The following is a 57,671-nucleotide window of genomic DNA, read 5'->3' on the forward strand; positions in this document are numbered from 1 at the left end:
GGTTCAACCATCGACGCCTTCACGGCGAGATTGGGCTGCTCCCACCGGTCGAGTACGAGACCCTGCACCGCAAGTCCAGCCTCACCGAAGCAACCCGCTTCGCGTGAGTTCAGACCCTCCATCAAACCCGGTACTTGACACCCCGCCCGCAACCCGCGCCCTGGGCAGCGCTGGGACGACCGGGCCCGCGACCCCTATGACGACAACGGCCACGGCACCGCGGTCGCGTCGATGGCCGTCGGACGCAACCGGTCGGCGAGCAAGAGCCCCTCGGCAGCCCCCGGCTACCGACTGGCCGTTGCCCGCGTGCTCAACGCCGGCGACCTCCTCGACGGCGACCTGGCGGCCGCGATCCGCTGGGCCACCGTCACCGTCAGGGCCGATGTCGTCAGCATGTCCGTCAACCTCGCGGCGCCGCTGCCGGCTGCTACCCCGGTGGTGAGCGACCTGTTTGCGGCGCTCGAGGAGGCCCGCGACGCGGGGGTGTCGGTCGTGGTCTCCAACGGCAACGGCTGGGGCAACGTGGGTGCGCTCCCCGGCGAGCCCGGGTGGGCCCGCGGCTTCGGCAACTCACGCGCCGCGCTGTCGGTGGGGGCAGCGGGGGAGCAGGGCCTGCTCTTCACGACGGACCCGGAGGTGGTCGCCGAGCACGTTCCGACCTCGGCTGCTGCGACCGCGGACGATGCCTACTCGCCGGACGGCGGCACCAGCTTCGCTGCGCCGTTCGTCGCGGGTCTGGCCGCGCGAGCGGTGGAGGCTGCCCGGCGCCGCGGGCGTCCCGCGCACCCCGCCCGGGTCGAGCAGCTGCTCAAGCACGTGGCGGTCGACACGGTGACGCCGCCGACGTGGGAGGGCTACGGCGAGCTCGACCTGTCTGTGCTGCCTCTGCTCCTGCGGCACGCCGCCGCCGGGACGCTGCCTCCGCGCCCCCAGCCCGACGTCAGCGGCACCTACGTCGAGAGCGTCGCTGGCACCTTGCGCGAGGTGTGGACCGGCCCGCTCCCGCCGTGAGCCGGCGCGTGGCAGGCTGACGGCGTGGACACCATGCGCCTGTGTGCCGGCACGCTGGAGGTGGAGCACCCCGACCAGGTCCTGCTCGACTACCTCGACGTGCGCAACGGCTACGCCTACCCCGCCTACGACCGGCTCGTGACCAACGGTGCGTCGTCGCTCGTCGACGCGGACCTGCTCGCGCCCGCCCTCATCGGCACCGAGGTCGACCGCGGTCGCTTCCGGCTGCTGAGCGAGCTGCTGCCCCACATCCAGGGCGTCGCCGACCTCCCGCCGGTGGCGCTGCAGGACGCCGGCGACGACGTCGTGTCCCAGGTCGCCGACCTGTTCGCCGTGCTCGACGAGACGCCCTACGCCGGCAAGGGCGTCCGCGGGACGATCCTGTCGAAGGTGCTGCACCGCAAGCGCCCCGACCTCGTGCCGCTCTACGACAGCCGCATCTTCGAGAGCTACACAGCACCCGGCGCCATCGAGCGCGCGGCGCACCGCAGCTGGCGCGAGTTCATGGGCCTGCTCTGCCTGCAGATGCGCGACGACCTGCGCAGCGAGGCTGACGCGTTCGCCGAGCTCGACCGGGTCTGCGACTCCGCGGTCCCGTCCCTGCGTGTGCTCGACGTCCTCGTCTGGCGCACGGCGGACAGCTGGCACTGAGTGGCCGTCCTGCCCCGGCTCCGGCCGGTTCCCGTGGTCGCGAGCGACGCGACGCTCGTCCTGCCGCAAAAGGAGCTCGCGCCGCTCGCCTCCGTCGTACGCCGCCTTGTCATCGCGCTGGGGCTGCTGCTCGGCGTCGCCGTCTTCGTCTGGCTCGACGGCGACGGCTACCGCGACGTCAACGAGGACGGGGTGTCCTTCCTCGATGCGCTCTACTACTCGACAGTCAGCCTCTCCACGACCGGCTACGGCGACATCACGCCGGCGAGCGACACGGCCCGGCTGCTCAACGTCCTCGTCATCACGCCCATGCGGATCCTCTTTCTCATCGTCCTCGTCGGCACCACCGTCGAGGTCCTCACCGAGCGCACCCGCGACCAGATCCGGCAGAGCCGGTGGAGGGCCACCTTGCGAGACCACACGATCGTCGTCGGCTACGGCACAAAGGGGCGCAGCGCGGTGCGCGCCCTCATCGAGGACGGCACCGACCTGTCGCAGGTCGTCGCGGTCGAGTCCGACCCGCGCCACGTCGCGGAGGCGACCGCCGACGGGATCGCGGTAGTGCAGGGCGACGGCACCCGCGACGAGGTGCTCGCCCGGGCGCAGCTCGCGACGGCCGCACGCGTCGTCGTGGCGGTCCCGCGCGACGACTCAGCCGTGCTCGTCACCCTGACGGTGCGAACGGGCAACCCGACGGCCTACGTCGTCGCGGCCGTCCGTGAGTCGCAGAACGCCGCGCTGCTCAAGCACTCCGGCGCCGACGCGGTGATCGTGTCGTCGGAGGCCGCCGGCCGGCTGCTCGGCGTGTCGGTCGCGTCGCCCGCGACGGGCGCGGTCTTCGAGGACCTGCTCGTGCCCGGCGAGGGACTCGAGCTCGTCAACCGAGCGATCGCCCCCGCCGAGGTCGGCAGCGACGTGCGGGCGACCGCCGACCTCGTCGTCGCGGTGGTCCGAGAGGGAGCGACGCTGCACTTCTGCGACCCCGGGGTGTCGCCGCTGAAGGCCGGCGACCAGCTCGTGGTGGTGCGCGGCAACTAGCTCGCGGCGCGGGCGACCAGGGCCTTGGCGATCCTGACGGCCACGGAAGGGTCGGGCGTCGGGCGCGCGCCGTAGGCCACCAGCCAGGTCGTGGGCCCGGACCGGAAGCGCAGGGTGAGCAGCTGCCCACCGTTGTCGGGCAGCGGCTGGGTGCTGGCCGCGGACTGGTCTCCCACCTGCTCCACCGCGACCTTCGTGCCGCCACCCGCTGCGAGGTCACCAGCGAGGTCGGCGCTGGCGCCCTTCACCGTGCGGAAGCGCACCGCCACGACCGACAGGACCCGGCCGTCGGTCGGGTGGGCGTACAGCACCGTGTAGGCGCTGGTGAAGCCGTTGGCCTTCAGGGCCTTGCCTGCCGCAGCAGGGTCGGCGGAGAAGGCCGCGATCGCTGCGAGGTCGCGCCGGCCGGTCGCGGTGAGCAGCGGGGTCATGCCCGCCGGTGCCTCGGCGGGCGTCGGGACGAGCTCGCGCAGCGGGTCGGGAGGCAGTGTGATGCCGGGGACGGGCGCGGAGACCACTGCCGCGCTCGGCCGGTCGTCGCCGTCGGAGCTGCAGCCTGACAGCGGCAGCACGAGCATCAGACCACCGGTGAGCAGACGGAGCGGGGCGCGGCGCACGCGGGGCAGAGTACGGGTCGGAGCGCCCGGAAGGCAGGATGTGGGGGTGATGAACCCGTGGGCGCCGCCGGAGCGCGACCTCAGCACCGGACCGCTCGCTGCCTTCGGGAAGGGGCCGCACGCGCCGTCGCCGCGGCCGTCGCTGCTCTCGGACCTGCTCGTCGCCCTCAGCGTGGCCGCGGGCGTGCTGCTCCTGGCGGCACCCGTGGGTCTGCTCTGGTCGGCCCTCGCCCCCCACGCTGACGTCGTCGTGCAGGCGCAGGGAGCGGGCTTCACCGAGCCCGAGGCCGAGGACTTCATCGGCTCCGACGCGTCCTTCGTCCTGCTCACCTGCCTGGTGGGCGGGGCGATCGGCTACGCCTGCTGGCGCACGCTTCGGCGCTGGGGCCCGGCTGTCGTGGTCGCGCTGGCGATCGCGTCGCTGGCCGCGTCGTTCGTCGCCGCCGAGGTCGGCACCCGGGTCGGGCGGGCGGACTTCCGCGCGGCCGTCGCCTCGGGCGCGCCGGCCGAGCTCGAGGCCAACGTCCGGCTGCTGGCCCGTGAGGCGACCGTCGGCTGGCCGCTCGCCGCCCTGCTCGGCTTCCTCGTCCCGCTGGCCTACAAGCGGGACGCTGCCTCCTAGTTGGGGTTGACCGGCGTCCGGGCGAGCTCGGGCGCGGGGGCGCTCGACAGCACGCTCAGCAGCCGTGTCTCGTGGCGCAGCAGGGCCAGCTCGGCCCGCAGCCTGGTCGTGGCGTCCGTCGCGGCGAGCAGCCGCTGGCGGTCCTCGAGGTCGATGAGCAGGGCCGCGGCGACGGCGTAGGACAGCGCGGTGGGGTCGCTCGGCAGGTCGAGCTCGTCGAGCCCCTCGCCGGAGGCCGAGCGAAGGGCTGCGAGGTAGTCGCCGGTGGCCTCGCCGACCGCGGTGGCCAGCACCCCGGCGAGCGCCTCGTCACCGACCTCGTCGCGAAGCAGGTCGACGTGGCCGCGCAGGTAGGGCTTTCCGCGCTCGAGCGCACCGAGCCGGAAGCGCTGCCCGCCCGTCACGACGATGTCGTAGCGCCCGTCGGGGTAGGGCGAGACCCGCCGCAGCCTCGCGACCGTGCCGACCTCGTGCAGCGCAGCCACGCCCTCCTCGCCGACCTCCCGGCCCTGGCGGATCGCGATGATCCCGATGTCGCGCTGGTCCTCGGGTCGTTCGAGCAGCTCGCCGACGAGCACGCGGTAGCGGTCCTCGAAGACGTGCAGCGGCAGGACGAGCCCGGGCAGCAGCACGAGGCCGAGCGGGAAGAGCGGGAGCACCTGTCGAGGGTAGGTCGCGTGGCGGCTGTCACGCCGGTCTCGGGCGGTGCGCGCTGATCACCGCCGGTAGCGTGGGCAGTCCGCCAGCCCCCACCGCCAGACCTGGAGCGCCGCCGTGCTGACCCGGATCGACCTACGCGGTCGACGTGACGCCGACCCGCTCCCGCTGCTGCCGCGCGCGGTCCTCGACGTCGCCGCCGGCACCGACCTGGTGCGCCCCACCGTGGAGGACGTCCGCGACCGGGGGCTGGCCGCCGTGCTGGACGCCACCGAGCGCTTCGACGGAGTCCGGCTCGAGACCGTCCGCGTCCCGGCTGAGGCCTTGACCGCGGCCCTTGCCGCGCTCGACCCGGCCGTGCGCGCCGCACTCGAGGAGGCGGTCGTGCGGGCCCGTCGCGTCTCGACCGCCCAGCTGCGCGCCGACGAGGTCGTGCAGGTCGTCGAGGGCGCCACCGTGACCGAGCGCTGGGTGCCGGTCCGCCGCGTCGGCCTCTACGTCCCCGGCGGCCGCGTGGCCTACCCGAGCTCGGTCGTCATGAACGTCGTGCCCGCCCAGGTGGCCGGCGTCGAGAGCCTCGCCGTCTGCTCGCCCCCGAAGGCCGACGGCCTGCCGCACCCGGTCGTCATGGCCGCCTGCGCCCTGCTCGGCGTCGAGGAGGTCTACGCCGTCGGTGGCGCCCAGGCCGTCGCGATGCTGGCCTACGGCATCGAGGGCTGCCCTCGCGTCGACGTCATCACCGGCCCCGGCAACGTCTACGTCACCGCGGCCAAGCGGCTCGTGCAGGGCAAGGTCGGCATCGACTCCGAGGCGGGCCCGACCGAGATCGCGATCCTCGCCGACGACACTGCCGTCGCGGCTCACGTCGCCGCCGACCTCGTCGCCCAGGCCGAGCACGACCCGCTCGCTGCGTGCCTGCTGGTCACCCCGAGCGAGGCGCTGCTCGACGCCGTCGACGCGGAGCTGCGCACGCAGGTCCCGGCGTCCACGCACCGCGAGCGCATCGAGACCGCCCTCGCCGGCCAGTCCTCCCACGTCCTCGTCGAGGACCTCGAGCAGGGCCTCGAGGTCGTCGACGCCTGGGCGGCCGAGCACCTCGAGGTCATCACGGCCGACGCCCCGGAGCGGGCCCGCCGGGTCCGCAACGCCGGCGCGGTCTTCATCGGCGGCCACACCCCGGTGTCGCTCGGCGACTACCTCGCGGGCTCCAACCACGTGCTGCCCACCGGCGGCACCGCGCGCTTCTCCAGCGGGCTGTCAGCGCAGTCGTTCCTCAAGCGGATGTCGCTCGTCCACTACACCGCCGAGGCGCTCGCCACCGTCGCCCCCCACGTCACCGCGCTCGGCGGGGCGGAGGACCTGCACGCCCACGTCGAGGCCGTGCAGGTCCGGGTGCGGGACCGGTGAGCCTGCCGGTCCGCGACGACCTGGTCGGCAAGCGCCCCTACGGCGCTCCGCAGCTGCCTGACGCCGTCCAGCTCAACGTCAACGAGAATCCCTTCCCGCCGTCGGAGGCACTCGTCGCCGACATCGCGGCGGCGGTCGCGCAGGCGGCGCGCACCCTCAACCGCTACCCCGACCGCGACGCGATCGCCCTGCGGACGGACCTCGCGTCGTACCTCTCCAGGGTCACCGGGGTCGCCCTGTCGGTCGGCCAGGTCTGGGCGGCGAACGGCTCCAACGAGGTGCTGCAGCAGGTCTGCCAGGCCTTCGGCGGGAGCGGCCGCACCGCGCTCGGGTTCGAGCCGTCGTACTCCATGCACCCCCTGCTCGCACAGGGCACCGGCATGCGCTGGGTCGGTGAGCTGCGGGCCCCCGACTTCACCCTCGGTGCCGACGCCGCGGTCGCCGCGGTACGCGCCCACCGGCCGGCGGTCACCTTCCTCACGACCCCCAACAACCCGACCGGCACCGTCACCGGGCTCGACGTCGTGGCCGCGGTCTGCGAGGCGAGCGACGGCATGGTCGTGGTCGACGAGGCGTACGCCGAGTTCGGCGCGGCGACCTCCGCGGTCACCCTGCTCGCCGACTTCCCGCGGCTGCTCGTGTCGCGCACGATGTCGAAGGCCTTCGCCGGGGCGGGCCTGCGGCTCGGCTACCTCGCCGCGTCGGAGGAGGTCGTCGACGCTCTCCAGCTGGTGCGGCTGCCCTACCACCTGTCGGCCCTCACCCAGGCCGCCGCCCGGGCCGCCCTCGCGCGCACCGACGAGCTGCTCGGCACGGTCGACGCCGTCAAGGCGCAGCGCGACCGGATGGTCGCCGGCATCACCGCGCTCGGCCTGACGGTCGTCCCCACCGGCGCGAACTTCTGCCTGTTCGGGCCGTTCACCGACCCGCCCGCGACGTGGCGGTCGCTGCTCGACGCGGGCGTGCTCGTCCGCGACCTGTCCACCACCCCGGGCCTGGCCGGCTGGCTGAGGGTCAACGCCGGCACGCCCGACGAGACGTCCGCCTTCCTGGCAGCCCTTGCCGGTGTGGTCCAGGGCTGACGTGGTCGAGCCCGTGACGGACTCGCCACCCCGGGAGGTGCGGCGCGCGGTCTTCCGGCAGAGCTGGCAGGACCTCACCTTCCTGCACTGGCCGGTGGACCCCGCCGTCGTGGCGCCGCTGCTGCCCGCAGGGACCCGACCCGACGTGCACGAGGGCCAGACCTGGGTCGGGCTGGTCCCGTTCGTCATGTCTGGCGTGCGGATCCTGGGGACTCCCGCGATCCCGCACCTGTCGCACTTCGCCGAGACCAACGTCCGCCTCTACGCCGTCGACGGCACGGGCCGGCGTGGCGTGGTCTTCAGGTCGCTGGAGGCCGCCCGGCTGCTGCCCGTCCTCGCGGCCCGTGCCACCTACCACCTGCCCTACACCTGGGCCCGGATGTCGGTCGCGCGCGACGGCGACAGTCGGACCTACACCACGCGGCGCCGCTGGCCCGGACCGAGAGGGGCCGGTGGCACGGTGCGGGTGCGGATCGGCGACGAGCTGCGAGCCCCGGACCCGCTGAGCAGCTTCCTCACGTCGCGGTGGGGGCTGTTCTCGACCTGGTACGGCGGGCAGACGGCCTGGGCGCCGGTGCACCACGCGCCCTGGCGGCTCCACGCAGCGACGGCCGTCGTCAGCGACGACCTCGTCGTGGCAGCTGGCCTGCCGGCTCCGGACCTCCCGCCCCACGTGCTGTGGTCGCCGGGTGTCGACGTGCGGATCGGTCGGCCGACGCGGCTGGACCTGTCGAGCGCGGATAGCCTGATCCCATGAGCCGCAGGGCGCTTGTCGAGCGCGTGACCAAGGAGAGCGACGTCCGCGTCGAGCTCGACATCGACGGGACCGGTCAGGCCTCGTCCGACACCGGGGTCCCCTTCTTCGACCACATGGTCGCGCAACTCGGTCGGCACGGCGGGTTCGACCTGACCGTCGTCACCAAGGGCGACCTCGAGGTCGACGCCCACCACACCGTCGAGGACACCTCGCTCGCGATCGGTCAGGCGCTGCGCGAGGCGCTGGGCGACAAGGCCGGCATCCGCCGCTTCGGCGACGCACTGGTGCCGCTCGATGAGTGCCTGGTGCAGGCCGCCGTGGACCTGTCCGGCCGGCCCTACCTCGTGCACGAGGAGCCGCAGATCGTCGAGCTGATCGGCTCCTACGACACGACGCTCACCAAGCACATCTGGGAGAGCTTCGTCGCGCAGTCCGGCATCGCCCTGCACGTGCGGGTGCTGTCGGGCCGCAACGCCCACCACGTCGTGGAGGCGCAGTTCAAGTCCGTCGCGCGGGCGCTGCGCACCGCCTGCGAGCTGGACCCGCGGGTGGCGGGAGTGCCCTCCACCAAGGGCTCGCTGTGAGCTGGCTGACGGTCCTCTACGTGCTGTTCGTCGCGGGCGCCCTCGCCGGCGCGGGGTGGCCCTGCCGGATCGCGTTCTCGTCGTGGCGCTCGGGGCGGGCGACCCCCGATGCCGTGACGCCCGCGCGGCCGCGCCGCCCGAAGGTCCGGCGGTGACGCGGGTCGTCGTCCTCGACCACGGCTCCGGCAACCTGCGCTCCGCCGAGCGCGCGCTCGCTCGGGCCGGGGCCGACGTCGAGGTCACCAGCGACGAGCAGGCCGCCCGCGAGGCGGACGGTCTCGTCGTACCCGGTGTGGGTGCCTTCGCCCACTGCATGGCCGCGGTCAACGCGGTGCGCGGCGCGACGGTCGTCTGGGACCGGCTGCGCAAGGGGCGGCCGGTGCTCGGCATCTGCGTCGGGATGCAGGTGCTGTTCGAGAAGGGCGTCGAGCACGGCGTCGAGACCACCGGTATGGGGATCCTGCCCGGCACCGTCACCCGGCTGCAGGCCGACGTCGTGCCGCACATGGGCTGGAACACCGTCGACGTGCCGGCCGGCTCTGCGCTGTTCGCGGGCGTCGAGGACCAGCGCTTCTACTTCGTGCACTCCTACGCCGCCCGCGAGGTCCCGGACGCGCTGACCACCACCGCGGTCCACGGCGAGCGCTTCGCCGCTGCCGTCGAGCGCGGGCCGCTGTCGGCCACCCAGTTCCACCCGGAGAAGAGCGGCGACGCGGGTCTCGCGCTGCTGCAGAACTGGTTGAGGACGCTGTGAGCAAGCAGCGTCAGCGCGATCGCGAGGCCCGGCAGGCCGCCCGGGCCGCCGAGGTCGCGCGCGCAGCCAAGGCCCGTGAGCGCAAGGCGCGCGTCGAGAAGCTCAAGCCCACGATCCCGCCCCGGCCCCCGAAGCAGAAGCGGTTCGGGGCGTTGCCCACCCGGGTCCGGCTCAGCCTCGCGGTCGGCTGGCTCGCCACGCAGTTCCTCGTGTGGCAGGTCTTCCCCGAGACCCGCACCCGCATCGGCTTCGCGATCATGTCGCTTGCCGCACTGCCCCTCGTCGTGGTCCTCACCCGCGACACCGCCACCAGGAGACGACTGTGAACCCGCTCGAGCTGCTGCCCGCCGTCGACGTCGCCGACGGGCAGGCGGTCCGCCTCGTCCAAGGAGCCGCCGGCTCGGAGACGTCCTACGGCTCACCGCTCGACGCGGCGCTGCAGTGGCAGACCGATGGTGCGGAGTGGGTCCACCTCGTCGACCTCGACGCGGCCTTCGGACGCGGCAGCAACTACGACCTGCTCGTCGACGTCGTCGGTCGCCTCGACGTGCGGGTCGAGCTGTCGGGCGGCATCCGCGACGACGAGTCCCTCGAGCGGGCGCTCGCCACCGGCTGCGCGCGCGTCAACCTCGGGACCGCGGCGCTCGAGACCCCCGAGTGGTGCGCGTCGGCGATCGCCCGCCACGGCGACCGGATCGCCGTCGGCCTCGACGTGCGCGGCACGACCCTGTCGGCGCGCGGCTGGACCCAGGACGGTGGCGAGCTGTTCGAGGTCCTCGCGCGCCTCGACGCCGAGGGCTGCGCGCGCTACGTCGTCACCGACGTCAAGCGCGACGGCACCCTGACCGGCCCCAACGTCGAGCTGCTGCGTGACGTCTGCGCCGCCACCGATCGCCCTGTCGTCGCCTCCGGTGGCGTGTCGTCGCTGGACGACCTGCGGGTGCTCGTCGGCCTGGTGGGCGACGGGGTCGAAGGGGCCATCGTCGGCAAGGCGCTCTACGCGGGTGCCTTCACGCTCCCGGAGGCCCTGCAGGCCGTCGCCGCCGCCGCCACCCCCTGACCCTGCCGCCACCCCCGTCCTGCCGCCGCCCCCGCACCCACCGCGGCGACGATCTTCGCCTCCTTGCGATCTGGTGAGCGTGGCGGTCCGCAAGAGGGCGAAGATCACCGGGGGTTGCGGGGCGGGGGTTGCGGGGCGGGGGGTGAGCGAGGACACGGCGGCGGGACAGGGGCAGCGGGCCTGCGGGCTGCGACACTCTGCGGCATGAGGCTGGCCGTCTGCTCGTCCAAGGGCGGCGTGGGCAAGACCGCCACCGCCGCCAACCTCGCCGCAGCGCTCGGCGCCCGCGGCCTGCGGGTGCTCGCTGTCGACGCCGACCCGCAGGACTCCCTGGGTCGCGCCTTCGGGGTGGTCGCGAAGGGCCGCGACGACTCCCTCGCCGGGCTGCTCGAGGACCTCGACGCCGACCCTCGCTCGGTGGTCCGCACCGACGCCGCCCCCGGTGTCGACGTGCTGCCTGCCCACTCCTCGCTGGAAGCAGTCGGGACGGCGCTGGCGGCTCAGGGCGGGATCACGACGGCCGTACGCCGGGTCCTGCGCCCCCTCGTCGACGACTACGACCACGTGCTGCTCGACACCCACGGCGACCTGGGCAACCTCACGCTGGCTGCCGTGTGCGCGGCCGACGCGGTCCTGACGGTCTTCACCTCTGACCCGGGCTCGGCGCTCGGCGCGGTCCGGGTGTCGGCCTTCCTCGACCAGCACCGCCGCTTCGAGAACACCTCCGCGCAGCTGCTCGGCCTGGCCTGCTCCCTGTGGGACAAGGAGGGGCGGGCCGCCCGCGAGGTGGCCGAGGCGCTCGCCGGCACCGACCTGCCCCTGCTCGAGACGCGCATCCCGCTGTCGCGCCGGGTGCCCAGCGCCACCCTCGCCAAGCGGCCGGTGGTGCTGTCCGCTCCTACCTCGCCGGTCGCGCTGGCCTACACCGCGCTCGCCGACGAGGTGCTCGCCGCAGCCACCGCCAGGGGGATCGCGTGAACGACCTGCTCGACGACCTGCAGGCCGAGCGGGTCGCGCCCAAGCCGGCGCTGCCCCGCCCGCCCGACGACAGCACCCCGTCGGTGGCGCTGCGCTGGACCCCGCTCCAGTGGACCCGGCCGCGCCTGGCTGTCCCTGCCCGTGGCGGGTTGAGCCTGCGGGTCGGTCCGCTGACCGTCGAGCTCACCCGCACCGACCCGTGACCCGCGCCGTCCGGGTGGTGCCCTGCCTCGACGTCGACGCGGGGCGGGTCGTGAAGGGCGTCAACTTCACCGACCTCGTCGACGCGGGCGACCCCGTCGAGATGGCCCGGGTCTACGACGCCGAGGGTGCCGACGAGCTGGTGTTCCTCGACATCACCGCGAGCAGCGGGTCGCGCGAGACGACCTACGACGTGGTCCGCCGGACCGCCGAGCAGGTCTTCATCCCCCTGACCGTCGGCGGTGGCGTCCGCTCCGTCGACGACGTCGACCGGCTGCTGCGGGCCGGCGCCGACAAGGTCGGGGTCAACACCGCGGCGATCGCCCGGCCCGAGCTGCTCAGCGACATCGCGACCCGCTTCGGCAACCAGGTGCTGGTCCTCTCGGTCGACGCCCGGCGCGCGCCGGGCACCCCGAGCGGCTACGAGGTCACCACCCACGGCGGCCGTCAGGGCACCGGGCTCGACGCGGTCGAGTGGGCGGCCCGCGGCGAGCAGCTCGGCGTCGGTGAGGTCCTGCTCAACTCGATGGACGCCGACGGCACCCGCGCCGGCTACGACCTCGAGATGCTGCGGGCCGTGCGGTCCGCCGTGCACGTGCCCGTGATCGCGAGCGGGGGAGCGGGTGCGCTGGAGCACTTCGCACCCGCCGTCGACGCGGGCGCGGACGCCGTGCTCGCGGCCAGCGTCTTCCACTTCGGCCAGCTCACGATCGGCGACGTCAAGGGCGCGCTGCGGGAGGCCGGCCACCCGGTCCGCTGAGCCGCGCGGGAATCACGGGTGACACCCCGGTGTCGGTACTGGGAGGGTGCGCCCGCCCCTGACGACCCGAGGAGCCGCGTGACCGACCCCGCACGGACACCGCCCGGTGTGATCCGCCGGGGCTTCGGCGTCCTCTGGGTCGCGGTCACCGAGCAGCGGGGGATCTTCGCGGTCTCCGCCGTCGGGTCGGCGCTGTTCGGTCTCATGACGATCGCGCAGGCCTACGTCTTCGGCCACATCACCGAGACCGTCATCGAGCCGAGCATCCGCCGCGGTGACGTCTCGACCGCGGCGCTGGTCGGCAGCTTCCTCGCCGTCCTCGGGGTCGCGACACTGAAGATCGTAGGCATCATCGCCCGACGCATCGGGGCCGGGATCATGCAGTACCGCCTGCAGGCCGACTACCGCCGCCGGGTCACTCGCCAGTACCTCCGCCTCCCGCTCGCCTGGCACCAGCGCCACCCGACCGGCCAGCTGCTCTCCAACGCCAACAGCGACGTCGAGGCGGCGTGGGGGCCCATCGCGCCCTTCCCGTTCGCGGTCGGTGTCGTCGTCATGCTGGTGGGGACACTCGGCCTGCTCGTCGTCACCGACCCGGTGCTGGCGCTGGTCGGCTCGATCGTCTTCCCGGCGATCGCCGTCCTCACGGTCGTCTACTCCACGCGGATGACGCCGCTCATGACGCTCGCGCAGCAGCAGCGCGGCGAGGTCAGCACCATCGCCCACGAGTCGTTCGACGGCGCGCTCGTCGTCAAGACGCTCGGCAGGGAGGCGGACGAGACGGCCCGCTTCCGGGCCAAGGCGCTCGAGCTGCGCGACACGATGACGCAGGTCGGCCGCGTGCGCGGGCTCTTCGACCCGGTCATGGAGGCGCTGCCCGTCATCGGTGTGCTCGTCGTCCTCGTCGCCGGCACCTCGCGGGTCGGCAGCGGCGCGATCGACAGCGGCGAGCTGGTCCGTGTCGCCTACCTCTTCACCCTGCTCGCCTTCCCCGTCCGCGCGGTCGGCTGGGTCCTCAACGAGCTGCCGCGCAGCGTCGTCGGCTGGGACCGCGTCCAGGGCGTGCTCACCGCGCAGGGCTCCCTCGAGCACGGCACCGCCGACCTTCCGGGCCACGGCCCGGTGTCGGTCGCGCTGCGCGGGGCGGGGTTCGCCCACGGCGACGACGTCGTCCTGACCGACGTCAGCTTCGAGGTCCCCGCGGGCCGGACCGTCGCACTGGTCGGTCCCACCGGCGCGGGCAAGTCCACCGTCGCCTCGCTGCTCGTCCGCCTCGTCGACCCGGTCACCGGCCAGGTCGCGTACGACGACACCCCGCTGCCGGCTCTCGCCCCGGGCCAGGTCGCCCGCTCCGCCGCGCTGGTCCCCCAGCAGACCTTCCTGTTCGACGACACCGTGCGCGGCAACGTCACGCTCGGTCAACCCTTCACCGACGACGAGGTCTGGACCGCGCTGCAGGTCGCGCAGGCCGAGCGCTTCGTGCGCGCCCTGCCCGCGGGGCTCGACACCGTGGTGGGTGAGCGCGGCACGACGCTCTCCGGTGGCCAGCGGCAGCGGCTCGCGCTCGCGCGGGCGCTCGTGCGCCGCCCGCGGCTGCTCGTCCTCGACGACGCGACCTCCTCGGTCGACCCGCAGGTCGAGCAGCGCATCCTCACCGGGCTGCGCGCCGCAGGCCTGCCCTCGACGGTCGTCGTCGTGGCCTACCGCCGCGCGACGATCGCCCTCGCCGACGAGGTCGTCTTCCTCGACGACGGCCGCGTCACCGGGCGGGGCAGCCACGACCACCTGCTCGCGACCTCCGACGGCTACCGCAACCTCGTGACCGCTTACGAGCGCGCCGAGGCCGAGCGTGACGCCGTGGAGCTGGAGGCGCTCGAGGCGCTGGAGCAGCTCGAGACCGGCAGGGTGACGTGACCGCCACCAGCACCGCCGGCCCGACTGCCACGACCGTCGACGACCGCACCGTCGAGCGCGGGTCCTTCGCGACGCTCGCCCACGGCCTGCGGCTGACGCCGGAGTTCCGCCGTGGCCTGGGCGTCACGCTGCTGCTCGCGCTGCTCGCCACCGGCGGCAGGGTCGTCGTGCCCGTCGCGGTCCAGCAGACCATCGACCACGGCCTGCTCGCCGAGGGCGGACCCGACCTGGGGCTGGTCCGCCTGGCGTGCGGGCTCGCCCTGCTGGCCGTCCTGCTGACCGCCGTCGCGGCGTACCTCATGAACGTGCGGCTCTACCGCACCACCGAGGACGGCCTCGCGGCGCTGCGCGTGCGGGCGTTCCGCCGCGTCCACGACCTGTCGGTGCTGCACCAGCAGGCCGAGCGCCGCGGCTCGCTGGTCTCGCGGGTCACCTCCGACGTCGACACGATGAGCACCTTCATGCAGTGGGGCGGCCTGCTCGTGCTGGTCAGCGCCGCGCAGCTGCTGCTCGCGACCGTGCTGATGCTGGCCTGGTCGTGGCAGCTGACGCTGGTCACCTACCTGTGCTTCCTGCCGCTGTTCTTCGGGGTCCGGTGGTTCCAGAGCCGGCTGCAGCGGGCCTACGGCGCGGTCCGGGTGCGCATCGGTGAGCTGCTCGGAGCCATCGCCGAGTCGGTCGTCGGCGCGCCGGTCATCAAGGCGCACGGCGTCGAGGCCCGCACCGCGGAGCGCATCGACCTGGCGGTCTCCCGCACCCAGCAGGCCCAGACCGCGGCGCAGCGGATCGCCGCGACGACGTTCTCCTCAGGTGAGCTGACCGCCGCCGTCGCGACCGGCGCCGTGATCGTCGTCGGGGTGCTGCTGGGGGTGGACGGTGGCATCACCACGGGCCGACTGGTCGGCTTCCTGTTCCTCGTGACGCTGTTCGTCCAGCCGGTCCAGGTCGCGACCGAGGTCCTCAACGAGGCGCAGAACGCCGTCGCCGGCATGCGCCGCGTCCTCGGGGTGCTCGACACGCCGAGCGACGTCGCCGACCCGGTCGACGGCGTGGTGCTCCCGTCCGGACCCGTGGGCGTGCGCTTCGACGGCGTCTCCTACGCCTACCCCGGCGGGCCGACCGTCCTGCACGACGTCACCCTCGACATCGCGCCCCGCACCCGGGTCGCGGTCGTGGGGGAGACCGGGTCTGGCAAGACGACCTTCGCCAAGCTGCTCACCCGGTTGATGGACCCGACGACCGGAGAGGTCCTGCTGACGGGTGTCCCGCTGCGCGGGGTCGCCTTCGACTCCCTGCGCAGCCGGGTCGTGATGGTGCCCCAGGACGGCTTCCTGTTCGACACCACCGTCGCCGACAACGTCCGCTACGGCCGCAGCGACGCCACCGACGACGACATCGCCCTGGCGTTCACCGAGCTCGGCCTCGCCGACTGGGTCGAGGGGCTCCCGCACGGCCTGCAGACGGCGGTGGGCGAGCGCGGCGAGTCGCTGTCGGTGGGCGAGCGCCAGCTCGTCGCGATCGCGCGCGCCTACATCGCCGACCCCGACCTGCTCGTCCTCGACGAGGCGACCTCCGCGGTCGACCCCGCCACGGAGGTGCGGCTGCAGCGGGCCCTCGACTCGCTCACCCGCGGCCGCACGACGCTGGCGATCGCGCACCGGCTGTCGACCGCCGAGGCGGCCGACGAGGTGATCGTCGTCGACGCCGGCCGGGTCGTGCAGCGCGGGCCGCACCGCGAGCTCGTCGGGCAGCCGGGGGTCTACCGCCAGCTGCACGCCAGCTGGACGACCCAGTCCCGGTGACGGCGCGTCCCACCGCCGAGCGGGCGAGGACGGCGGTCGCGCTCGTCTTCGTCCTCAACGGCGTCGTGTTCGCCTCCTGGGTGTCCAGGCTCCCGGCCGTCCGGGACGCGCTCTCCCTGACCACGGGCGAGCTAGGTCTGCTGCTGCTGTGCCTGTCGGCGGGGTCCGTGCTCGGGCTGCCGCTCGCCGGCCCGCTGTCGACCCGGCTCGGCCCCGACCGCACCGTGGTGGCGGGAGCCGGCGTGGTCGGTGTCGGGCTGCTGCTCGTCGCCCGTGGTGTCTCCGGCGGTGACGCCCTCGCCACGGGTGTGGGCCTCGGCCTCACCGGACTCGGCGTCGGGGTGTGGGACGTCGCGATGAACGTCGAGGCCGCTGGCGTGGAGCGCGCGCTCGGCCGGGTCCTCATGCCGCGCTTCCACGCGGGCTTCAGCATCGGCACCGTCCTCGGGGCGCTGCTCGGAGCCGCCGCCGCGGCTCTCGACGTGGGGGTGCCGGTCCAGCTGTCGGTCACCGGGCTCGTCGCAGTCCTCGTCGTCACAGGCGCTGTGCGGGCCTTCCTGCCCGTCACCGCCGAGCACGCCGACCGGCAAGGGCTCTCGACCGCCGCGGCCTGGCGCGAGCCCCGCACCCTGGCCGTCGGCCTGCTCGTCCTGTGCTTCGCCTTCGCGGAGGGCACCGCCAACGACTGGCTCGCCGTCGCGCTGGTCGACGGCCACGGCGAGAGCGGCAGCACCGGTGCGCTGGGCTTCGCCTGCTTCGTCTCGACCATGACGCTGGTCCGGGCCACCGGCGGCGCGCTGCTCGCCCGGCACGGTCGCCCCGCGGTCCTGCGCGCGTCCGCAGCGCTCGCTGCGGTCGGCGTGGCCCTGGTCGTGACCGGTCCGTCGCTGCCCGTGGTGCTGCTCGGGGCGCTCGCCTGGGGAGCCGGCTCGGCGCTGGGCTTCCCGGTCGGGATGAGCGCCGCTGCCGACGACCCGCGGGGCGCTGCGGTCCGGGTGTCGGTCGTGAGCTCCATCGGCTACACCGCCTTCCTCGCGGGCCCGCCCCTGGTCGGGCTGCTCGCCGAGCCGCAGCGGCTCGGTGTCCTGCCCTCGCTGCTCGTGGTCCTCGTCGCCCTCGTCCTGGGGTCCCTGGTGGCGGCACGGACGGCACCGGCCACGGCGACGGTGAGGGCGCAGCAGGGCTGAGGGCCCGGGGGGTGCTGGACCGCACCGGGGTGCTGGGAGGATGTGGGCATGGAGACCGCCGTGCGCCCCACCGACCTCGACCCTGCCATCGCGGCGCGCCTCAAGCGCGACGCCGACGGCCTCGTCGTGGCGGTGTGCCAGCAGCACGACACCGGTGAGGTCCTGATGGTCGGCTGGATGGACGACCAGGCGCTGCACCTCACCCTGACGACGGGCCGCTGCACCTACTGGTCGCGCAGCCGGCAGGAGTACTGGGTCAAGGGCGAGACGTCGGGCTCGCAGCAGTGGGTCAAGAGCGTCGCGCTCGACTGCGACGGCGACACCCTGCTCGTGCGCGTGGACCAGGTCGGTGGCGCCTGCCACACCGGCGACCGCACCTGCTTCGACGCGTCGCCGCTGCCGGCGGTCCTCGGCGAGCGGCCGTGAGGCTCGGCTCGACCACCCCGACAGCAGAGGAGTTCGCGGCCCTCGACCAGCCGGTCGTCCCGGTCGTGCGTCGGCTGCTCGCCGACGGCGAGACCCCGGTGGGGGTCTACCGCAAGCTCGCCGGCAACCGGCCCGGCACCTTCCTGCTGGAGTCCGCGGAGCAGGGCCGCCAGTGGTCGCGCTGGTCCATCGTCGGCGTCCGCAGCGCAGGGGTCCTCACCGAGCGCGACGGCCGTGCGGTGTGGCTCGGGGAGGGTCTGCCGACGACGAGCGACGACCCGCTCGAGGCGTTGCGCGAAGCCGCGGAGCTGCTGCGCAGCCCCAAGCCCGACGACCTGCCGCCGCTCACCGGCGGCCTGGTCGGCTACGTCGGCTACGACGCGGTGCGCCGCATCGAGCGGCTGCCCTCGACCGCACCCGACGAGATCGGCATGCCCGAGATCGCGATGATGCTCGCGACCGACCTCGCGGTCCTCGACCACGGCGACGGCACCGTCGTGCTCATCGCCAATGTCCTGCGCGGCGGCTCCTACGACGACGCCGTCGCGCGCCTCGACGCGATGGCGGCAGACCTCGCCAAGGCGACCGAGCCGTCGGTCGCCACGGTGGACCTCGCGGCCCAGCCCGAGGTCGTCCGGCGCACGTCGCCCGAGGACCACATGGCTGCCGTCGAGGTCGTCAAGGAGCACATCCGGGCCGGCGACGCCTTCCAGGTCGTGCTCTCCCAGCGCTTCGAGGTCCGCACCGAGGTCGACGCCCTCGACGTCTACCGCGTGCTGCGGGCGACCAACCCGTCGCCCTACATGTACCTGCTGCGCTTCGCAGGGCGGGAGTCGCCGTACGACGTCGTGGGGTCCTCTCCCGAGGCGCTCGTCACCGTCACCGACCGGCGCGCCGTCCTGCACCCCATCGCCGGGACCCGGCCGCGCGGCGCGACCCCCGAGCAGGACGCCGAGCTCGCGGCCGGCCTGCTCGCCGACCCGAAGGAGCGCAGCGAGCACGTGATGCTCGTCGACCTCGGGCGCAACGACCTCGGCCGGGTCTGCGTCCCGGGCTCGGTCGACGTCGTGGAGTTCATGAACGTCGAGCGCTACAGCCACGTCATGCACATCGTGTCGACCGTCGTCGGCGAGGTCCTGCCGGACAAGCAGGCGTACGACGTCCTGCGGGCGACCTTCCCCGCGGGGACGCTCTCCGGCGCGCCCAAGCCCCGTGCGATGGAGATCATCGAGTCGCTGGAGCCGGCCCGGCGGGCCCTCTACGGCGGGTGCGTCGGCTACCTCGACGCGGGCGGAGACATGGACCTCGCGATCGCGATCCGCACCGCGGTCCTGCACGAGGGCACCGCCTACGTGCAGGCCGGTGGCGGGCTGGTCGCCGACAGCGACCCGGCGGCCGAGCAGGCGGAGTGCGAGAACAAGGCAGCGGCCGTGCTGCGGGCCGTGGCGGCCGCGGCGACCCTGCGCGCGGTGACGTGACGGCGGGCCGCGAGAGGTCGCTCGCGCTGCTGCTCGTCGCGGGTGGCGTGGTCCTGCTCGCGCTCTCGCTGCCCATGACGTGGGTCACCGTGCCGGCGTCCCTCACGATGCGGCCGGGTCCGGTGTCGCTCTCCGGGCTGATCGTCTTCGAGGACGGCCTTCTGCACGCCCTGCTCGTCGGCGCGCTGCTGCTCGGCCTGTGGCGGTGGGACGACTGGCGGCGCACGACGGTCGCGGTCACCATCGTCCTGGTGTCGCTGGTGTGGCTCGGCCAGGCCCTCGAGCGCGCGGCGGAGGCGGGCAACGCCGCGGCCAGGGCCGACGAGGGGCCGCAGCGGCTCGGGCTCAACTGGCTCGAGGACCGCGGGTTGCTCGCCCGCCTCGCCCTTGCCGACCTCCCGGTCACGCCGTGGCCGTGGGTAGCCGTCGGCGGCAGCCTCGTCACCGCGTCCGGTGCCGTCCTGGTCCTCGTCCGGTCCCGCCGCTGGGAGGCCGCCGCCCCCGCCGGCGACGGCTGGTGGGCCGCGTGAGCGCAGGAGCCCGCCGCGAGCTCGGAGCGGCCGTGCTCGCGTGCCTCGTGGGGGCCGTGCTGGTGCTGCTCTCCCTGGTCCGCGACTGGGCCACCGTGCCGGTCGCCGGCAGCGCCCTGCTGCCCGACCGCGTCGTCGGCGTCCGCGGGGCCGACCTGGTGCCGGGCGTGCGTGCCCTCGCGCTCGTCGGCCTGGCCGGTGTCGTCGGGCTGGCCGCCACCCGGGGCCGTGGTCGCAGCGCGGTCGGTGCGGTCCTCGGCCTGGTCGGGGTCGTCGTGGTCGTCGAGACGGTCCGGGCCGCGACCGACCTGCGGGCCAGGGTCCGCGGAGTCGACGCGATCGGTGACCTCGGAGGCGCCGGTGCGGTCGACGGCACGGTCGACGGCACGGCCTGGCCCGCCCTGGCGGTCCTCGGTGCGCTGCTGCTCGTCGCAGCGGGCGCGCTGGTGGCGGTGCGGGGCCGGCACTGGTCGGCGCTGTCGGAGCGCTACGACGCACCGGTCGGCGGAGCGCGCGGTGGCCGGGAGCCCGTGCCCGCCGAGTCGTCCACCGTGGCGCCCGCCGAGTCGTCCACCGAGTCGTCCACCGTGGCGCCCACCGACAAGGCGCTGTGGGACGACCTCGACCGCGGTGAGGACCCCACCACCGGCTGACCCCGGGAGGCGGACCCCCGGGTCGTCCCCGTACCCTCGGGCCGTGCGACCGGTCCGCGGTCGCCAGAGCGAGGGAGCCCCCCGGTGAGCGTGCTCGACGACATCCTCGTCGGGGTGCGTGAGGACCTCGCCGCCCGCCAGGAGCTGACCACGCTCGACCAGCTCAAGCAGCGCGCGACGACCCGGCCGGCCCCGCTCGACGGGGTTGCCGCGCTCAAGCAGCCGGGCGTCGCGGTCATCGCCGAGGTCAAGCGCAGCAGCCCCTCGAAGGGGGCGCTGGCCGCGATCGCCGACCCGGCCGGGCTCGCCGAGGACTACGAGGCAGGCGGCGCCAGCGTCATCTCGGTCCTCACCGAGCAGCGCCGCTTCGGGGGCAGCCTCGCCGACCTCGACGCGGTGCGGGCCCGGGTCGACGTACCCGTGCTGCGCAAGGACTTCGTGGTGTCGAGCTACCAGGTCTGGGAGGCCCGCGCCCACGGTGCCGACCTCGTGCTGCTCATCGTGGCCGCGCTCGAGCAGAACGCCCTCGTGTCGCTCGTGGAGCGCACCGAGTCGCTCGGCATGACGCCGCTGGTCGAGGTCCACGACGAGGAGGAGCTGGTCCGGGCCCTCGACGCGGGTGCGCGGGTGGTCGGTGTCAACGCCCGCGACCTCAGGACCCTCGAGGTCGACCGCGAGGTCTTCGGCCGGCTCGCGCCGCTCATCCCCGACAGTGCCGTGAAGATCGCGGAGTCCGGTGTGCGGGGGCCCCACGACCTGCTCCACTACGCCGCTGCCGGCGCCGACGCCGTCCTCGTCGGCGAGGGCGTCGTCGCGGGCGGCGACCCGCGCAAGGCCGTCGCGGCGCTCGTCACCGCCGGCGCCCACCCCTCAGCTCGCCACTCCGGTCCCGCAGGAGGACGCCCGTGACCGCCCCCCAGGTCTCGCTGCCCGACGCCGCCGGCCACTTCGGGCCCTACGGCGGCCGCTTCGTGCCTGAGGCCCTCATCGCCGCGCTCGACCAGCTCGCTCAGCAGCACCTCGACGCCGCGAGCGACCCGGAGTTCACCGGCGAGCTCGACCGGCTGCTGTCGACCTACGCCGGACGCCCGACGCCGCTCACGCACGCGCGCCGGCTCGGCGACCTGCTCGGCGGCGCGACCGTGCTGCTCAAGCGCGAGGACCTCGCCCACACCGGGTCCCACAAGATCAACAACGTGCTCGGCCAGGCCCTGCTCACCCAGCGGATGGGCAAGAAGCGGGTCATCGCCGAGACGGGGGCGGGGCAGCACGGCGTCGCCACCGCGACCGCCGCCGCGCTGTTCGGCTTCGACTGCACGGTCTACATGGGCGAGGAGGACACCCGCCGCCAGGCCCTCAACGTCGCCCGGATGCGACTGCTCGGCGCCGAGGTCGTCCCGGTCACGACGGGCACCCGCACCCTCAAGGACGCCACCAACGAGGCGTTCCGCGACTGGGTCGCCAACGTCGAGACCACCCACTACTGCATCGGCTCGGTCGTCGGCCCGCACCCGTTCCCCGCGATGGTCCGCGACTTCCAGCGCATCATCGGCGTGGAGGCGCGCCAGCAGTGCCTCGACCTCGTCGGCCGGCTCCCCGACGCCGCGGTCGCCTGCGTCGGCGGCGGCTCCAACGCGATGGGGCTCTTCCACGCCTTCATCCCCGACGAGTCGGTCGCGCTCATCGGCTGCGAGGCCGGTGGTGACGGGGTCGACACCGGCCGCCACGCCGCGCCGCTGACGGCCGGCACGCCGGGCGTGCTCCACGGCGCCCGCAGCTACCTCATGCAGGACGACGACGGGCAGACCCTCGACACCCACTCGATCAGCGCCGGCCTCGACTACCCGGGCGTCGGGCCCGAGCACTCGTGGCTGCGCGACGCGGGCCGCGCGCAGTACCGCGGCGTGTCCGACGCCGACGCGATGGCCGCCCTCGAGACGCTCGCCCAGCGCGAGGGGATCCTGTGCGCGATCGAGACCGCCCACGCGTTCGCGGGGGCCTTCGACTGGGTCCGCGGCCACGAGCGGCCCGCCGAGGAGCTGGTCGTCGTGATCAACCTCAGCGGCCGCGGCGACAAGGACGTCGACACCGCCGCCCGCTGGTTCGGCCTGCTCGGGTGAGTGCCCTCGACGAGCTGTTCGCGCGCTGCCGCACCGAGGGCCGCGCCGCGCTCATCGGCTACCTGCCGGTGGGCTACCCCACCTACGACGACTCGGTGGCCGCCATGACCGCGATGGTCGCCGCGGGCGTCGACGCGGTCGAGGTCGGCATCCCCTACACCGACCCCGGCATGGACGGGCCCGTCATCCAGGTCGCCGTCGACGAGGCGCTGCGCGGCGGGGTGCGCGTCAAGGACGCGTTCCGCGCGGTCGAGGCCGTCGCGGCGGCCGGGGGAGTGCCGCTCGTCATGGGCTACTGGAACCCCGTCGAGCGCTACGGCCCCGCCCGCTTCGCCGCCGACCTGCGGGCCGCCGGTGCCGCGGGCGCCATCACCCCCGACCTCATCCCCGAGGAGGCCGCGCCCTGGCTCGAGGCCGCCCGCGAGGTCGACCTCGACCCGATCTTCCTCGTCGCACCGTCGTCCAGTGACGAGCGCATCGGCGTCGTCGCCCGCACCAACCGCGGCTTCGTCTACGCCGCCTCCACGATGGGCGTGACCGGTGAGCGCGCCGCGACCTCCACCCGCGCGGTGGAGCTCGTCGAGCGGGTGCGTGTGCAGACCGACCTGCCGGTCTGCGTCGGCCTCGGCGTCTCCGACGGCGCCCAGGCCGCCGAGGTCGCGGCCTACGCCGACGGCGTCATCGTCGGCTCCGCCCTCGTGCGGGCCCTGCGCGACGGCGGGGTCGCCGCCGTCGAGGCGCTCGCGGCCGAGCTCGCCTCCGGTGTCCGTCGCCGCTGACCCGGCCTAGGGTGGTCCCGTGACACTGGCCTACCTCCCGAGCCCCTCCACGGGAGTCCTTGAGATCGGCCCGTTCCCGCTGCGCGCCTACGCGCTGTGCATCATCGCCGGCGTCGTCGCGGCGGTCGTCATCGGCGAGCGGCGGTGGGTCGCCCGCGGCGGCACCAAGGGCGCGGTCGGCGACGTCGCCGGCATCGCGGTCCCGCTCGGCCTCGTCGGGGCCCGGCTCTACCACGTCGTGACGAGCCCGGCGAAGTACCTCGACGACCCGCTCGCGGTCCTGCGTGTCTGGGAGGGCGGGCTCGGCGTGCCGGGCGGCATCGCTGCGGGGGTGCTCTCGGCGTACGTCGTGTGCCGTCGCCGTGGCTACTCGCCAGGAGCGATGGCCGACGCGTGCGCCCCCGGCGTGCCCGTCGCGCAGGCCATCGGGCGCTTCGGCAACTGGTTCAACCAGGAGCTGTTCGGCCGCCCGACGACGCTGCCCTGGGGCCTGGAGATCGACCCCGACAACCCCGACGCGATCGCAGGCGCGGAGGCCTACCACCCGACCTTCCTCTACGAGTCGCTGTGGTGCCTCGGCATCGCGCTGGTCGTCATCTGGGCCGATCGGCGCTGGCAGCTCGGCGGGGGGCGTGCCTTCGCGCTCTACGCGGGGCTCTACGCGATCGGGCGCGGCTGGATCGAGGCGCTGCGCATCGACGACGCGCAGGAGTGGTTCGGCCTGCGGCTCAACGACTACGTCATGGCGGTCGTGCTCGTCGGCGCCGTCGCCTTCCTCGTCGCCCGTCGCGGCACCCGCCGCGAGCAGGTCGTCGAGCACCACCCCGAGCCCGTGGAGAGCGCCTCATGACCGGACACGCCGCCGAGATCCACCACGACCACCGCGACGTCACCGGGGGTTGGCTGCGGCCGGCGCTGTTCGGCGTCACCGACGGGCTCGTCTCCAACACCGCGCTGGTCGCGGGCGTGGCCGGTGGTGGTGCCAGCGCCCGCGTGCTCGTCCTGACCGGGCTCGCCGGGCTGGTCGCCGGCGCGTTCTCCATGGCGACCGGGGAGTGGACGTCCGTGGCGTCGCAGACCGAGCTGGCCCGCGCCGAGATCGCGGTCGAGAAGGCCGAGATCGCCCGGGTGCCCAAGGCCGAGGAGGCCGAGCTCGCGGGCATCTACCGCAGTCGCGGTGTCGACGCCGCGACCGCGAAGGAGGTCGCCCGCCAGCTCAGCAGCGACCCCGAGACGGCCTGGCGGGTGCACGCCCGCGAGGAGCTCGGCATCGACCCCGACGACCTGCCCTCGGCCTGGCTGGCGGCCTGGACGAGCTTCGGCTCCTTCGCGATCGGCGCGCTCGTGCCGGTCCTGCCCTACCTGCTCGGTGCCAGCTCGCTGCTGCTCATGGTGGTCCTCGCCGGGGTCGCGCTGTTCCTCGTCGGAGCGCTGGTCAGCCGCTTCACCGAGCGCACGGCCCTCTACGCCGGGACCCGACAGCTGGTGCTCGGCGCGGCGGCGACCGCCGTGACCTACGCGATCGGCAGCGCGGTCGGCACCGGCGTCTGAGCCTGGTAGGCCGCGGGTACCCGCACCTCGACCGTCACCCAGCCGTCGAGGCTGCGTACAGCGACCCGGCCGCCATGGACCTCGACCAGCCGTCGTACGACGTAGAGGCCCATCCCGAGTCCCTCTCGGTCGCGGGTCGGCCCGCTCGCGAGCTGGGTGAACGGCTCGAAGAGGCGCCCCGCGGTGGCGGCGTCGATGCCGGCGCCCTCGTTGGTGACGGCGATCCAGACCTCCGCGCCCTCCTGGCCCGCAGCCAGCAGCGGGACGCCTCCTGCCGCACCGTGCTGGACGGCGTTGTCGAGCAGGTTGGCCAGCACCTGGTGCAGCGCCTGCGGCGTCATGCGCGCGCGGCTGCCCTGCTCGACGAGCACCGACACGGGGTTCGCGGAGCGGCCGGACTGGGCGACGACCGAGGCGGCGACGGACCCGACATCTGCCTCGGCGGTCGGGTCCGGCGCGGTGGCCGAGGCCGCCGTGAGCATGTTCTCGAGCAGCCGTGACAGCCGTTCCTCCTGCTCGACGACGGCATGGAGGAGCTGGCTGCGCGCGGCGGGGCCGAGCCGCTCGCCGCGCTGCAGCAGGGTGAGGGCGGCACCGCGGATGCCGGTCAGCGGGGTGCGGAACTCGTGGCTGACGGTGGCGATGAGGTCGGCGCGGATGCGGTCCGCCTCGGCGAGGCGCGCCCGCACTCCCTGGTCGCCGTCGTGCAGCTCGTGCGCGAGCGCCTCCGCGCTGGCCCGCGCGATCTCGTCGGCGCGCCAGAACAACAGCAGCACGCCGGTTCCGACGACGCCGAACGCGAGGTGGGTGACGACCCAGACCAACGCGGCGCCTTCGTGCCCGTAGACCTCGACGTTGCCGAACACGACGACGACGGCCTGGCCGGCCGCCACGTAGGCGACCGCCGTGCCGTAGACGACCCAGTCCTGGTAGAGCGCGGCCGCGGCCAGCGCCAGCAGGATGTGCAGGTGGAGCTCCTCACCCTGGCGGGTCAGGTGCACCAGCAGGCCGGACGAGGTCAGCAGGCCCACGGCCACGGCGCCGGCCCGCACGCGGCGGGGCAGCGGCGCGAGGGCGACGCCGAGCAGCGCGGCGAGCAGGAGGGCGCCACCCGCACCGTTCAGCTCACCCCGGCCGGTGACCCTCGCGGCCACGACGACGCCGGGGATGTGCAGCGCCAGCAGCCAGCACAGGATGCGGTGCCGCCACAGGAACTCCTCCGTCGCGAGCGCCCGACCGTGCGGGAGCCATCCGGGGGAGCGGGTCACCTGTCCAGACTCCTCTGGGTGGACTCCTCTTTCCATGGCCCGAAGGGACCATTTCGGACGTAACCGCCGAACGGGTGACGGGAGTCACCGCTCGGTGCGCACGGAGGGCGGGCCGTCCTGCGGTGCCCCGTCGTGTAACCTGTTCGTCATCTGCGCAGGGCCAGCGACGTCCCGGGTGAGCAGCCAGCACGACCCGCTCAAGCACCCGATCGGAAGGCCCCGCACCCATGACGTCCCGCACCGCCGGCTCCGGCCTGCCGACTGCCATGCCTGTCAAGCAGGGGCTCTACGACCCCGCTCACGAGCACGACGCGTGCGGGGTCGCCTTCGTCGTCGACATCGCCGGTCGGGCGAGCCACGACATCGTCGAGCAGGGCCTCACCGCGCTCACCAACATGGAGCACCGCGGCGCCTCGGGTGCCGAGCCCGACAGCGGCGACGGCGCCGGGATCCTGCTCCAGGTGCCCGACGCGTTCCTGCGCACGGTCGTCGCCGACCTCCCGCCCGCGGGTCACTACGCCGTCGGCACCGCCTTCCTGCCGGTCGACCCCGACGAGGCGGCCCGCGCGATGGCAGCCATCGACGCGATCGCCGAGGGAGAGGGGCTGCGCACCCTCACCTGGCGCGACGTCCCGGTCGACGCCGACGCCGCCGGGATCGGGGCGACCGCCCGCTCGGTGATGCCGGTGTTCCGCCAGCTCGTGCTCGTGGCGGCCGACCCGCAGCTGTCGTCGTACGCCCTGGAGCGCCGGGCCTTCGTCACCCGCAAGCGCGCGGAGCACGAGACCGGCACCTACTTCGCGTCGCTGTCGGCCCGCACGGTCGTCTACAAGGGCATGCTCACGACCGCCCAGCTGCAGCGCTTCTTCCTCGACCTGTCCGAGCCGTCGCTGGTGAGCGCGCTGGCGCTGGTGCACTCCCGCTTCTCGACCAACACCTTCCCGAGCTGGCCGCTCGCCCACCCCTACCGCTACATCGCGCACAACGGCGAGATCAACACCGTGCGCGGCAACCGCAACTGGATGCACGCGCGTGAGGCGCTGCTGCGCGGCCCGGACGAGCTGCCCGACGACCTGTCCCGTCTCTTCCCCATCTGCAGCCCCGCGGCGTCGGACTCCGCGAGCTTCGACGAGGTGCTCGAGCTGCTCCACATGGCCGGGCGCTCGCTGCCGCACGCGGTGCTGATGATGGTCCCGGAGGCGTGGGAGAACGCCCCTGACATGGACCCCGCCAAGCGGGCCTTCTACGAGTTCCACGCGGCGCTGATGGAGCCGTGGGACGGCCCGGCGTGCGTCACCTTCACCGACGGCACCGTGATCGGGGCGGTGCTCGACCGCAACGGCCTGCGCCCCTCGCGCTGGTGGCAGACCGCCGACGGCCGCGTGATCCTGTCCAGCGAGGTCGGCGTGCTCGACATCGCGCCGGACCAGGTGGTGGCCAAGGGCCGCCTGCAGCCCGGGAAGATGTTCCTCGTCGACACCGCAGAGGGCCGGGTCGTCTCCGACGACGAGGTCAAGAGCGCGCTGGCTGCGGAGCACCCCTACCAGGACTGGCTGCACAGCGGGCTCATGCAGCTCGAGGACCTGCCCGAGCGCGAGCACGTCACCTACTCCCACGAGTCGGTGCTGCGCCGCCAGCAGACCTTCGGCTACACCGAGGAGGAGGTGCGGCTGCTCATCACGCCGATGGCCAAGAACGGCATGGAGGCCCTCGGGTCGATGGGCACCGACACGCCCGTCGCGGTGCTGAGCCAGCGGCCGCGGCTGCTCTTCGACTACTTCAGCCAGCTCTTCGCGCAGGTCACCAACCCACCGCTGGACGCGATCCGCGAGGAGCTCGTCACGAGCCTGGCCGGCTGCATCGGCCCGGAGCAGAACCTCCTCACCCCGAGCCCCGCGAGCTGCCGGCAGATCGTGCTGCCCTTCCCGGTCATCGACAACGACGACCTGGCGAAGATCATCCACATCAACGAGGACGGCAACCTGCCGGGCTTCTCCTGCGTGAAGGTCCACGGCCTCTACCCCGTCAACGGCGGGGGAGAGGCGCTGCGTGACGCCCTCGACCGGGTGCGGCGCGAGGTGTCGACCGCGATCGCCGCCGGCGCCCGCATCATCGTGCTCTCCGACCGCGACTCCACCGAGCACATGGCGCCGATCCCGTCGCTGCTGCTCACCAGCGCGGTCCACCACCACCTCATCCGCGAGAAGACCCGCACCCGCGTCGGTCTCGTCGTCGAGGCCGGTGACGCCCGCGAGGTCCACCACGTCGCGCTGCTCATCGGCTACGGCGCGGCGGCCGTCAACCCCTACCTGGCCTTCGAGACCATCGAGGACCTCATCGCCGACGGCACGCTCACCGGGGTCGAGCCTCGGGCCGCGGTCCAGAAGTACGTCAAGGCCGCGGGCAAGGGCGTGCTGAAGGTCATGAGCAAGATGGGCATCTCGACCATCGCCTCCTACACCGGCGCCCAGGTCTTCGAGGCGCTCGGGCTGTCGCAGGAGCTCGTCGAGGAGTACTTCACCGGCACGACCTCGCGGCTCGGCGGGATCGGCCTCGAGGTCATCGCGGAGGAGGTCGCGGCCCGCCACCGCCGGGCCTACCCCGACAACGCCACGGAGCGCGCCCACCGCCGCCTCGACGTCGGTGGCGAGTACCAGTGGCGCAGGGAGGGCGAGGTCCACCTGTTCAATCCGGAGACCGTCTTCGCCCTGCAGCACTCGACCCGCACCCAGCAGTACGACGTCTTCAAGACCTACACCCAGAAGGTCGACGCGCTGTCGACCCAGGCGGGCACGCTGCGGGGGCTGTTCGCCTTCCGGAGCGACCGCGCCCCGGTGCCGATCGACGAGGTCGAGCCGGTCAGCGAGATCGTGAAGCGCTTCAACACCGGCGCCATGTCCTACGGCTCGATCAGCGCCGAGGCCCACGAGACCCTGGCGATCGCGATGAACCGCCTCGGTGCGCGCAGCAACACCGGCGAGGGAGGCGAGGACTCCGAGCGCCTGCACGACCCGGAGCGGCGCAGCGCCATCAAGCAGGTCGCGTCCGGCCGCTTCGGCGTGACCAGCGAGTACCTCGTCAACGCCACCGACATCCAGATCAAGATGGCCCAGGGCGCCAAGCCCGGTGAGGGCGGCCAGCTGCCAGGTCACAAGGTCTACCCGTGGATCGCCAAGACCCGGCACTCCACCCCCGGCGTGGGGCTCATCTCCCCGCCGCCGCACCACGACATCTACTCCATCGAGGACCTCGCCCAGCTCATTCACGACCTCAAGAACGCCAACAGCGACGCGCGCATCCACGTCAAGCTGGTGGCCGAGGTCGGGGTCGGCACGGTCGCGGCCGGCGTCTCCAAGGCGCACGCCGACGTGGTCCTCATCTCCGGGCACGACGGCGGCACCGGCGCCTCGCCGCTGACCTCCCTCAAGCACGCGGGTGCCCCGTGGGAGCTCGGCCTGGCCGAGACCCAACAGACCCTGCTGCTCAACGGCCTGCGTGACCGCGTCGTGGTGCAGGTCGACGGCCAGCTCAAGACCGGGCGCGACGTCGTCATCGGCGCTCTGCTCGGCGCCGAGGAGTACGGCTTCGCCACCGCCCCGCTCGTCGTCAGCGGCTGCATCATGATGCGGGTCTGCCACCTCGACACCTGCCCCGTCGGCGTCGCGACGCAGAACCCCGAGCTGCGCAAGAAGTTCAGCGGTACGCCGGAGTTCGTGGTGACCTTCTTCGAGTACGTCGCCGAGGAGGTCCGCGAGATCCTCGCCTCGCTGGGCTTCCGGTCACTGCAGGAGGCCATCGGCCACGTCGAGGTGCTCGACACGCAGCGCGCCGTCGAGCACTGGAAGGCGGGGGGTCTCGACCTCGCACGTGTCCTGCACGTGCCGGAGATGCCCGCAGGCGCCTCGCTGACCTGCACCACCACGCAGGACCACGGCCTGCAGCACGCGCTCGACAACACCCTCATCCAGCTGTGCGAGGGCGCGTTGGCCGGCGGCACACCGGTGCGCCTCGAGCTGCCGGTCCGCAACGTCAACCGCACCGTCGGCACGATGCTCGGCGCCGCCGTGACGCGGGCCCATGGCGGGGCGGGCCTGCCCGAGGGCACCATCGACATCACCCTCACCGGCAGCGCCGGACAGTCCTTCGGAGCGTTCCTCCCCCGCGGCATCACGCTGCGCCTCGAGGGCGACGGCAACGACTACGTCGGCAAGGGCCTGTCCGGCGGCCGCATCGTGGTGCGACCCGACCGGGCCGCGACCTTCGCCGCCGAGGACAACGTCATCGCCGGCAACACCCTGCTCTACGGCGCGACCAGCGGCACGCTGCTCGTGCGCGGGCGCGTCGGCGAGCGCTTCTGCGTCCGCAACTCCGGCGCGACCGCGGTCGTCGAGGGCGTGGGCGACCACGCCTGCGAGTACATGACCGGTGGGCGCGTCGCGATCCTCGGCACGACCGGGCGCAACGTCGCGGCCGGCATGAGCGGTGGCACCGCCTACCTGCTCGACGCCGACTCGTCGCTGGTCAACCCGGAGATGGTGGACCTGGAGGGGCTCGACGAGGGCGACGTCGAGACGTTGCGCCGGATGCTCACCGAGCACGCCACCGAGACCGGCTCGCCGGTCGCGCAGCGGCTGCTCGACGAGGGCGCGCTCGCGACCCGCTTCACCAAGGTGATGCCGCGCGACTACAAGAAGGTGCTCCTCGCGATGGAGCAGGCCCGGGAGTCCGGGGACGACGTCGACGCGGCCGTCATGCAGGCCAGCGCAGCCGCGAGCAAGTAGGAGACTGACATGGCTGACCCCACCGGCTTCCTCACCACGGGCCGCGCGCTCCCGACGCGCCGCCCCGTCGACGTGCGCATCCGCGACTGGAAGGAGGTCTACGAGGAGTTCCCCGCGCAGGCCCTCCACGACCAGGCCGGTCGCTGCATGGACTGCGGCATCCCCTTCTGCCACAACGGCTGCCCGCTCGGCAACCTCATCCCCGAGTGGAACGACCTGGTCTGGAAGGACGACTGGCGCGAGGCCGTCGAGCGGCTGCACGCGACCAACAACTTCCCGGAGTTCACCGGTCGGCTGTGCCCCGCGCCGTGCGAGGCGGCCTGCGTCCTTGGCATCAACGACGACCCGGTGACCATCAAGCAGGTCGAGGTGGAGATCGCCGACCGCGCCTGGGCCGACGGTCTCGTGACCCCGCAGCCGGCCGTGCACCCGACCGGCAAGAAGGTCGCGGTCGTGGGCTCCGGCCCGGCCGGGCTCGCGGCCGCCCAGCAGCTCACCCGCGCCGGCCACGACGTCGTGGTCCTGGAGCGGGCCGACCGCATCGGCGGCCTGCTGCGCTACGGCATCCCCGAGTTCAAGATGGAGAAGGCGGTCCTCGACCGGCGCCTGGAGCAGATGCGGGCCGAGGGCACCCGCTTCGAGACCGGCGTCGACGTCGGCGTCGACGTGACCGTCGAGCAGCTGCGGGCCGACTACGACGCGGTCGTGCTGGCAGGCGGGTCCACGCTCGGGCGCGACCTGCCCGTCCCGGGTCGCGAGCTGTCGGGCATCCACCTCGCGATGGACTACCTCGAGCCGGCCAACCGGGTGCAGCTCGGCGACCTGGAGTCGTGGCCGATCGACGCCGCCGACAAGGACGTCGTCATCATCGGCGGTGGCGACACCGGCGCGGACTGCCTCGGCACCGCCCACCGCCAGGGCGCCCGCTCGGTCACCCAGCTCGAGATCATGCCGCGCCCGCCGCAGGAGCGCGCGTCGTCGACGCCGTGGCCGACCTGGCCGCTGGTCTACCGCACCAGCAGCGCCCACGAGGAGGGCGGCGAGCGGGTCTTCGGTGTCAACACCGAGCGCTTCACCGGCGCTGAGGGTGCCGTCACCGGCCTCGACCTCGTCGAGGTGGAGATGGTCGACGGCCGCTTCGCCCCGGTGACCGGCAGTGAGACGCACCTGCCCGCGCAGCTCGTCCTGCTCGCCATGGGCTTCGTCGGGCCGCAGCGCGACGGCCTGCTCGACGCCCTCGGCGTCGAGCTCGACCCGCGCGGCAACGTCGCCCGTGACGACACCTGGGCGACGAGTGTCCCCGGCGTCTTCGTCGCCGGCGACATGGGCCGTGGCCAGTCGCTGATCGTGTGGGCCATCGCCGAGGGCCGCTCCGCCGCGGCCGCCGTCGACCGCTTCCTCATGGGCGACACGCTGCTCCCGTCCCCGGTCGTCCCCACCAGCCGCTGATCCCTCGGCCCGCGCGGGTCCGTCGGACTGCGCGGGTCCGTCGGCCTGCGCGGGTCCGTCGGCCTACACACGCCTGTGCCGCGCCTTGCTGCAGTGCACGCCCTCCGCGTGCACTGCACAGGCCTGCCCACGGACGGCCCCTTGCTGCACTGCACGCCCGGTGCGTGCAGTGCAGCAAGGGGCGCAACGGGTGTGGGGCGACCCGGCGGTTCGCCGGTCGTGCTGCGCGCAGCGTCGGTAGCGTGCGCTCCGGGGCAAGCGTGAGGAGCACCGTGCGGATCGCGAGGCGACGAGGTCTGGGACTCGTGCTCAGCGGCCTGCTCGCCGCAACGGCACTGGGTCCCTCAGCACCCGTCAGCGTCGACGGACCGGTCCAGCACTTCGTGGTGCTCTACGCCGAAGGCGCGGAGCCGAGCGCTGCCCGCCGCGCCGTGGGCGCGTCCGGTGGCACGGTGCTGTCGGACGACCCGGACACCGGCATCGCGGCCGTCACCAGCCCCGACCCGCGGTTCGCCGACCGCGCCCGCGCGCACCGGGTGCTGGCCGGTGCCGCCCGCGACCGCGTCGTCGGCCGGTCACCCATGCGACGCGCGTGGGGGTCGTCGACAGCGGTGACGGCAGCGACGGGGACGGCAGCGAGGACAGCGAGGACAGCGAGGACAGCGGCAGCCTCGACGGGGGAGCCGCTCGAGAGCCAACAGTGGGACATGCGAGCCCTACGCCAGGCCGAGGCGCGCGTCGCGCACGTCGTGGACAGACGGGTCCTGGTGGCCGTCATCGACACCGGTGTCGACGGCAGTCACCCCGACCTCACCGCGGTGCTGGACAGGCAGCGCAGCCGCAACTTCACCACCGACCTCCCCACGGACCCCGGCGGCACGGAGCTCGACGGCCCCTGCGAGGTCGCGGGTTGCGTCGACCCCGTCGACCGGGACGACAACGGGCACGGCACCCACGTCGCGAGCCTCGTCGCCGCCCCGGTCAACGGTCGCGGCATCGCGGGGACCGCGCCGGGCGTCCGGATCGTCAACCTGCGTGCCGGTCAGGACAGCGGGTACTTCTTCCTGCAGCCGACCCTCGACGCCATCACCTACGCCGGGCGGATCGGCGTCGACGTCGCGAACCTCAGCTTCTACACCGACCCGTGGCTGTTCAACTGCGCCGACAACCCGGCGGACTCACCGGCCGAGCAGCAGGAGCAGCGCACGATCGTCGCGGCGACGCAGCGCGCGGTCGACTTCGCCCGCAAGCGGGGCGTCACCCTGATCGCGGCCTCGGGCAACGAGGGCCTCGACCTCGGCGCTCCCGGTGTCGACGCGAGCAGCCCTGACTACCCGCAACCCACGTCCACCCGCGACGACACCCGCACCCGGGTGCTCGACAACGCCAGCTGCCTGTCGATGCCCTCCGAGGCGACCGGAGTGCTCGACGTCACGGCGACGGGGCCGAGCGGCCGCAAGGCGTCGTACTCCAGTTTCGGGGTGGAGCAGGCGGTCGTAGCGGCTCCTGGCGGTGACGCGCTCGACGGCTCGCGACCCTTCCCGGCGAACCAGGTTCTGGGGGCGTTCCCGAGGGCCGTGCTGCGGGCGGAGGGCCTCATCGCCGCGGACGGCCGGCCGCTCGACGACACGGTGGTCCGCGACTGCCAGCCGGCCGGCTGCGCTTACTACCGCTGGATCCAGGGGACCTCGATGGCCGCTCCGCACGCTGCCGGCGTCGCGGCGCTGATCGTCAGCCGACACGGCGGTCGTGACGCCGCGCACCGGAGCGGGTGGACGTTGCGCCCGTCGACCGTGGAGCGGCTGCTGCGCGCCTCCGCGGTGGACCGGGCCTGCCCGGCCGGCGGTGTGCAGGCCTACGAGGACGGCAGCAGGCACCGCTGCGTGGGGACGCCCAGCGTCAACGGCTTCTTCGGTGACGGCACCGTCGACGCCCTGCGCGCGGTCTCCTGAGGAGCGTCGACAGCAGGTTCACCCGTCTGCCGCTGGCCGTGACCCGGTCCGGACCGTCACGCTGGGTAGGAGGTCGTCGTTGCGCCGGTCGGGAGGTGGTCGTGTACTCGCTCGTCAGCGCTGGCGTGCTCGCCTGCGACCTGGTCAAGCACCCGCGCGGTGCGCAGGTCGCCGACGTCGTGGACCGGGTCCTCGCCTTGGAGCCCACCGACCTCGAGGCGCTGGCCGCGACGTCGGGCGACGGCCTGGAGGGCGACCGTCAGGCCGTGCTCCAGGCCGCGCGGGAGGTCCCGCAGATGCGGACCCTGCTGCGCGGGGTCGGTGCCGCGGTCGGGGACGCCCAGCCCGACGGCACAGAGGCGCGCACCATCGTCGACGCGCTGTCCCAGACGCTGCTGGGTGACCTCGACGACCTCCTCGCGCTGTTGCTGCGCGAGGCTCCGCTGGACGACCCGGAGGTCCCGCCCGCGGTCGTCCAGGCCGCGCTCGACGCCGTGTCGGCGACCTGGGTCGGGGCCGCCGCTGGCCCCGATGTGCTCGCGGCCACCGAGCGCCTGCGCCGCCGCTGGGACGACGCGTTGCCGGTCGTGCCGCCGCCTCTGCCCGACGGCTATGGCGGCCATGCCCCGGACCTGCGCGACCTGCTCGACGCGATCGGACGGCTCGACGGTGCGGCGTGGTCGCGGGTCGACGCCGCCCACGACAGCAAGAGGGGCGGCCTGGCCTGGTCCGAGGCGATGCACCTCGCCTGCCGTGCGGCCCACGACGACCACCGGGTCGTCGCGGTGGCCCGAGGCCAGCTCGCCGCCGCGCGCGCACTGCGGCTGTCCGCGGTGTCGACCACCCCCGTGGCCGGGAGCGCGGCGATGGCGGTGACCGCTGCGGTCCAGGCGACCTGCGTGCTCGACCTGCTCGACGTCGAGACCGCCCGCACGCTGCTCGGAACCTGGCAGGCCGGGTCGGGCGCGCTGTAGGTCGCGTGCCGTGCAGACGGCCTCCGGCGTACGTCCTAGGGTGGCGGGGTGAAGCGCCGCGCGAAGATCGTCTGCACGCTCGGCCCCGCGACGCACTCCTACGAGGGCGTGCGCGCGCTGGTCTACGCCGGCATGGACGTCGCCCGGCTCAACTTCTCCCACGGCACCTACGAGCAGCACGCCGAGGTCTACGCGTGGGTGCGCGCGGCGAGCGACGAGTCCGGTCGCGGGGTGGGGGTGCTCGTCGACCTGCAGGGTCCCAAGATCCGGCTCGGCACCTTCGTCGAGGGCCCGGTCGTGTGGGCCACCGGCGAGACCGTGACGATCACCGTTCGCGACGTCGAGGGCACCCACGACCTGGTCGGTACGACGTACAAGGGCCTGGCCGCCGACGCGCAACCGGGCGACCGCGTCCTGGTCGACGACGGCAAGGTCGGCCTGAAGGTGCTCGAGGTCGACGGTGACGACGTGCGCCTGCTCGTCACCGAGGGCGGGCCGGTCAGCAACAACAAGGGGCTGTCGCTGCCGGGCGCGGTGAGCGTGCCCGCGCTGACCGAGAAGGACGAGGCCGACCTGCGCTTCGCGCTGACGCTGCGGGCCGACATGGTCGCGCTGTCGTTCGTGCGCCACGAGGACGACATCCGCCTCGTCCACGCTGTCATGGACGAGGTCGGGGCCCGACTGCCGGTGCTCGCCAAGATCGAGAAGCCGCAAGCGGTGGCCCGGCTGCGCGAGATCACCGAGGCCTTCGACGGGCTCATGGTCGCGCGCGGTGACCTCGGCGTCGAGATGCCGCTCGAGAAGGTCCCGCTGGTCCAGAAGGAGTGCGTGCAGGGCGCGCGCGAGCTGGCCAAGCCGGTCATCGTCGCGACCCAGATGCTCGACTCGATGATCACCAACAGCCGGCCGACCCGGGCCGAGGCGTCCGACGTGGCCAACGCGGTGCTCGACGGTGCCGACGCCCTCATGCTGTCGGGGGAGACCAGCGTCGGCAGCTTCCCGATCGAGGCTGTGGCGACGATGGCGCGCATCATCGTGGGGGCCGAGGAGGCCCTGTGGCGGCTCCCGGCGGTCCTCAAGGAGCCCGACACGATCGGTACCGCGATCGCCAAGGCCGCCACTGAGGTCGGCGCGGCGGTGGGCGCGAAGGCGCTCGTCGCGTTCACCCAGAGCGGCGACACCGGCCGGCGACTCGCCCGGCACCGCTCACCGATCCCGCTGCTCGCCTTCACGCCGATCCCGGTCGTCCGCAGCCAGCTGGCGCTGGTGTGGGGCGTCGAGACGTTCCTGGTGCCCACCGTGCAGCACACCGACGAGATGGTGCGTCAGGTCGACAGCGCGATGCTCGACCTCGGGCGGATGGAGCGCGGGGACCTCGTCACGATCGTCGCGGGCAGCCCGCCCTCGACGACCGGCTCGACCAACGCGATGCGCGTCCACCGGCTCGGCAACCCGCCCGCGCCCGGCAGTCGTCGGGCCACCGACCAGCAGGACGCGACCTTCCCGCGCTAGCTCGTCCCGGCGACCGCCGCGAGGATCAGCGCGACCATCTGCTCGCGGCTGATCACCGGCGGCTCCATAGGCGCGAGCGCGGCCCGCTGCAGCGGCAGCGGGGGTGGTGCGGCGGCCGGCGGTTCGGCGGGACCGGGTGGTGGCGGCGCGCTGGCGCCCGGGGCCCGCACGGGCGCGGCTGGCAGGGGAGGGGCGGCCTCCGGCACGCCCGACCCGACGGGTGGGATCTCCACGACGCACCTCCTGTGCCGTCACGTGCCCCTGAGGATCGGCAGCCGGGCGGTGCGTGTCGTCACCCGGGCGGGTAGTCCCGGGCGGGCAGGGCGGATCGTGCGGAGTGTGCCCCCGGTGGGATTCGAACCCACACTGGCGGGTGTTTGAGACCCGTGCGTCTGCCGGTTGCGCGACGAGGGCTGTGCGGTGGTGGTGCGGTGGTGGTGCGGGTACCTGGCGTGTTGTCAGGCGGCTCTGAGCCTAGAGCCCGGCACCGGACCCGCAACGCACGCGGGCCGCGACACCGGCGCGCCCGCGGGCTGGGGGGTGGCCCGACTAGCGTGTGCTGCTCGCTGCCGACCAGCAAGGACGGACCGGAGTCTGACGTGACCGCTGCACCCACCACCCGCGTGCTCATCGCCGAGGACGAGGCGCTCATCCGCCTCGACCTCAAGGAGATGCTCCAGGAGGAGGGCTACGACGTCTGCGGGGAGGCCGGTGACGGGGCCACCGCCGTGCGGCTCGCCCAGGAGCTGCGCCCAGACCTCGTGGTGCTCGATGTGAAGATGCCGGTCCTCGACGGCATCTCCGCCGCGGAGCAGATCGTCGCGGAGCGGATCGCCCCGGTCGTCATCCTCACGGCCTTCTCCCAGCGTGACCTGGTCGAGCGGGCCCGTGAGGCCGGTGCGATGGCCTACCTCGTCAAGCCCTTCCAGAAGAAGGACCTGCTGCCGACCATCGAGATGGCGGTGGCGCGCTTCGCCGAGCTGGTCGCGCTCGAGGGCGAGGTCGCGGACCTGTCCGGCCGGCTCGAGGCACGCAAGCTCGTCGACCGCGCCAAGTCGGTGCTCCAGACCGACCACGGCCTGTCCGAGCCCGAGGCGTTCCGCTGGATCCAGCGGGCCTCCATGGACCGCCGGGCGAGCATGCGCGCGGTGTCGCAGGCCGTGCTGGACGGCACGGCCGGGCCGCACCTCGACGCCGGCTGACGCTGGGTAGCGAAGACGTCACCCAGGGAGAGTTCTCCCGCAAGACGGATGAACGTCGTACGACGTGGGGATGACGGCTCAGCTGCGCTCCGTTCGGACACGCTGAGGTCACGACACGGCCCGGTGCCTAGCCACCGGCGTCACGGTGTGTGTACGGTCCGCCCTGCTGCAGCGACTCAGCTGCGCGCGCCTGCCACGAGCTGGCGCTGTACGAGACCCCTGGAGTGCGTGTGCTCAACCGACGACTGTTCCGCCTGGCCGTACCCCTGGCCGTCGGAGCCCTGACGCTGGCCGCCTGCGGCGACGGCGACTCCGAGACCCCGGGTGAGGACGGCAAGAAGTCCTACACGATCGCGTTTCAGGGCCCGCTGTCCGGCGACAACGCCGCGATCGGCGAGAACGAGGCCAACGGCGTCAAGCTCGCCATCAAGCTCGCCAACGAGAAGGGCGACCTGCCCTTCACCCTCAAGTACTCCGGCCAGGACGACCTCGGCTCGCCCGAGGGCGGGCCGACCGCCGCGCAGAAGTCCATCGACGACGCCGAGGTCATGGCCGTCGTCGGCCCGGCGTTCTCCGGTGCCTCGAAGGCCTCGGGCCCGCTGTTCAGTGACGCCAAGCTCGCCGCGGTGTCGCCGTCGGCCACCAACCCCGACCTCACCAGCCAGGGCTTCACGTCGTTCTTCCGCGTCGTGCCGCCGGACGACGCCCAGGGCGCAGAGGCCGCGAACTACATCTCCAAGACCCTGAAGGCCAAGAAGGTCTACTCGCTCAACGACAAGAGCGAGTACGGCGTGGGTCTCGCGGGCGTGCTCGACAAGACGCTCCAGGCCAACGGCACGGCCATCGTCCAGGAGGGTGTCCCGATCACGAAGGACTACTCCACGGTCGCCCAGAAGGTGAAGAACTCCGGCGCCGACGCGATCTTCTACAGCGGCTACTTCCCGGAGCTCGCCCTGCTGTCGAAGGCGCTCAAGAGCGCGGGCTACGCCGGCACGATCCTGTCCGGTGACGGCTCCAACGACGACGAGTACATCAAGCAGGCCACCGCCGAGACCGCCGAGGGCGTCTACCTGTTCTGCCCCTGCGGTGACGCGAACGTCGACCCGAACGCCAAGGAGTTCGCCGCGGCGTACACGGCCGAGTTCAAGAAGCCCGCTGGTGCGTACTCGCCGGAGTCCTTCGACGCCGCCAACGCCATCATCGCGGCCATGAAGTCCGTCGGTGCCGACCTGACCCGCGAGAAGGTCCTCGAGGCCATCCGTGGCGTCGACTACAAGGGCATCACCAAGCAGATCAAGTTCACCGACAAGGGCGAGGTCGAGGGCAAGACGATCTTCGTCTACCAGGTGAAGGCCGGCAAGCGCGGCGTTCTCGGCACCACCGCGGACCTGATCAGCTAGGTCCGTCAATGCCACCCGGCGGGGCCGGGACGCCTTCGGGCGTCTCGGCCCCGCTGCGCGTGGTTGGCCACCGGGTTGACCGGTCCCGTAAGGCTTTGCCCTAGTCTTCTCGCGCGCACCCACAGGTGCCGCTCACCGGCCTGTACCGGTACCCCGCACGCCTCTGATGAACCCCTGACGAACCCCTGCTGAACCCCAGCCGACCCTGGAGCCCCCACCCCATGTGCTTCACGAGCCAGTTCTGGGACCTCACGGTCGCCGGACTCGCGATCGGCGCGGTCTACGCGCTCATCGCCCTGGGCTACACGCTCGTCTACGGCGTCCTGCAGCTGATCAACTTCGCGCACAGCGAGGTCTTCATGCTCGGAGCCTTCGGCGGCGTCTTCGCCCTCCGCCCCCTCGTCGACGAAACCCCCTCCGGCTTCGGCTCGGTGGTCTTTGTGACCGTCGGCGTCCTCGCTGGCGGCCTGGTCGGCTCCGCGGCGGCGTTCGTCCTGGAGCGCACGGCCTACCGGCCACTGCGCAAGCGCAACGCACCGAGGCTGGCCTACCTGATCAGCGCCATCGGCGCCTCGCTGTTCATGATCAACATCGCGGGCAAGGAGTTCGGGCGGCTGGCGACCAACGTGCCGAAGCTCTACACCAACGGCACCGTCTTCACGCTGTTCGGCGCCGAGGTCAAGACCGAGCAGCTCGTGCTCGCCGGCGTGGCGCTGCTGATGCTGCTCCTGCTCGACCGGCTGGTCAACGCCACCAGGCTCGGTCAGGGCATCCGCGCCGTCGCGCAGGACGCCGAGACCGCGAGCCTCATGGGCGTCGACATCGACCGCGTCATCGTCACGACGTTCCTCATCGGTGGGTTCCTGGGCGGTGTCGCCGGCTTCCTGTTCGGCTCGATCACCAACGTCCAGAACACGATGGGGTTCATCCCTGGCGTCAAGGCCTTCACGGCGGCCGTGCTCGGCGGCATCGGCAACGTGCGCGGAGCCATGTTGGGTGGCCTGCTGCTCGGCCTCGTCGAGAACTACGGCGTCGCCTGCACCGACTCCGCGTACCGCGACGTGGTCGCGTTCTCGATCCTCGTCCTCGTGCTTCTGGTGCGCCCGTCGGGCATCCTGGGCGAGCGCCTGGGACGGTCGGCGTGACCGCGCACCGCACCACCCTGACCCGCACCACCCGCACCTCCAGGAGGACGGCGTGACCACCGCTCCCGCCCCGACGCCGAGCACCCCGTTCGGGGTGAACGACCTCAAGAAGCTCGGCACCGGACTCCTGCTCGGGCTGCTCGCAGCCCTGATCACCGGTCCGGTGCAGGGCACCGCCGACGCCCCGACTCGGGCCTTCCGCGGCGCCATCCTCGATGGCCGCGTGGTCCTCTACCTGCTGCTGGGCCTCGCCATCGGCGCGGTGCTCGTCGCCAAGGACCGCGGGCTGCTCGACAACCGCCTGCCGAAGGTGCAGCCCGTCGTCGCGGTCCAGAACGCGATGCGCAACGACCGTCGGCTGTTCTGGGCGGCGCTCGTCCTCGCAGCCCTGTTCGCAATCCTGTTCCCGCTGACGCTGGAGCCGTTCTGGCAGCGGGTCCTCGCGTCGCAGATCGCCATCTACGTGCTGCTCGCGCTCGGCCTCAACGTCGTCGTCGGCCTCGCCGGGCTGCTCGACCTCGGTTACATCGCCTTCTTCGCGATCGGCGCCTACACGACGGCCTACTTCACGGGCAAGCTCCCGGTCGAGCCGCCGTTCATCCTCAACCCGTTCTTCGTGGTGCCCTTCGCGGTGCTTATCGCGGCGCTGTCCGGCGTCGTGCTGGGCGGGCCGACGCTGCGGCTGCGCGGCGACTACCTCGCGATCGTCACGCTCGGGTTCGGCGAGATCGTCCGCATCCTGCTGGTCAACGGCGACAAGGCCCCGTTCACCGAGGCCAACATCACCAACGGGCCGCGCGGCGCCGCCGGCATCCCGCACCCCTCGATCGATCTGGGGTTCTGGAGCTACGACTGGAAGCTCGGGCAGCTGCCGTACTACTACCTGCTGCTCGTCGTGATCATCATCGTGGTGATCCTGTTCCGCAACCTCGAGGAGAGCCGGGTCGGGCGCGCCTGGACGGCCATTCGCGAGGACGAGGTCGCTGCCGGGGCCTCCGGCGTACCGACCGTGAAGTTCAAGCTGCTGGCGTTCTCCATCGGTGCGTCCACGTCGGGCCTCGCCGGTGTCTTCTACGCCACCAACATCGGCTTCATCGCCCCCGACCAGTTCCTGTTCCTCGCGTCCATCCTCGTGCTGACGATGGTCATCTTCGGCGGGATGGGCTCGATCATCGGCGTCATCGCGGGTGCCGCAGTCCTGCAGTGGCTGCCCAACGCCCTGCGCGACTACGTCGCCCCCGAGGACCGCTACATCTACTTCGGAGTGCTGCTCGTCATCATGATGATCTTCCGACCGCAGGGGCTGATCCCCTCCAAGCGCAGGGCCCGCGAGCTCAAGATGTCCGAGGCGGGCATCGGCGGCGCCGACTCCCTCGGCAGCCCGACCGGCACCGCCGGCAGCAGCAAGGGCGCGGCCACGTGAGCGCGCAGCCCGTCGAGTCCGCCGTCCCCGCGACGGCCGACAACGTCCTCGAGGTCAAGGGCGTCACGCTCCGCTTCGGCGGCCTCACGTCGCTCGACAACGTCACGCTCACCCACCAGCGCGGCCAGATCCTGTCGGTGATCGGCCCCAACGGCGCCGGCAAGACCTCGCTGTTCAACTGCCTCACCGGCGTCTACACGCCGCAGGAGGGCTCGGTCGTCTTCCGGCCCGACGCCGGCAAGGACCTCGAGGTCGTGGGCAAGAAGCCCTACGACGTCAACCGCATGGGCGTGGCCCGCACCTTCCAGAACATCCGCCTCTTCAACGCGCTCACGGCGCTGGAGAACGTCAAGATCGGCGTCGAGTCGCACCAGAAGACCGGGCCGGTCGGCGCGATGCTGCGCCTTCCGAGCGCCCGCAGGGACGAGCGCGAGAGCGACGAGGAGGCCTTCCGCCTGCTCGACTTCGTCGGCCTCTCGCAGCGCGCCAACGAGGTCTCGTCCTCGCTGCCCTACGGCGACCAGCGCCGCCTCGAGATCGCCCGCGCCCTGGGTACCCGTCCGAAGCTCCTGCTGCTCGACGAGCCTGCCGCCGGCACCAACCCGGCCGAGAAGCGCCAGCTCGAGGTCCTCATCCGCAAGATCGCCGAGACCGGCATCAGCGTCCTGCTCATCGAGCACGACATGCGCCTGGTCATGGCGGTCGCCGCGCACGTCGTGGTCCTCAACTTCGGTCAGGTGATCGCCTCCGGCCGACCCGAGGAGGTCCAGCGCGACGCGAAGGTCGTCGAGGCCTACCTCGGCGGTGGCGACGCCGCGACCGACGCCGCCACAGGAGCCGCGGTCAACGCCCGCACCGCGGCGCTGGCCGACGGCTCCGGTGACGACACGCCGCCGCCTGCCAAGCGCACCTCGCCGGCCACCGCCGCCAAGAGCGGACGGTCCACGGCTGCTGCCGTCAAGGCTCCCGCGAAGAAGGCGGCCGCGGCGAAGGCTCCCGCGAAGAAGGCGGCCGCGGCGAAGGCCCCCGCTGCGAAGGCCCCCGCGAAGAAGGCTGCCCCGGCCCCGAAGAAGAAGGCGTAGAGATGCTCCTCGAACTCGACGATGTCCAGGTCAAGTACGGCGCGGTCGTGGCCCTCAAGGGCATCAGCCTGTCGGTGGAGCAGGGCGAGATCGTCACGCTGCTCGGTGCCAACGGTGCCGGCAAGACGACGACCCTGCGCACCATCTCCGGCCTGCTGCGGCCCTCCCACGGGCAGGTCCGCTTCGAGGGCAAGCCGATCGGCAAGGTCCCCGCGCACGAGATCGTCTCGCTGGGCATCGGGCACGTCCCCGAGGGCCGTCGGGTCTTCCCGATGATGTCGGTGACCGAGAACCTCGAGATGGGCGCCTACCAGCGCAAGGGCGGCAACAAGAAGGTCATGGAGCACGTCTTCGACCTGTTCCCCGTCCTCGGCCAGCGCAAGAGCCAGGACGGCGGCACCCTGTCCGGTGGCGAGCAGCAGATGCTCGCGATCGGCCGGGCGCTCATGAGCCAGCCCAAGGTGCTGCTGCTCGACGAGCCCTCCATGGGCCTCGCCCCGCTGATCGTCGCGAAGATCTTCGAGATCATCAAGACGGTCAACGACGAGGGCACGACCGTCCTGCTGGTCGAGCAGAACGCCGCGCAGGCGCTCAAGCTTGCCGCTCGCGGCTACGTCCTCGAGACCGGTTCGATCGTCATGAGCGACAACGCCGACACGCTGCTGACCGACGACCGCGTGCGTGCCGCCTACCTCGGTGAGGAGATCGGCGCGGCCTGACGACCGGGCTCGGGCAGGGCCCGGGGGCACCCGGCCGGAGGCGCTACGCTGCGGCCTCCGGACCGACCAGCCCAGTGCCGCGCTGCGAGCCCGGAGTGCTCACCCAGCCTGCCGGCGCCGCCGGCGGGAGCACCCGCACCATCTCCCCCCGGAGGCACTGCCATGGTCCGTCGCGCGGTGCGCATCCGGACGGCGGTCGAGACCGACCTCCCGGCACTGCTCGACTTCGGTGACGAGCTGCGCGACCAGCTGCTGCCGGTCGCCGAGGGCGCGAACCGGGCCGCGGCGCGCGGCGTCGCACGCAACATGGCGGCCCGCTCGGGCCTCGCGACCCGCTACCTCGACGCGATCGCAGACCCCGGGCGCCACCTCGTGCTCGCCGTCGGGCCGGAGGACGAGCCGCTCGGGATGGCGCTGTTCACGGTGACGTCGGCCAACGCGCTGCTCGACCTGCCCGCCGTCCACATGAGCCACGCCGTCGTCCCTGACCGGCACCGCCGCCGCGGTGTCGGCAAGGCGCTCGTGGCGGCCTGCGCGACCTTCGCCGAGGAGCGCGGCCTCGACCAGGTCGTCGTGTCGGTCCACCCGGGCTCGCGCGAGGCCAACCGCTTCTTCGCCCGCCTCGGCTTCGCGCCGCTCGCCGTGCGCCGGGTCGCGCCGGTCGCGGTGGTGCGCCGGCAGCTCGCCACGCTCGGTGAGCTCTCGCCCGCCGACCACGTCGTACGCCAGCTCCGTCGCCCCATCCGGCGGCCGACGCGGGCCGTCGCCCCGCTCGGGCCCAGCGACCCCGACGCGTAACCGACGCGTAACCGACCCGGGGCCGACCCTGCGTCGGGCCGTCAGCTCCGGGGCTGGAGCACCAGGCAGGTCAGCCGTGCGGTGCACAGCCGGGTGCCGGCCTCGTCGGTGATCGTCGTCTGCGACGTCACGAGCGTGCGACCGGCTGACACCACCTCGCAGGTCCCGGTGACCGTGCCCGACGTCGCGGAGCGGTGGTGGGTGGCGTTCATGTCGACCCCGACGACCTGCCTGCCCTCGCCGGCGTGGACCGCGGCGAGGACCGAGCCGAGCGTCTCGGCGAGCGCGATCGAGGCGCCGCCGTGCAGCAGGCCGAAGGGCTGGCGGTTGCCCTCCACCGGCATCGTGGCGACGACCCGGGTGGGGCCCACCTCGAGGAAGACGACACCGAGCTTGTCGTTGAGCTCACCCATCGTCGCGGTCATGAACTCCCGCAGGTCGTCCGTCACAGCTGCTCCCTAGACTCAGGCCTCGTGGCAGCCAAGCAGATCGACTCGAGCCCCGCGACACCGCGTCTGCTGCTGCTGGACGGCCACTCGCTGGCCTACCGCGCCTTCTTCGCGCTGCCGGTCGAGAACTTCAGCACCACGACGGGGCAGCCCACCAACGCGGTCTACGGCTTCACCGCGATGCTCATCAACGTCCTGCGCGACGAGGCGCCCACCCACGTCGCGGTCGCCTGGGACCTCCCGCAGCCGACCTTCCGCCACGAGGCCTACGCGGGCTACAAGGCCACCCGCTCGGAGACCCCCTCGGACTTCAAGGGCCAGGTGTCGCTCGCGCAGGAGGTGCTCGACGCGCTGCGGATCCGCTGCGTCAGCGCGCCGGGCTTCGAGGCCGACGACGTCATCGCGACGCTGGCCACGCAGGCCGAGCAGCAGGGCATGGACGTCCTGATCGTCACCGGTGACCGCGACAGCTTCCAGCTCGTCAGCGACAGGGTGACCGTCCTCTACAACTCCCGCGGGGTCAGCGACATGCGCCGCATGACGCCGTTGTCCGTTGAGGACAAGTACGGCCTCACGCCGCTGCAGTACCCCGACTTCGCGGCGCTGCGCGGCGACCCCAGCGACAACCTCCCCAACATCCCGGGCCTCGGGGAGAAGACCGCGACCAAGCTCATCCAGCAGTACGGCGACCTCGACGGCCTGATCGCGCACGTCGACGAGGTCAAGGGCAAGATCGGTGACAGCCTGCGGGCCCACGTCGCCCAGGTCGTGCAGAACCGCGGCCTCACCGAGCTGCGCCGCGACGTGCACCTCGACGTGCGGCCCGAGGAGCTCACCGTCGGGCAGTGGGACCGCGACGAGGTCCACAAGGTCTTCGACGCCTTGCAGTTCCGGGTCCTGCGCGAGCGGCTCTACGCCACCCTGTCGGCCGTCGAGCCCGAGGCCGACCAGGGCTTCGAGGTCGACGCCCGGGTGCTGGCCCCCGGCGAGGTGGCCGGCTTCCTGGCGGGCCTGCCGGCAGCGGTCCGGGTGGGCGTGCACGTCCGAGGTCACTGGGGCCGCGGCACCGGTGACGCCCACGGCCTGGGCCTCGCGGCGGAGTCGGCCCCCGAGGGCGAGACCCGCGAGGGGGCCGCCGGCTACGTCGACCTCGAGCAGGCCAGCCCCGAGGACGAAGCCGCGCTGGGGGAGTGGCTCGCCTCCGACCACCAGAAGGCGTTCCACGACCTCAAGGGCCCGCTGCTCGCGCTCGGTGCCCGGGGCTGGGCCGTCGGCGGGGTCACCTCCGACACCGCGCTCGCGGCGTACCTCGCCCTGCCCGGTCAGATGTCGTTCGACCTCGCCGACCTCTCCCTGCGCTACCTGCGCCGCGAGCTGCGCGCCGAGGCCGAGGACGACGGCCAGCTCACCCTCGACGGTGACGACGAGGGTCCCGACGCGACCGCCGCCCATGACGCGGTCCTGCGCGCGCAGGCCGTCGCCGACCTCGCGGTCGCGCTCGACGCCGACCTCGAGCGGCGCGGGGGCACCGGCCTGCTGCGCGACCTCGAGCTGCCGCTGGTGTGGGTGCTCGCCGACTGCGAGCGCACCGGCATCGCGGCCGACGTCGACCAGCTCACCGAGCTCGAGACGCGGCTGCGCGAGCAGGTCAAGTCCGCGGCGGAGGCGGCCTACGACACGGTCGGCCACGAGTTCCACCTCGGCAGCCCCAAGCAGCTGCAGACGCTCCTGTTCGACGAGCTCGGCCTGCCGAAGACCAAGAAGATCAAGACCGGTTACACCACCGACGCCGACGCGCTGCAGGGCCTGATCGGCACGCACCCGGTCATCGAGGCGCTGCTGCTGCACCGCGAGATGACCCGGCTGCTCATGGTCGTCGAGAAGCAGCTCCTGCCGACCGTCGCCGACGACGGCCGCATCCACACGACCTACAAGCAGATGGTCGCGGCGACCGGCCGGCTGTCCAGCGACAACCCCAACCTCCAGAACGTCCCGATCCGCACCCCGCAGGGCCGCGAGATCCGCCGCGGCTTCGTGCCGGGTCCGGGCTTCGAGGCGCTCATGACCGCCGACTACAGCCAGATCGAGATGCGGATCATGGCGCACCTCTCCGACGACGCGGGCCTCAAGGAGGCCTTCAGCACCGGTGAGGACCTGCACACCTTCGTCGCCTCCCGCGCCTTCGGGCTGCCCGTCGACCAGGTCGACCCGGAGCTGCGCCGCCGGGTCAAGGCCATGAGCTACGGCCTGGCCTACGGCCTGTCCGCCTACGGCCTCGCGCAGCAGCTGCAGATCACGCCCGACGAGGCCAAGGAGCAGATGACGGCCTACTTCGAGCGCTTCGGTGGCATCCGCGACTACCTGCGTGACGTCGTCGACCAGGCCCGCAAGGACGGCTACACCTCGACGATCCTCGACCGCCGGCGCTACCTCCCCGACCTCACCAGCGACAACGGCCAGCGCCGCAGCATGGCCGAGCGGATGGCGCTCAACGCTCCGATCCAGGGCTCCGCGGCCGACATCATCAAGCTCGCGATGCTCGGCGTCGCCCGCGAGCTGAAGGCCCAGGGACTGTCGTCACGGCTGCTGCTCCAGGTCCACGACGAGCTCGTCCTCGAGGTCGCGCCGGGGGAGCGCGAGACCCTGGAGGCCCTGGTGCGCAAGGAGATGGGCGGCGCCTACCCGCTCTCGGTCGCGCTCGACGTCTCGGTCGGCGTCGGCCCGACCTGGGACGACGCGGGCCACTGAGACCTACGACGCCGAAGGGCCTCCGCGTCGTACCGTGGCTGACGTGCAGCGGGTCCTCGTCGTCGGTCAGAGCGGCTCCGGCAAGACGACGCTCGCGCGACTGCTCGCAGCCCGGCTCGGGGTCGCGCACGTCGAGCTCGACGCGCTCTTCCACGGCGCGGGCTGGCAGCCGCGACCGTCCTTCGAGACCGACGTCGACGCCGCGACGACGGGGCCGCGGTGGGTGGTCGACGGCAACTACGGCGCGGTGAGGGACCTGCTCTGGGCGCGGGCGGACACCGTGGTGTGGCTCGACCTGCCGCGCTGGCTCACGACGTCGCGCGCGCTGAGGCGGTCGGTCGCGCGGGCTGCCCTGCAGGTGCCGCTGTGGAACGGCAACCGCGAGCGCTGGTCGACGATGCTGAGGGCGACCCACCCGGTGCGGTGGTCGTGGCAGACCCACGCGCGCCACCGCGCGGAGTACGCGCAGCGCCTCGCCGACCCGCGCTGGTCAGGGCTGCAGGTCGTGCGGCTGCGGACCCGCGCCTCGGTGCGAGCGTGGGAGGGCCGGTTCGCGAGCAACCCGCCTCAGTCGACCGAGCCTCCAGCGGCACCTGCGGCCTGACGCCCGTCGCGCTGGGCGGGGACAGCCCCGTCGACGTCGCGCAGCAGCCCCACGACTCGCTCGAGGTGCGCCGCGCAGGTCGCGAGCTCGAGGTCGGACAGCGGCGCCAGTGCGCGGTCGAGGTGGCGCACCTGGGCACTTGCCACCAGGGCCGCGGTGCGCCGCCCCTGCGCGGTGACGTGGACCAGGCTGACCCGGCCGTCGGCCGTGCTGCGGCGTCGCTGCAGCAGCCCGTCGGCCTCGAGCCCGGCGACCAGGCGCGCGGTGGCACCCGGGTCGTGCCGGGTGCCCCGCGCGAGCTCGCCCATCGGCAGCGGTCCGTGCTCGACGACGTGGTCAAGCACGCTGACCGCCTGCTGCGGCAGCGCCAGGCCGACGGTGGCCATGCGGAGCGCGAAGCCGCGTCGGCTGGCGGACAGCCGCAGCAGCAGCGTCAGTGACTGGCGGAGCGACTCGCGGCTGGCCTCGCGCTGCGCGGCCACGGTCGGTGCCTCAGCCGGCCGTGTAGGGGACGAACTCGGCGCCCTCGCAGGTGAAGCCCGTGGCCGGCATCACGCGCTGGTACTTCCCGCCCTTGATCTCGGCGAGCATCCAGCAGGTCGCGGGCTCCTGGTCGCCGGGGTTGGACGGGGCCAGCAGGCCGGCGGCGTCGAACTCCTTGGTCTCGATGAGCGCCTTGACGACGTCCTCGGGCTTCGCGCCACCGCCACCGGCCGCTGCGCGGGCCTGGCTGTAGAGCATGCCCGCGGCCCACGCGTTGGCGCCGAACAGGTCGGCCTTGGCGCCCGGGTGGACCTTCTGGAGCCACGTCAGGTAGTCGTCGACGCCCTTGCTCGCGGTGCGGTCCTCGCCGAGGAACATCGCCGTCGACAGCGGCACGAGGACGCCCTCGGCGGCAGCCGGGTCGGCCACGCTGAAGAAGTTCCCGTCGTACGCCGGGGTGGACGTGATGACCTCGGGCCGCCAGCTCTGCTGCTTGGCGTCGTCGAGGATGCGCGCGATCGTCTCGATGTTGAAGCCGTCGAGGCTGAGCCACTTCACGCCGGCCGAGCGCATCTTGATCACGTCGGCGGTGTAGTCGGTCTGCACGTCGATCTGCACCTCACGGGTGAAGGCGACCTTGCCGCCGATCTTCGTCAGGCCCGCGACGAGCTGCTTGGCCGAGAAGGCCGTGCGGGTGTTGACGAGCACTCCCAGCTTCTCGACCGCCCCCGGGTGGTCCTTGGCGATCTGCTTGAACGCGCCGATGGACTGGCCCGGCGGGCGCGGCGCAGGCGTGAGGACCGTCGCGATCGAGGCGAGGGTGGGGTCGAGCTGCTGGAAGACCGCGGGCAGCTTGGGGAACTTCGGCAAGACATCGGCGGCGCACCCGTCGATCGCCGAGATGCTCCCGACGAAGGCCTCGACCTTGGGGGCCATCGCCTCGTAGGCCGAGCGGGTCGCGTTGCAGTCGATCTTGGAGTCGGCGGTGACCAGCTCCAGGGGCCGGCCGTCGATGCCGCCCTCGCTGTTGACCTTGGCGACGTAGGCCTCCATCGCCTGGCGCGCGCCCTTGAACAGGCCCGTCACGGGCCCGGTGAGGTCGACGATGTTGCCGATGAGGATGGGGGTCCCCTCCGTGTTGGAGGTGACCGTCGGTCCCGGCTCGTCGGTCGGTGACGCCTGCTTGGCGGACTCGCCGCCGCTGCAGGCGGTGAGGACGAGCGCAGTCGCGGCGAGCACGGCGCTGCCGCGGACCGCCCTCGTAGACCGGGAGGGCTTCTGGTGGTGCGACACGGGATCTCCTTCGACCAGGGGTGTCAGCGGGGGAGCGGGACGTGCGGGACGGACGGGACGTGCGGGACGTTCTGCGGGGCGGGTGCGCCGGACGGTGCGCCGGACGAGGAGGCGAGGTAGGCGTCGTCCACGAGGTCGCGCACCTCGTCGGGAGTGCCGGCGGCGCGGACCCTGCCGCCGGCAAGCACCACGGCGGTGTCGGCGACCTCCAGGGCGGTGCGCGCGAACTGCTCCACGAGCAGCACCGGAGTGCCCTCCTGTGCGACCTGCGCGACCAGGGCGAACAGCTCCGCGACGACCACGGGTGCGAGGCCCATGCTGATCTCGTCGAGCAGCAGGACGTCGGGACCGGTCGTGAGCGCGCGGCTCATGGCGAGCATCTGCTGCTCCCCGCCGGACAGCGTGCCGGCGAGCTGCCGCCGGCGCTCGCGCAGCCGGGGAAAGCGGACGTAGGCCTGCTCCTCGACGTCGGCCCGGCGGACGCCGGGGCGGTGCGTCCACATCCGGAGGTTCTCGGCAACCGTGAGGTTGGGGAAGACGCCCCTGCCCTCGGGCACGCTGCACAGGCCGGCGCGCGCGAGCCGCTCGGGACTGGTCCGGACCTGCGGGCCCTGCACCGCCTTGCCTCGCACGAGCACGGTGCCCGAGGACGCGACGGTCCGCCCGCTGGCGACCCGCAGCAGCGTGGTCTTGCCGGCACCGTTGGGCCCGAGCAGCGCGACGACGCCGCGGGCCGGCACGACCAGGTCGACCTCGTGCAGCACCTGGACGCGGCCGTAGCCGGCGCTCACGCCGCGCAGCTCGAGAGCGGGCTGTCCCTCGGCCCCTTCCCTGCCGGTGCGCGGCGTCGGCAGGGTCGCGGCCCGGCTCACAACATCACCTGCTCACGGTCCGGCGCGGCGGTGACCGGGGGACCGGCCGGGCGACCGGCCGGGGGGCCCGCCGGTGGGGCGGCTCCAAGGTAGGCGTCCTGCACGCGCGGGTCCGCCTGCACCTCGGCGGGGGAGCCCTGGGCGAGCACCTGCCCGAAGTCGAGGACGGTGACGGTCGTGCAGACCCGCATGACGAGCTCCACGTCGTGCTCGACCAGCAGCACCGCGGTGCCCTGTGCGGCGACCTCGAGCAGCAGGTCACCGAGGTCGCGGGTCTCGGACTCGTCGAGGCCCGACCCCGGCTCGTCGAGCAGGAGCGTGCTGGGCCTCGTGGCGAGCGCGCGGGCCAGCTCGAGCAGGCGGGCGCTGCCGGTCGGGAGCTCGGCGGCGGCCGTGTCGGCCAGGTGTCCCAGGCCGGTGCGCTCGACCAGGGTGTCGGCGACCTGGCGGGCACTGCCGCGACCACTGCCGGACACACTGCGCCAGCCGCGCTCGACCTCGGCGGCCAGCAGGACGTTGTCGCGCACGCTCAGCGAGCCGAAGACCTCGAGGCGCTGGAAGGTGCGGCCGAGCCCGCGCCGGGACCGCTGGCCGGGGCCGAGGCGGGTCACGTCGCGACCGTCGAGGACGACGCACCCGGTGCGGGGGCGCTGCAGCCCCGTCGCGACGTTGAACAGCGTCGTCTTGCCGGCCCCGTTGGGGCCGATCAGCCCGGTGACCAGGCCGTCGGCTGCCTCGAGCGTCACGCCCCTGAGGGCGGAGATGCCGCCGAAGCGGACCGTCACATCATCGACCCGCAGCACCGGCGAGCACCTCCTCCTTGTCGGGGACCGCTGTGGTCGTCGGCGGGGTCTCACGCACGGGCCGGTGCCGACGGACCGAGTCGAGGAAGCTGCCCACGACGCCGTTCTGCTGGGAGCCCAGGCCGATCGCGCCGAGGCCCACGAGCAGCGGCACGACCCCCTGCACCGAGCCCAGGGCGTCCTGCAGGAGCGGGCCGAGCTCCAGGAAGACCCCGGCGAGCAGGACGCCCGTGACGGTGCGCACCCCCCAGATCACGGCCAGGAGGAAGAGGGTCAGGCTGAGCACCAGCCCGAAGTCGGTGTTGCCGATGGCCCCCTGCTGGCCGCCGAGCAGGGCGCCGCCCAGTCCGGCCAGCCCGGCCGACAGGGCGAAGACGCCGAGCTTGGTCGCGCGGACACCGACGCCGATGGTCGCGGTGCCGGTCGGGCTGTCGCCCATCGCGACGAGCCGCCGGCCCATCGTCGAGCGCCGCAGCGCGAGCACGCCGCAGCCGCAGACGGCGAACGCGGCGCACACCGCGACGAGGTAGGCGCGGTCACCGGCGAGGGACAGGCCGAGGTCGGGGCGCGGGACGCGCAGCGACAGCGAGTTGCCCATCACCGAGGCGTTGCTGAAGAAGGCGTCCTCCATGGCGTAGGCGAACGCCAAGGTCGCGAGGGCGAGGTAGAGACCGCGCAGCCGCAGGGCCGGCAGGGCCACGAGCGCGCCCACCGCGGCCGGGACGAGGACGGCAGCGGTGAGGGCGAGGGCCGACCCCGACCCGCCGTCCACGCGGGCCATCGTCACGGCGCCGATGCCCGCGAAGGTGAGCTGGCACAGGGAGACCTGGCCGCCGTACCCGGTCAGGGGCACGAGGCTCAGCAGGATCAGGCCGACCGCGACGCCGTGCGTGAGGGTGTCGACCCGTGGACCGGGCAGGGTGACGGCTGCGACCGTGGCCAGGGCCAGGAAGACCGCTGCGACGACCAGCGACTCCCTGCCACCGGCCACGCGTGGAGCCCGCAGCGTGGCCGGCCGTCCGGCCCGCAGCCGGGCCTGCGGGAGCACGAGCAGAGCGAGGAAGAGGAAGACCATCGGGATCACGGGCTGCACCTGGCTGAGCCAGTCCAGGGTGAGGTAGCCGACGGCCATGGCCTGGACGACGCCGAGCAGCACGCCACCGACGAAGGTCAGCGGCAGGTTCGTGAGCCGCCCGACCACGGCGGCCGCGTAGCCGTTGATGACGAGCAGCGTCAGGGACACCGCGTCGAGCTGGACCTGGGAGGCGAGCAGGATCCCTGCCAGGGCGGCGAGCGAGGACCCGAGACCCCACCCGAGCATGCTGACCCGGCCGGGGGAGGCGCCGGCCAGCGCGGCGAGCTCCCGGTCGTCGACGACCGCCCGCATCGTGACCCCGGTGCGGCTCAGGTGCAGGAACGCCCACAGGCCGAGCGACACGGCCACCGCGGTGCCGACGATGACCAGCTGGTGGGCGGTGAGCACGACACCCAGCACGGTCACGTCGTTGCCGAGGAAGAAGGGCGGCAGTCGGTGCGGGTCGGTCGGGTCCCACACGGTGTGGGTGAGCCCGATGAGCAGCAGCAGCAGGCCGATCGTGACCGTGAGGGTCACCTCGAGCGGGGCTCCGGACAGGCGGCGCAGCAGCAGCCGCTCGACCGCGATCCCGAGCAGTGGCGCCAGCACGAGCACGACCAGGACGAGGGCTGCCGGCGCGGCGAGGCCCCGCCAGACGCTGAGCTCCCAGTAGGCGAAGGCCCCCACCATGCCGATGGCGCCGTGCGCGAAGTTGAAGACCCCGGAGGTCGTGTAGGTGACGACGAGCCCGCAGGCCGTCAGGGCGTAGACGCAGCCCATCACCAGTCCCGCCACGCCGAGCGCGAGGAACGTGTCCACGTGGCCCCGTCCTGTCCGGTGGTCCTGCCGGGTGTTGCGTGCCGATGTCAAGCACGTGGCCGAAGTGTGTGACCCACGTCATGGGCCGTCCACCGACCAGGCCGGAAACAGTCACAAGGGACTACTCGCGCCAGACGTCCGGCCAGGAGGTGGGATCAGGTACGACGGGAGCGCACGACCAGGGCGACCGTGAGCAGCACGGCGACCGCTGTGGCGACGGCGATGACGGGACCGGGCGACCGCGGGTCGACGGTGAGGATGACGGCGGCCTCGACGGGCAGCGCGAGCAGCAGCACCCGGCCGGGCAGGGGGTCGCGCGTGGCTATCGCGCGGTAGACCAACAGCTGCACGACCGACAGCGCTCCGCCCTGCAGGACGAACAGGGGGGCGAGCGGCGCGAGCGAGCCGTAGCTCTCACCGAAGGTCAGCTCCAGAACAGGCCGCGCCAGCAGGGCCGCCCCTGCGACCTCCAGCAGCGTCAGCCCGACGACGACGAGCACCGCGCGCCGCAGCACGGCCCGGCCGGCATCGGGCTCCGACAAGCGCGGGAAGACGACGACGGCGACCACCTGCGGCAGCCAGAACGCCGCCTTGGCGCAGACGGCGCCGACGCTGTAGCGGCCGGACTCGTCGCCCGGAAGCACGTTGCGCGCCAGCAGCAGGTCGAGGTTGGCCAGTGCGAGCAGGGCAAACAGGCCGCTCGCCGCCGCCGCTCCCTCGCGCAGCCCGGGCAGCTGCAGGGGCGACCTCGGGCTAGGGGAGCCCCCGCGGGCGACCAGGGCCAGGGCCAGGCCGGCCGCCACTGCGGTCCCCAGCGCGAGGGCGGCCAGCACCGCCGCCGGGTCGCCGTCGATCGCGAGCGGCATCAGGCCCACGGCCTTGCCCACCGCCTGCGCGCAGATGACGAGCGCCAGCGCCCCGAAGCGCTCGGCTCCCTGAAGCAGGCCCATGGCGGCGGAGAGCACGGCGAGGGGCAGCAGCCCGGCGGCGACCCAGAGGGGGCCGGCGACCCCGACGTGGAGGAAGGCCGCGACGACGGGGGCCGTCAGGGCGGCGAGGCCCGACACGACGGCGCCCGTCGCACAGGCCCGGACCAGCAGCGCCCGCTCCCGCGGGCCAGGCGTCTCGCGTGCGGGCCGGCGCGCGACCGAGCGGGCGACAACGGCCTGCAGCGCGAGTGCGGGCACCGAGGCGACGAGCAGGACTCCCAGCAGGGCGTTGAGCTCGCCGTAGCCGTTGGCGTCCAGCGCGCGTGAGGCGGCGACGGCCAGCAGGTAGCCGATGACGTTGACCAGGGTGAGAGCCGGCGCGACCAGCCCGCCGCTACGGGCCAGGGAGCGGCGCCCGTCCTGCGTGCCGGGGTCGACCAGGGCCGCCGAGTCCGCCGAGGTGGGGACGAGGACGACCGCGGGCGGGTGGTCCTCCACGCCTGCAGCGTGACACAGCGGGGGTGCCGTAGGTTCGAGGACGTGCCGCTGTCGCGCGTGAGCTCGCGACTGGGGCTCCTCGCGGGCGTGGCTCTCGCGCTGCTCCTGCTCGCACCCCTGCTGGGTGCGGACCACGTGCTCGTGCGCGACATGGTCTTCGTGCCGCGGCAGCCGCTGACGAGTGCGCTGCTCGGCCTCGACGGCGTGCCGAGGGCGGTGCCGAGCGACCTGCTGGTCGCGCTCGCCGGACGGGTCGTCCCGACGGGCTGGCTGCAGGACCTCGTCCTTGTCGGCATCGTCGTGACGGCGGCGTGGGGAGCGGCGCGGCTGGTGCCGTCGACGGCACCGGTCGCCGCGCTCACGGCGGCCACGGCGTACGCCTGGTCGGCCTATCTCCATGAGCGCCTGCTGCTCGGTCAGTGGGCGCTGCTCGTCGGCTGGGCGGTCCTGCCGTGGGCGGCCCGCGCGGCGCTGGACTGGCGTCGCGGGGAGCCGGGGTGGCGCGCGGTCGCCTGCCTGGCCGTCGCGGCCTGCGGAGGTGCGTCCGCCGGACTGCTCGTCGGGCTCGTGGTCGTGGTCTGCGGGCGTCCCGTGCGCGCGCTCACCGCCACGGCGCTGGTGTCGCTGCCGTGGGCCCTCCCCGCGCTGCTCACGCCGTCCGGGCTCTCCGGTGGCGACCCTGCCGGCGTGGCCGCCTTCGCCAGCCGGGCGGACACGCCGCTCGGGGTCGTCGGGAGCCTGCTGACCGGTGGTGGGGTCTGGGCGCCGGCTGCGGTCCCCCCGGGTAGGACGGCCGGGCTGGCGGCAGCCGTCGTCGTCCTGCTGCTCGCCGCCGCCGGCGGACGGGCGCTGCTCACCGGCCTCGGCCCGCGGCTGCCCATGGTCGCGGCCGTGGGGCTGCTGCTGGCGTTGCTCGGTCGGCTGCCTGGCGTCGCGGACGCGCTGCGCTGGGCCGTGGTGCACGTCCCGGCCGCCGGGCTGCTCCGCGACGGGCAGAAGTGGCTCGCCCCGCTGGTGCTGCTCGTCGCGGTGGCCGCCGGGTGCGGAGCGGCAGCTGTCCTGGAGCGGCTGCGTGCGCCTCGCACGCGGGTCGCCGCGGGCGCCCTCGCGGTCCTGGCGCCGCTGGCCGCGCTGCCGGGTGCGGCATGGGCGGAGGGCGGCCGGCTGACGACGAGCAGCTACCCCGCCGACTGGGAGGCGGTGACGGCCCGGGCCGGCGACGGACCGGTGCTCGTGCTGCCGTGGGGCGCCTACCGGGCCTTCCCGTGGACCGGGGACCGCACCGTGCTGGACCCGGCGCCCCGCTTCCTGCGCGGCCGCGCGGTCGTGGACGACGACCTGCCGCTGTGGACCGGCTCGGTGCGCGGCGAGGACCCGCTGGCCGACCGGCTCGACGCAGTCGTCAGCTCAGGCGGGCCGCTGCTGGGCGTGCTGCGCGCCGAGGGCATCACCCAGGTGCTGCTCGAGCGCACTCCACGCGGCGTCGACCTCGCCGCCGAGCAGCGCCGGCTGGTCGGTCTGCAGCCGGTCGTCGAGACGCCCGAGCTGGTCCTGCTCGACGTGCCCGGAGCCGTCGCCCGGCCCGCCGACCGACCGCCCCTCGGGCCGGTCGTGGCGGGCGACGTGCTCGCGGTCCTGCTGGGCGGGCTGGCCGCCGGACAGGTGGTCCGGGGAGCCCGTCGGGCTCACTGACCCGCGTCGTAGACCGCCGCGGGGTCCTGGCTGACGGTCGTGTCGGTGGCGCTGCCGCTGGGGGCGCCGCCCTGCGTGACGACGACGCCGGCCGTGGCGGCGCCGGCGAGGACGAGTCCGGCGATGATCGTGGCGATGGTGTCCATGGTGCGTTCTCCTGTGCTCGGTGGTGCGTGAGGGGCGGTCAGGTCGGTCGGGTCGGTCGGAATCCGGTCGGGTCAGCGCGGGGGAAGGACCTCGGAGAACGCGCTGGCCGTGGCGCGCCAGGTGAAGCGGGCGGCGTGGGTGCTCGCGCCGGCCCCGAGCCGGCTGCGTAGCGGCGCGTCGAAGAGCAGCGTGCGCAAGGCATCGCGCAGGCCGGCGTGGTCGTCGACGAGCAGGCCCGTGGCGCCGTCCACGATGGACTCCGCGAGGCCGCCGGCGCCGCGGAAGGCTACTGAGGGGGTCCCGTGGGTCCCGGCCTCGACGACCGACAGCCCCCATCCCTCCTTGAGCGACGGGACGGCGTGGACCCACGCGCGGGCGAGCAGGTCGGCCTTCTCCTGCTCGGTCACCCGGCCGTGCAGGTGGACGACGCCCTCGAGACCGAGCTCGGCGACGCGGGTGCGCAGCGCGGGCAGCCAGTACCCGTCACCGGCGACCTCGACCTGCAGGCCGGGGATCTCGTGGCGCAGCGCGGCGGCGGCCTCGAGGACCAGCTCGACGCGCTTGTGGGGGACGACGCGTCCCAGGACGGCGATGGTGGGCACGGGTGCTCGACCGGTGGTGGTCGGCAGCGCGGGGGAGGTGCCGTTGTGCACGACCGTGATGCGCTCGCGGTCGACGCCGAGCCCGGTCAGCTCGTCGCGCGTGACCTCCGACACCGCGACGTAGCGGCACCGACGGTTGACCCGCGGTGCGAGCCAGGACTCGAGCCACCAGCCCACGCGGGCGCCCAGGCGACCGAAGACGACGGGCCACTGCTCGCGGTGCACGTGGTGCACGAGGACGACGACCGGTCGACGGGTCCACAGGCTGGCGAGGAAGGGCACTCCGTTGTGGACCTCGACGACGCTGCCTGAGCGGCCCAGTCGGCCGAGCAG

The 57,671-nt window shown here is 73.5% G+C and carries 54 protein-coding genes, 1 tRNA gene and 1 pseudogene (1 of these 56 running past the window's edge); 42 read left to right on the forward strand and 14 right to left on the reverse strand.

What is annotated here, in order from left to right:
* Positions 1-192 precede the first annotated feature (192 nt).
* From Q8R60_06965 to Q8R60_06975, 3 genes and pseudogenes are all read left to right on the forward strand, one after another.
* Positions 193-1,011: pseudogene (locus Q8R60_06965) on the forward strand (S8 family serine peptidase).
* Between the two features lie 33 nt (positions 1,012-1,044).
* Positions 1,045-1,662: a DUF6308 family protein gene (locus Q8R60_06970; protein ID MDP3712208.1), complete on the forward strand. Its 618-nt coding sequence runs from the start codon at positions 1,045-1,047 to the stop codon at positions 1,660-1,662.
* Positions 1,663-2,700, forward strand: a complete 1,038-nt coding sequence (locus Q8R60_06975) for a potassium channel family protein (GenBank protein MDP3712209.1) — start codon at positions 1,663-1,665, stop codon at positions 2,698-2,700.
* Here the strand turns inward: Q8R60_06975 and Q8R60_06980 are convergent.
* Positions 2,697-3,317 carry a hypothetical protein gene (locus tag Q8R60_06980; GenBank protein ID MDP3712210.1) on the reverse strand — a complete coding sequence of 207 codons (621 nt, stop codon included), beginning with the start codon at positions 3,315-3,317 and terminating at the stop codon, positions 2,697-2,699. The genes Q8R60_06975 and Q8R60_06980 overlap by 4 nt on opposite strands.
* Positions 3,318-3,363: 46 nt before the next feature.
* On the opposite strand from Q8R60_06980, the gene Q8R60_06985 reads away from it, so the two are divergent.
* Positions 3,364-3,939, forward strand: a complete 576-nt coding sequence (locus Q8R60_06985; protein MDP3712211.1) for a hypothetical protein — start codon at positions 3,364-3,366, stop codon at positions 3,937-3,939.
* Here the strand turns inward: Q8R60_06985 and Q8R60_06990 are convergent.
* Positions 3,936-4,598: an LON peptidase substrate-binding domain-containing protein gene (locus Q8R60_06990; protein ID MDP3712212.1), complete on the reverse strand. Its 663-nt coding sequence runs from the start codon at positions 4,596-4,598 to the stop codon at positions 3,936-3,938. The two genes, Q8R60_06985 and Q8R60_06990, sit on opposite strands and share 4 nt — an antisense overlap.
* 115 nt (positions 4,599-4,713) lie before the next feature.
* Here Q8R60_06990 and hisD point away from each other — a divergent pair, with 115 nt between their 5' ends.
* The 23 genes from hisD (at position 4,714) to Q8R60_07105 (ending at position 24,619) form a co-directional block, all read left to right on the forward strand.
* Positions 4,714-6,003 carry a histidinol dehydrogenase gene (hisD, locus tag Q8R60_06995; GenBank protein ID MDP3712213.1) on the forward strand — a complete coding sequence of 430 codons (1,290 nt, stop codon included), beginning with the start codon at positions 4,714-4,716 and terminating at the stop codon, positions 6,001-6,003.
* Positions 6,000-7,085, forward strand: a complete 1,086-nt coding sequence (locus tag Q8R60_07000) for a histidinol-phosphate transaminase (GenBank protein MDP3712214.1) — start codon at positions 6,000-6,002, stop codon at positions 7,083-7,085. The genes hisD and Q8R60_07000 overlap by 4 nt, the downstream gene beginning before the upstream one ends.
* A 13-nt stretch (positions 7,086-7,098) precedes the next feature.
* On the forward strand, positions 7,099-7,842 hold the full coding sequence (locus Q8R60_07005; protein ID MDP3712215.1) for a DUF2071 domain-containing protein: 744 nt from the start codon (positions 7,099-7,101) through the stop codon (positions 7,840-7,842).
* Positions 7,839-8,426, forward strand: a complete 588-nt coding sequence (gene hisB / locus Q8R60_07010; GenBank protein MDP3712216.1) for an imidazoleglycerol-phosphate dehydratase HisB — start codon at positions 7,839-7,841, stop codon at positions 8,424-8,426. The genes Q8R60_07005 and hisB overlap by 4 nt, the downstream gene beginning before the upstream one ends.
* On the forward strand, positions 8,423-8,581 hold the full coding sequence (locus Q8R60_07015; GenBank protein MDP3712217.1) for a hypothetical protein: 159 nt from the start codon (positions 8,423-8,425) through the stop codon (positions 8,579-8,581). Before hisB ends, Q8R60_07015 begins: the two co-directional genes overlap by 4 nt.
* Complete coding sequence (gene hisH / locus Q8R60_07020) at positions 8,578-9,180, forward strand: imidazole glycerol phosphate synthase subunit HisH (GenBank protein ID MDP3712218.1); 603 nt, start codon at positions 8,578-8,580, stop codon at positions 9,178-9,180. Before Q8R60_07015 ends, hisH begins: the two co-directional genes overlap by 4 nt.
* Positions 9,177-9,506 carry a hypothetical protein gene (locus Q8R60_07025; GenBank protein ID MDP3712219.1) on the forward strand — a complete coding sequence of 110 codons (330 nt, stop codon included), beginning with the start codon at positions 9,177-9,179 and terminating at the stop codon, positions 9,504-9,506. Before hisH ends, Q8R60_07025 begins: the two co-directional genes overlap by 4 nt.
* Before the next feature lie 14 nt (positions 9,507-9,520).
* The gene (gene priA / locus Q8R60_07030) at positions 9,521-10,240 is read left to right on the forward strand and encodes a bifunctional 1-(5-phosphoribosyl)-5-((5-phosphoribosylamino)methylideneamino)imidazole-4-carboxamide isomerase/phosphoribosylanthranilate isomerase PriA (GenBank protein ID MDP3712220.1); all 720 of its coding nucleotides are present in this window, start codon (positions 9,521-9,523) and stop codon (positions 10,238-10,240) included.
* Positions 10,241-10,444: 204 nt separating this feature from the next.
* Entirely contained in the window at positions 10,445-11,218 is a 774-nt protein-coding gene (locus Q8R60_07035) for a ParA family protein (GenBank protein ID MDP3712221.1), read from the forward strand.
* Positions 11,215-11,421: a hypothetical protein gene (locus Q8R60_07040; GenBank protein ID MDP3712222.1), complete on the forward strand. Its 207-nt coding sequence runs from the start codon at positions 11,215-11,217 to the stop codon at positions 11,419-11,421. The genes Q8R60_07035 and Q8R60_07040 overlap by 4 nt, the downstream gene beginning before the upstream one ends.
* A complete protein-coding gene (hisF, locus tag Q8R60_07045) occupies positions 11,418-12,179 on the forward strand; it encodes an imidazole glycerol phosphate synthase subunit HisF (GenBank protein MDP3712223.1) in 762 nt (253 codons plus the stop codon). Before Q8R60_07040 ends, hisF begins: the two co-directional genes overlap by 4 nt.
* Positions 12,180-12,257: 78 nt before the next feature.
* Positions 12,258-14,093 (forward strand): ABC transporter ATP-binding protein, encoded by a 1,836-nt coding sequence (locus Q8R60_07050; GenBank protein MDP3712224.1) that lies wholly within the window; start codon positions 12,258-12,260, stop codon positions 14,091-14,093.
* The gene (locus Q8R60_07055) at positions 14,090-15,895 is read left to right on the forward strand and encodes an ABC transporter ATP-binding protein (GenBank protein ID MDP3712225.1); all 1,806 of its coding nucleotides are present in this window, start codon (positions 14,090-14,092) and stop codon (positions 15,893-15,895) included. The genes Q8R60_07050 and Q8R60_07055 overlap by 4 nt, the downstream gene beginning before the upstream one ends.
* Positions 15,892-17,082 (forward strand): MFS transporter, encoded by a 1,191-nt coding sequence (locus Q8R60_07060; GenBank protein ID MDP3712226.1) that lies wholly within the window; start codon positions 15,892-15,894, stop codon positions 17,080-17,082. The genes Q8R60_07055 and Q8R60_07060 overlap by 4 nt, the downstream gene beginning before the upstream one ends.
* A 48-nt stretch (positions 17,083-17,130) precedes the next feature.
* Entirely contained in the window at positions 17,131-17,508 is a 378-nt protein-coding gene (hisI, locus tag Q8R60_07065) for a phosphoribosyl-AMP cyclohydrolase (protein ID MDP3712227.1), read from the forward strand.
* Positions 17,505-18,986: an anthranilate synthase component I gene (locus tag Q8R60_07070; GenBank protein MDP3712228.1), complete on the forward strand. Its 1,482-nt coding sequence runs from the start codon at positions 17,505-17,507 to the stop codon at positions 18,984-18,986. The genes hisI and Q8R60_07070 overlap by 4 nt, the downstream gene beginning before the upstream one ends.
* Complete coding sequence (locus tag Q8R60_07075; protein ID MDP3712229.1) at positions 18,983-19,516, forward strand: Trp biosynthesis-associated membrane protein; 534 nt, start codon at positions 18,983-18,985, stop codon at positions 19,514-19,516. Before Q8R60_07070 ends, Q8R60_07075 begins: the two co-directional genes overlap by 4 nt.
* Positions 19,513-20,169 carry a Trp biosynthesis-associated membrane protein gene (locus tag Q8R60_07080; protein MDP3712230.1) on the forward strand — a complete coding sequence of 219 codons (657 nt, stop codon included), beginning with the start codon at positions 19,513-19,515 and terminating at the stop codon, positions 20,167-20,169. Before Q8R60_07075 ends, Q8R60_07080 begins: the two co-directional genes overlap by 4 nt.
* An 84-nt stretch (positions 20,170-20,253) precedes the next feature.
* A complete protein-coding gene (gene trpC, locus Q8R60_07085; GenBank protein MDP3712231.1) occupies positions 20,254-21,078 on the forward strand; it encodes an indole-3-glycerol phosphate synthase TrpC in 825 nt (274 codons plus the stop codon).
* A complete protein-coding gene (gene trpB, locus Q8R60_07090) occupies positions 21,075-22,289 on the forward strand; it encodes a tryptophan synthase subunit beta (GenBank protein ID MDP3712232.1) in 1,215 nt (404 codons plus the stop codon). Before trpC ends, trpB begins: the two co-directional genes overlap by 4 nt.
* Entirely contained in the window at positions 22,286-23,068 is a 783-nt protein-coding gene (gene trpA / locus Q8R60_07095) for a tryptophan synthase subunit alpha (GenBank protein ID MDP3712233.1), read from the forward strand. The genes trpB and trpA overlap by 4 nt, the downstream gene beginning before the upstream one ends.
* A 19-nt stretch (positions 23,069-23,087) precedes the next feature.
* Positions 23,088-23,918, forward strand: a complete 831-nt coding sequence (gene lgt, locus Q8R60_07100; GenBank protein ID MDP3712234.1) for a prolipoprotein diacylglyceryl transferase — start codon at positions 23,088-23,090, stop codon at positions 23,916-23,918.
* Positions 23,915-24,619, forward strand: a complete 705-nt coding sequence (locus tag Q8R60_07105; GenBank protein ID MDP3712235.1) for a VIT1/CCC1 transporter family protein — start codon at positions 23,915-23,917, stop codon at positions 24,617-24,619. Before lgt ends, Q8R60_07105 begins: the two co-directional genes overlap by 4 nt.
* On the opposite strand, the gene Q8R60_07110 is transcribed toward Q8R60_07105, so the two are convergent.
* Positions 24,583-25,887 (reverse strand): ATP-binding protein, encoded by a 1,305-nt coding sequence (locus Q8R60_07110; GenBank protein ID MDP3712236.1) that lies wholly within the window; start codon positions 25,885-25,887, stop codon positions 24,583-24,585. The genes Q8R60_07105 and Q8R60_07110 overlap by 37 nt on opposite strands.
* 227 nt (positions 25,888-26,114) lie before the next feature.
* On the opposite strand from Q8R60_07110, the gene gltB reads away from it, so the two are divergent.
* The 5 genes from gltB to pyk all read left to right on the forward strand — a co-directional run bounded on the left by gltB (position 26,115) and on the right by pyk (position 36,555).
* On the forward strand, positions 26,115-30,668 hold the full coding sequence (gene gltB / locus Q8R60_07115; protein MDP3712237.1) for a glutamate synthase large subunit: 4,554 nt from the start codon (positions 26,115-26,117) through the stop codon (positions 30,666-30,668).
* Positions 30,669-30,677: 9 nt separating this feature from the next.
* Complete coding sequence (locus Q8R60_07120; GenBank protein MDP3712238.1) at positions 30,678-32,117, forward strand: glutamate synthase subunit beta; 1,440 nt, start codon at positions 30,678-30,680, stop codon at positions 32,115-32,117.
* 305 nt (positions 32,118-32,422) lie between these two features.
* On the forward strand, positions 32,423-34,069 hold the full coding sequence (locus Q8R60_07125) for a S8 family serine peptidase (GenBank protein ID MDP3712239.1): 1,647 nt from the start codon (positions 32,423-32,425) through the stop codon (positions 34,067-34,069).
* A 101-nt stretch (positions 34,070-34,170) separates the two neighbouring features.
* The gene (locus Q8R60_07130; protein ID MDP3712240.1) at positions 34,171-35,043 is read left to right on the forward strand and encodes a hypothetical protein; all 873 of its coding nucleotides are present in this window, start codon (positions 34,171-34,173) and stop codon (positions 35,041-35,043) included.
* 48 nt (positions 35,044-35,091) lie between these two features.
* Positions 35,092-36,555, forward strand: coding sequence for a pyruvate kinase (gene pyk, locus Q8R60_07135; GenBank protein MDP3712241.1), 1,464 nt, complete (start codon positions 35,092-35,094; stop codon positions 36,553-36,555).
* Here the strand turns inward: pyk and Q8R60_07140 are convergent.
* Positions 36,552-36,788: a hypothetical protein gene (locus tag Q8R60_07140; protein ID MDP3712242.1), complete on the reverse strand. Its 237-nt coding sequence runs from the start codon at positions 36,786-36,788 to the stop codon at positions 36,552-36,554. The two genes, pyk and Q8R60_07140, sit on opposite strands and share 4 nt — an antisense overlap.
* 107 nt (positions 36,789-36,895) lie before the next feature.
* Positions 36,896-36,969: transfer RNA gene (locus Q8R60_07145), tRNA-Leu, on the reverse strand.
* 152 nt (positions 36,970-37,121) lie between these two features.
* Here Q8R60_07145 and Q8R60_07150 point away from each other — a divergent pair.
* From Q8R60_07150 to Q8R60_07180, 7 genes are all read left to right on the forward strand, one after another.
* Positions 37,122-37,757 (forward strand): response regulator, encoded by a 636-nt coding sequence (locus Q8R60_07150; GenBank protein ID MDP3712243.1) that lies wholly within the window; start codon positions 37,122-37,124, stop codon positions 37,755-37,757.
* A 230-nt stretch (positions 37,758-37,987) separates the two neighbouring features.
* The gene (locus tag Q8R60_07155; protein ID MDP3712244.1) at positions 37,988-39,157 is read left to right on the forward strand and encodes a branched-chain amino acid ABC transporter substrate-binding protein; all 1,170 of its coding nucleotides are present in this window, start codon (positions 37,988-37,990) and stop codon (positions 39,155-39,157) included.
* A 221-nt stretch (positions 39,158-39,378) separates the two neighbouring features.
* Entirely contained in the window at positions 39,379-40,302 is a 924-nt protein-coding gene (locus Q8R60_07160) for a branched-chain amino acid ABC transporter permease (protein MDP3712245.1), read from the forward strand.
* 52 nt (positions 40,303-40,354) lie between these two features.
* Positions 40,355-41,725 (forward strand): branched-chain amino acid ABC transporter permease, encoded by a 1,371-nt coding sequence (locus Q8R60_07165; protein ID MDP3712246.1) that lies wholly within the window; start codon positions 40,355-40,357, stop codon positions 41,723-41,725.
* On the forward strand, positions 41,722-42,807 hold the full coding sequence (locus Q8R60_07170) for an ABC transporter ATP-binding protein (protein MDP3712247.1): 1,086 nt from the start codon (positions 41,722-41,724) through the stop codon (positions 42,805-42,807). Before Q8R60_07165 ends, Q8R60_07170 begins: the two co-directional genes overlap by 4 nt.
* Before the next feature lie 2 nt (positions 42,808-42,809).
* Positions 42,810-43,526, forward strand: a complete 717-nt coding sequence (locus Q8R60_07175) for an ABC transporter ATP-binding protein (protein MDP3712248.1) — start codon at positions 42,810-42,812, stop codon at positions 43,524-43,526.
* 162 nt (positions 43,527-43,688) lie between these two features.
* Positions 43,689-44,324 carry a GNAT family N-acetyltransferase gene (locus Q8R60_07180; GenBank protein ID MDP3712249.1) on the forward strand — a complete coding sequence of 212 codons (636 nt, stop codon included), beginning with the start codon at positions 43,689-43,691 and terminating at the stop codon, positions 44,322-44,324.
* A gap of 41 nt (positions 44,325-44,365) precedes the next feature.
* Here Q8R60_07180 and Q8R60_07185 read toward each other — a convergent pair whose 3' ends face one another.
* The gene (locus Q8R60_07185) at positions 44,366-44,773 is read right to left on the reverse strand and encodes a hotdog fold thioesterase (protein MDP3712250.1); all 408 of its coding nucleotides are present in this window, start codon (positions 44,771-44,773) and stop codon (positions 44,366-44,368) included.
* A 24-nt stretch (positions 44,774-44,797) separates the two neighbouring features.
* On the opposite strand from Q8R60_07185, the gene polA reads away from it, so the two are divergent.
* Both polA and Q8R60_07195 read left to right on the forward strand, forming a co-directional pair.
* Positions 44,798-47,521, forward strand: a complete 2,724-nt coding sequence (polA, locus tag Q8R60_07190; GenBank protein ID MDP3712251.1) for a DNA polymerase I — start codon at positions 44,798-44,800, stop codon at positions 47,519-47,521.
* Positions 47,522-47,564: 43 nt separating this feature from the next.
* Positions 47,565-48,125 (forward strand): AAA family ATPase, encoded by a 561-nt coding sequence (locus Q8R60_07195; protein ID MDP3712252.1) that lies wholly within the window; start codon positions 47,565-47,567, stop codon positions 48,123-48,125.
* On the opposite strand, the gene Q8R60_07200 is transcribed toward Q8R60_07195, so the two are convergent.
* The 6 genes from Q8R60_07200 to Q8R60_07225 all read right to left on the reverse strand — a co-directional run bounded on the left by Q8R60_07200 (position 48,089) and on the right by Q8R60_07225 (position 54,897).
* Positions 48,089-48,607 carry a MarR family transcriptional regulator gene (locus Q8R60_07200; GenBank protein MDP3712253.1) on the reverse strand — a complete coding sequence of 173 codons (519 nt, stop codon included), beginning with the start codon at positions 48,605-48,607 and terminating at the stop codon, positions 48,089-48,091. The two genes, Q8R60_07195 and Q8R60_07200, sit on opposite strands and share 37 nt — an antisense overlap.
* Positions 48,608-48,617: 10 nt before the next feature.
* Positions 48,618-49,901, reverse strand: a complete 1,284-nt coding sequence (locus Q8R60_07205) for an ABC transporter substrate-binding protein (protein MDP3712254.1) — start codon at positions 49,899-49,901, stop codon at positions 48,618-48,620.
* A 23-nt stretch (positions 49,902-49,924) separates the two neighbouring features.
* The gene (locus Q8R60_07210; GenBank protein ID MDP3712255.1) at positions 49,925-50,773 is read right to left on the reverse strand and encodes an ABC transporter ATP-binding protein; all 849 of its coding nucleotides are present in this window, start codon (positions 50,771-50,773) and stop codon (positions 49,925-49,927) included.
* Complete coding sequence (locus tag Q8R60_07215) at positions 50,770-51,576, reverse strand: ABC transporter ATP-binding protein (protein ID MDP3712256.1); 807 nt, start codon at positions 51,574-51,576, stop codon at positions 50,770-50,772. Before Q8R60_07215 ends, Q8R60_07210 begins: the two co-directional genes overlap by 4 nt.
* Entirely contained in the window at positions 51,560-53,470 is a 1,911-nt protein-coding gene (locus tag Q8R60_07220) for an ABC transporter permease (protein ID MDP3712257.1), read from the reverse strand. Before Q8R60_07220 ends, Q8R60_07215 begins: the two co-directional genes overlap by 17 nt.
* Positions 53,471-53,625: 155 nt before the next feature.
* The gene (locus tag Q8R60_07225) at positions 53,626-54,897 is read right to left on the reverse strand and encodes an oligosaccharide flippase family protein (protein ID MDP3712258.1); all 1,272 of its coding nucleotides are present in this window, start codon (positions 54,895-54,897) and stop codon (positions 53,626-53,628) included.
* A 42-nt stretch (positions 54,898-54,939) separates the two neighbouring features.
* Between Q8R60_07225 and Q8R60_07230 the strand changes: the two genes are divergently transcribed.
* Positions 54,940-56,589 carry a hypothetical protein gene (locus Q8R60_07230; GenBank protein MDP3712259.1) on the forward strand — a complete coding sequence of 550 codons (1,650 nt, stop codon included), beginning with the start codon at positions 54,940-54,942 and terminating at the stop codon, positions 56,587-56,589.
* On the opposite strand, the gene Q8R60_07235 is transcribed toward Q8R60_07230, so the two are convergent.
* Positions 56,583-56,735, reverse strand: coding sequence for a hypothetical protein (locus tag Q8R60_07235; protein MDP3712260.1), 153 nt, complete (start codon positions 56,733-56,735; stop codon positions 56,583-56,585). The two genes, Q8R60_07230 and Q8R60_07235, sit on opposite strands and share 7 nt — an antisense overlap.
* 72 nt (positions 56,736-56,807) lie before the next feature.
* A protein-coding gene (locus Q8R60_07240; GenBank protein ID MDP3712261.1) for a glycosyltransferase family 4 protein crosses the window boundary here: on the reverse strand, positions 56,808-57,671 show its 3' portion. It continues 303 nt past the right edge of the window; only the last 864 of its 1,167 coding nucleotides appear in the window; its start codon lies beyond the right edge, outside the window — the gene reads right to left on this strand; its stop codon occupies positions 56,808-56,810.

The organism is Mycobacteriales bacterium, assembly GCA_030697205.1.
GTDB lineage: Bacteria > Actinomycetota > Actinomycetes > Mycobacteriales > SCTD01 > JAUYQP01.

Coding starts and splice junctions, on each gene's coding strand:
- hisB (MDP3712216.1), top strand. CDS start 7,839: ATGAGCCGCAGGGCGCTTGTCGAGCGCGTGACCAAGGAGAGCGACGTC.
- Q8R60_07160 (MDP3712245.1), top strand. CDS start 39,379: ATGTGCTTCACGAGCCAGTTCTGGGACCTCACGGTCGCCGGACTCGCG.
- Q8R60_07235 (MDP3712260.1), bottom strand. CDS start 56,735: ATGGACACCATCGCCACGATCATCGCCGGACTCGTCCTCGCCGGCGCC.
- Q8R60_07105 (MDP3712235.1), top strand. CDS start 23,915: ATGACCGGACACGCCGCCGAGATCCACCACGACCACCGCGACGTCACC.
- gltB (MDP3712237.1), top strand. CDS start 26,115: ATGACGTCCCGCACCGCCGGCTCCGGCCTGCCGACTGCCATGCCTGTC.
- hisI (MDP3712227.1), top strand. CDS start 17,131: ATGGAGACCGCCGTGCGCCCCACCGACCTCGACCCTGCCATCGCGGCG.
- Q8R60_07175 (MDP3712248.1), top strand. CDS start 42,810: ATGCTCCTCGAACTCGACGATGTCCAGGTCAAGTACGGCGCGGTCGTG.
- Q8R60_07120 (MDP3712238.1), top strand. CDS start 30,678: ATGGCTGACCCCACCGGCTTCCTCACCACGGGCCGCGCGCTCCCGACG.
- Q8R60_07035 (MDP3712221.1), top strand. CDS start 10,445: ATGAGGCTGGCCGTCTGCTCGTCCAAGGGCGGCGTGGGCAAGACCGCC.
- Q8R60_07180 (MDP3712249.1), top strand. CDS start 43,689: ATGGTCCGTCGCGCGGTGCGCATCCGGACGGCGGTCGAGACCGACCTC.
- Q8R60_06970 (MDP3712208.1), top strand. CDS start 1,045: ATGCGCCTGTGTGCCGGCACGCTGGAGGTGGAGCACCCCGACCAGGTC.